Source organism: Halomonas cupida (genome assembly GCF_900142755.1).
In the GTDB taxonomy this organism is placed as follows: Bacteria; Pseudomonadota; Gammaproteobacteria; order Pseudomonadales; family Halomonadaceae; genus Halomonas; species Halomonas cupida.
Genome location: NZ_FRCA01000020.1, coordinates 1 through 56,604 on the forward strand (window position 1 = coordinate 1; position 56,604 = coordinate 56,604).

A 56,604-nucleotide genomic window follows, 5' to 3' on the forward strand; every position below is an offset into this window, starting at 1 on the left:
TCTCAAGAAACACTTTCAAATCAACCACTTCTACCACCTTTCACCGCTTGCGACGTTTGCTCGTCGCCAGCAGCGGATGCGTACTTTACGGATTTAGAAGGCACCCTGCAAGACCCTTCTGTAAAAAAGTTTGCGAAGTTTCGAGCAGCGAGTCGCGAGCACCGAGCCGTATAGTGCCAGAGGTCTACTCGTAGCTCGCGACCCACAGGGACGTGGGAAGTGCCCATGTTCGTCGGGAACCAACATGGGCCAGCTCGTAGCTCGTAGCTCAAATCGCCCACAGCGCCATGAACCGATCCACGGCAGTGGCCTCAAGCCGCTGCCGATCGCGACACAGGTTCATGATCTCCTCACAGCGCTGAGGGGGAAACCGCGTCGCCAGGTGGCGGGCAAACTTGTCGATCAACACCGGCATGCCCTCATCCCGACGACGACGGTGACCAATGGGGTACTCCACCGCCACCTTGTCGGTGGCGCTGCCATCGGTAAAGAAGACCTGTATCGCATTGGCGATGGAACGTTTGCTCGGGTCCAGGTAATCACGGCTGTATGCCGGGTCCTCCTGCACGATCATCCTGTCGCGCAACTGGTCGATGACCGGATGGTCACGATGGAAACCATCTTCATAGTGCTCGGCCTGCAATTCGCCAAAGGCCAGCGGGACTGCCGTCATGTACTGCAGGCAGTGGTCGCGATCGGCCGGGTTGGCCAGATCCCCCTGCTTGGAGATGATGCGTATCGCCGACTCATGGGTCGTCAGCTCGATACGCTCTATCTCATCCAACCGATCCTTGACCTCCGGGTACAATGTAACCGCCGCCTCACAGGCCGTCTGGGCATGGAACTCGGCAGGAAACGCCAGCTTGAACAGTACGTTCTCCATCACATAGCTGCCGAAGTCGCGCTGGAAACTCAGTCGACGCTGGGACGCTGGCTTGAGCGCCTGGTCGCTGTTGGTGTGACTGAAACAGACATCGATAAACCCCCATTGAGGTGCACTCAGTACACCGGGGATCCCCATCTCGCCGCGCATGGCAATATCGACCAACCGCACGGCGCGCGAGGTGGCATCTCCCGCCGCCCAGCTCTTGCGCGAGCCGGCATTGGGAGCATGGCGATAGGTTCGTAGGCTCTGCCCATCGACCCAGGCATGCGACAACGCTGACAACAGCTGTTCTCGATTCGCCCCCATCAGTCTGGCGATGGCCGCAGTGGATGCCACCTTCACCAGTAGAACGTGATCCAGTCCCACGCGATTGAAGGAGTTGTCCAGCGCCAGCACCCCCTGGATCTCATGGGCCCGAATCATCGCATCAAGCACATCGCGTATGGTCAGCGCAGTCTCCCCTCGCGCCACTCTCTGCTGCGAGAGATGATCCGCAACAGCGAGGATAGCGCCGAGGTTGTCCGATGGGTGGCCCCACTCGGCAGCCAGCCAGGTATCGTTATAGTCCAGCCAACGGATACAGGCGCCGATGTCCCAGGCCGCCTTGACCGGGTCCAGCCGAAAGGCAGTGCCCGGTACTCGTGCACCATGCGGTACCCATGTCCCCTCGACCAACGGCCCCAGATGCTTCAGGCATTCAGGAAAACGCAGCGCCAGCAGCCCACAGCCAAGGCTGTCCATCAAGCAATGGCGCGCCGTATCGAAGGCTTCATCACTCTCTATCTCGAACTCCAGAATGTAGTCTGCAATACGCTGGAGCTCCTGATCATAATCAGGACGGATATTGCTCTCGACGTTGCTCATGCTGACCTCCATCGGAACGAAAAACGCCACCCCGGAGGGTGGCGTCGCAGTCATCATGCAAGGACTTCGGCAGGAACCCTGACCTTTCCCTCCATCAATATCCTGGCACTTCGGCTCATGGTGGCCTCGGTCGCCACCCAGCAGCCCTCAACCTGGTCCACACCAGCACCGACACGTAGCGTTCCGGATGGGTGGCCAAATACGACGGATGTCCGCGCGTCACCACCGCCGGCGGCGAGGTTGACCAAGGTGCCGGGCACCGCCGCTGCCACACCGATCGCCACTGCCGCAGTGCCCATCATGGCGTGATGCAACTTGCCCATCGACATGGCACGTACCAGCAGGTCGACATCCTCGACAGCAATCGCCTTGCCACTGGATGCCGTATAGGCCCGAGGCGATGCCACGAACGCAACCTTGGGCGTGTGTTGGCGGGTCGCTGCCTCTTCGAGGTTGTGGATCAACCCCATACGCAAGGCACCGTGAGCACGCAGCATTTCCAGACGCACCAGAGCCTCGCCATCGGCGTTGATGTCGTCCTGCAATTCCGTGCCCCGATAGCCCAGTTCAGCAGCATCCACGAAGATGGTCGGTATCCCGGCGTTGATCAGTGTTGCACGAATACGCCCGGAAGCCGCCACCTGCTGAGGGACTTCCAACTCTTCGACCACATTGCCGGTGGGAAACATACTGCCCTCCCCCGCGGCCGGGTCCATGAAGGATAGCCCTACCTCGGCAGCCGGAAAGGTCACGCCATCAAGCTCGAAATCACCACTCTCCTGAACCTGCCCATCCACCACCGGTACACGCGCCACAATGGTCTTGCCGATATTGGCCTGCCAGATACGCACTTCGACCTCACCATTGGCCGGAATACGCTCTGCGGGGACGATGCCCATCTCGATGGCGCAAGGCCCCACGGCGGACGACAGGTTTCCGCAATTGCCGCTCCAGTCGACAAAGGCCGAATCAATGGAAACCTGGCCGAACAGATAGTCGACATCGTGCTGCGGCGACTCACTCTCGCTCAACAATACAACCTTGCTGGTGCTGGAGGTGGCCCCGCCCATGCCATCGGTCTGCTTGCCATAGGGATCCGGACTGCCGATGACGCGCATCAGCAGGGCATCGCGCTGCACACCGGGAGTACGAGCCACTTCAGGCAGATCCTCAACACGCAGGAAGACGCCCTTGCTGGTGCCGCCGCGCATGTAGATGGCGGGAATTCTCAGTTGAGGGGCAAAAGATGTATTCATCTCAGGCCACCTCCGATTCTAGGAAATCCTCGGCGAAACGCTGCAGTACCCCGCCTGCCGAATAGATGGAGACTTCCTCGAAGGTATCCAGGCGGCAGACCACCGGTACTCGATCGCTACTGCCATCGGTACGATGGATCACCAGCTCGAGCATGGCTCCCGGCGTTGGCCTGCCCTCGACGTCATACACTTCGGTGCCGTCGAGCCCCAGGCTGTGGCGGGTCGTACCTGCCTCGAACTGCAGTGGCATTACGCCCATGCCCACCAGGTTGGTACGGTGGATACGCTCGAAGCCTTCGGCCACGATGGCCTCGACCCCCGCCAACGCCACACCTTTTGCGGCCCAGTCACGGGAGGACCCCTGGCCGTAATCGGCACCGGCAATCACGATCAACGGCTGACCACGCTGCATATAGGTCTCGATAGCCTCCCACATGCGCGTCACCTTGCCCTCCGGCTCGATACGCGCCAGCGAGCCCTGCCTCACATTGCCTTGCTCGTCCCGCACCATTTCGTTGAACAGCTTGGGGTTGGCCAGGGTCGCACGCTGCGCGGTGAGATGATCACCACGGTGGGTCGCGTAGGAATTGAAGTCTTCTTCCGGCAGACCCATTCGAGCCAGGTATTCACCTGCCGCACTGTCCGCCAGAATCGCGTTGGAAGGCGACAGGTGGTCGGTGGTGATGTTGTCGGGCAGGATCGCCAGCGGACGCATTCCCTTGAGTGCACGTTCAGCCGCCATGGTGCCTTCCCAATATGGCGGGCGGCGAATATAGGTACTCGTCGGCTGCCAGTCGTAGAGCGGGCTCGGGGCCTGTTCCACGGCATCCAGGTCGAACATCGGAATATAGACCTGCTTGAACTGTTCAGGCCTGACGAACTCAGCGACGATGGCGTCGATTTCCTCGTCGGACGGCCACAGGTCCTTGAGGGTAATGGCATTGCCTGCCGCATCATGACCCAACACATCCTGCTCGATATCGAAGCGCACGGTTCCGGCAATGGCATAGGCGACCACCAGCGGTGGTGAGGCCAGAAACGCCTGTTTGGCGTAAGGATGGATACGGCCATCAAAGTTGCGATTACCGGACAGCACTGCAGTGGCATAGAGATCACGGTCGATGATCTCCTGCTGAATCGTCGGGTCCAGGGCACCGGACATGCCGTTACAGGTAGTGCAGGCATAGGCAACAATGCCGAAGCCGAGTTTCTCCAGTTCCGGCAGCAGGCCCGACTCCTCGAGATAGAGGCGCGCCACTTTTGACCCGGGCGCAAAGGACGACTTCACCCAGGGCTTGCGATCCAGTCCCAGTTGATTGGCCTTCTTCGCCAGCAGGCCAGCGGCTACTACGTTGCGCGGATTGGACGTATTGGTGCAACTGGTGATGGCGGCGATGATCACCGCCCCATCAGGCATCCTGCCTGCCTTTTCCTCTTCGCGCGCACGATCCAGGTCTACGGCGATGCCGCGCTCACCGAGCTCTGATGTCGGCAGACGACGATGAGGATTGGAAGGCCCCGCCAGGTTGCGCTCGACAGTGGACAGATCGAAGGTCAGCACCCGCTCGTACTCGGCCTGCTCCAGACTATCGGCCCACAACCCCGAGAGCCTTGCGTAGTTCTCGACCAATGCCACCTGCTCGGGCTCGCGGCCGGTCAGCTTGAGGTAATCGATGGTCTGCTCATCGATATAGAACATCGCTGCCGTGGCACCGTATTCCGGGGTCATGTTGGAGATGGTGGCTCGATCACCGATGGTCAGGCTGGAGGCCCCTTCGCCGAAGAACTCCAGCCAGGCTCCGACCACTCGCTGCTGACGCAGGAACTCGGTCAGCGCCAGCACAATATCAGTGGCGGTGATCCCCGGCTGTCGCTTGCCGGTCAACTCAACGCCAACAATGTCCGGCAGACGCATCATTGAAGCGCGACCCAGCATGACGCTTTCGGCTTCCAGTCCCCCGACACCCACGGCTATCACCCCCAGCGCATCGATATGGGGAGTATGGCTGTCGGTACCGACACAGGTATCCGGGAAGGCCACTCCATCCCGCGCCTGAACCACCGGCGACATCTTCTCCAGATTGATCTGGTGCATGATGCCGTTGCCGGCGGGAATCACATCCACGTTCTCGAAGGCGGTGCGTGTCCAGTCGATGAAGTGAAAGCGCCCTTCATTGCGGCGATCCTCGATGGCGCGGTTCTTGTCAAAAGCCTCGGGGTCGAAGCCCGCATGTTCCACCGCCAGCGAGTGGTCGACGATCAACTGGGTCGGTACCACCGGGTTGACCTTGGCCGGGTCACCACCCTTTTCGGCAATCGCATCCCGCAGGCCTGCCAGATCGACCAACGCTGTCTGGCCGAGGATGTCATGGCAGACAACGCGGGCGGGGTACCAGGGAAAATCCAGGTCACGCTTGCGCTCGATCAGTTGCCTGAGGGCATCAGTCAGCAGCTCGGGCTCACAGCGGCGCACCAACTGCTCACCCAGCACTCGCGAGACATAGGGCAGACGATCCCAGGCACCCGGCGCAATGGATTCCACCGCTTCGCGGGTATCGAAATAATCGAGCCCTGTACCGGGCAAGGGCTTGCGATAGTCAGTATTCATGTCGGCAGGTCACGGTATCAGACGCCGCGTCCCTGGGGCCGCGGCATTATGGATGGCACGTTCACGTCAGTATCTTCAGCTCGGGCACCTTCAACCCGCCACACCCTGTGCCAGGTTGAAGGTACACGACATCAGCTACGCTTCTCGATCGGCAACCACTCGCTATGCTCCGGGCCGGTGTAATCGGCGCTCGGGCGGATGATGCGATTGTTCTCACGCTGCTCGAAGACATGGGCACACCAACCGGTCACCCGTGAACAGACGAAGATCGGCGTGAACAACTTGGTCGGGATATCCATGAAGTGATAGGCGCTGGCGTGGAAGAAGTCGGCATTGCAGAACAACTTCTTCTCGCGCCACATGACTTCCTCGACACGCTCCGAGACAGCATACAGACGAGTATCACCGACATCCTCGGACAGCTTCTTCGACCATTCCTTGATGATGGCGTTACGCGGATCGGACTCGCGATAGATCGCATGGCCAAAGCCCATGATCTTTTCCTTGCGCTCCAGCATACCGAGGGTCTCACGCTCGGCCTCTTCGGCGCTCTGCCAGTCCTGGATCATCGCCATGGCGGCTTCGTTGGCGCCGCCATGCAGCGGTCCCCGCAACGAACCAATGGCCCCGGTCACGCAGGAGTGCATGTCCGACAGCGTCGAAGCGCAGACCCGAGCGGTAAAGGTAGAGGCATTGAATTCATGCTCGGCATACAGGATCAGAGAGACATTCATGACCCGCGCATGCAGCTCCGATGCTGGCTCATCGCGCAGCATATGCAGGAAGTGACCGCCGATGGACTCATCATCCGTCTCGGTATCGATGCGCACGCCATCATGACTGAAGCGGTACCAGTAACAGATGATCGACGGCAGCACCGCCAGCAGGCGGTCCGACACATCCTGCTGCTGCGAGAAGTCTTCTTCGGTCTCGAGATTGCCCAGCATCGAAGCGCCGGTACGCATCACGTCCATCGGATGTGCGTCAGCAGGGATCTGCTCAAGCACCGTGCGCAGCGCCTCAGGCAACCCTCGCAGACTCTTGAGCCTGACTATATAGGCATCCAGCTCCGCCTGGGTGGGCAACTTGCCTTTCAACAGCAGGTAGGCGACTTCTTCGAAACGGGCCCTGTCGGCCAGTTCCTTGATGTCATAACCGCGATAGGTCAGCCCCGAGCCGCTCTTGCCCACTGTGCAAAGGGCGGTGGAACCGGCACTCTGACCGCGAAGACCTGCTCCTCCAAGAGATTTATCTGCCATGGCGTGACTCCTGTCTTTATTGTGTACGTCTTATACAAACATCGTGTAGCTCGCGACCCACATGGATGTGGGAAGTGCGTGTTCGTGTCGGGAACACGAATAGCCGACCCACATGGATGTGGGAAGTGCGTGTTCGTGTCGGGAACACGAATAGCCGACCCGCATGGATGTGGGAAGTGCCCTTGTTCGTCGGGAACGGACACGGGCCAGCTCGTAGCTCAGTATTATTGATCGTTGCTTTCGGCAAACAGCGCGTCCAGCTTGCGTTCGAAATCGTGATAACCGAGCACGTCGTAGAGCTCATCTCGGGTCTGCATGATATCGACGACATCATGCTGATGACCGTTATCGTGAATGCTCTGATACACCTTGAGAGCGGCGGCGTTCATGGCACGGAATGCGGACAACGGGTAAAGCACCAGGCGGCACCCTACCTCCGCGAGTTCCTGCTGGCTGAATAGCGGGGTCGCGCCGAACTCAGTGATATTGGCAAGAATCGGAGCCTGGACTCGTTCACAGAAGGCACGGTAGTCATCAAGGGTATGCACGGCCTCGGCGAAGATGGCATCGGCGCCGGCTTCGATGCAGGCATTGGCACGCTCAATGGCCGCGTCGAGGCCTTCCTTCTGGAACGCATCGGTGCGTGCTATCAGGTAGAAATCTGGATCAATGCGCGCATCCGCGGCGGCCTTGACCCGATCGACCATCTCCTGCTGCGAGACGATGGCCTTGTTGGGTCGGTGCCCACAGCGCTTCTGTGCCACCTGGTCCTCGAGATGCACGGCGGCCACCCCGGCTCGCTGCATTTCCTTGACTGTACGCGCAATGTTGAAGGCTCCCCCCCAACCGGTATCGATATCCACCAACAGCGGCAGGTCACTGGCGCCACAGATGCGGTGAGCATCCTCGACCACATCATTCATGGTGGTCATACCCAGGTCCGGTAGACCAAAGGATGCGTTGGCGACCCCGCCACCAGACAGGTAGATGGCCTGATGACCGGCACGCTCGGCCAGCATGGCGGTATAGGCATTGATGGTGCCGACGATCGGCAAGGGGCGGTTGGCCTCAAGTGCCGCGCGGAACCGCGCGCCAGGTGTCATTGATGGCATGGGACTCTCCGGGTCATCAGATTCGTGTCAGCAACTCAATGCGTGGACGGCACCGTGGGACGGCTTACCACGCTGGGCTGGTCCTGCCCTTCCAGCGAAGCAGCGTAACGGGCCAGCACGTTTTCTCGGGAAGCCGCGACGTGGCGGCGCATCAACAGTTCGGCCAGTTCTGCATCGCCGGCCTCGATGGCATCCACGATGCGATGGTGCTCAACAAAGGCTCGCTGGGGGCGGCTACCACTGGCGCTGAACTGGGTGCGATACATCCGCACCAGGTAATAAAGGTCGTCGCAGAGCAAAGCCATCAACATGCGGTTGTGGCTGCCCTGAACAATGCGATAGTGAAAGTCCAGGTCACCCTCGCGCTGGTAATAGGCCTCGCCGCGCGCCAGGTCAGCCTGCTGTTCATGCACCGCCAGAACCTCGCGCAATCCAGTGATCTCGGCGGCGGTCATGTGCTCGGCAGCGATTCGGGCCGCCATACTTTCCAGTGCCTCGCGCACGTCGAACAGCTCCATCAGTTCCTTCATGGACAACTTGACCACCCGCGCGCCAACATGCGGCACACGTTCGATCAAGCGGTGCGCTTCCAGACGCCGCATGGCCTCACGCAATGGACCGCGTGAAATGCCGTAGGCCTTTGACAGCCCTGGCTCGGTAATCTTGCTGCCGGGAGGCAACTCACCGCGCACGATGGCATCCTGCAACTGGTGGAAAACCCGTTCGGCCAGCGTGCGGACCTCCGGGAGGGATGAGGTATCAGTATCTGGAGTATCCATGAGCTATTGTCGACAATAATGGCATGACAGAAATGTAAGGCAGCACGATACACGGGTCAATGCCCCTATGTAAGCCATGTTCTAGATCATTGGTTGTAGACAATGGCGGCTGGAAAGGTGTCACTGTCGACAATCTCTCGTCAAGCCGCTGGTGAGCGCCCTTTCACAAGCACCACATCAACACCCTACTCCAGCATGAGACCAGCAGAAGAAAGTCGCAGAGACGCAATCTACGGCGCAGACATTCTTCCGGCCTTTGCCTAGAATGATGCGCCTGAATCTGCAGAGGCCCAGCATGAACCCAGTGCTCGACATCGTTCCCGTGCCCTACCAAGGCGATCCGCTGAGCTACTTTCAGGCTCTGCGCCAACGCCCGGGTGCCGTATTGCTGGATAGTGGCCGCCCGCTGGCTCCCGGAGGACGCTTCGATATCATGGCAAGCGACCCGCTGGATAGCCTCGAAGTGGATCACGAGGGCAATTCCTTCAACTCCCGGGGACAAGCCGTCGCTGGCAACGCCTTCGCGGCTCAACAACGACTGCTGAATCGGCTGCCCGAGTGCACCATCGACAGCGAACTGCCCTTCCTTGGTGGTTTGATCGGCTACTGGAGTTATGACCTCGGTCGTCACCTCGAACCGATCGGTCAGCAGGCGCACCAGGTCGTGTCCCTGCCACTGGCTCGGGTTGGCCTCTACGACTGGGCACTGATCCAGGACCATGAACTGGAACAGAGCTGGCTGGTGGCCTCACCCGAGCGCCGCCGCCAGGTGGAGCAATGGTTGCGTACCCCAACGCAGACCGACGCCTTTCAACTGACCTCGGATTTCACCGCCAATCTGAGCGCCGAGCAGTATCAACAGCGCTTCGCTGCCGTGCAACGCTATATCAGCGCGGGAGACTGTTATCAGATCAACCTCGCCCAGCGCTTCAGTGCCGGCTACCGAGGTGACCTCTGGCAGGCATACCAGTACTTGCGTCAAGCCACACCAACGCCCTTTGCCGGCTACATGGCCTGGCAACACGGCCACAACCATCAGGCCATTCTGTCGCTGTCCCCCGAACGCTTCATCGAGTGCCGCCATTCATGCGTCGAGACCCGTCCCATCAAGGGAACTCGTCCGCGAGGCGCCACTCCACAGCAGGATGCAGCGCTGGCCCATGAACTGACCTCGAGTCTCAAGGATCGTGCCGAGAATGTGATGATCGTTGACCTGCTGCGTAACGACCTTGGCCGTGTGTGCCAGCCAGGCAGCGTTCAGGTCCCGCAGCTGTGCGGCCTGGAGAGCTACGCCAATGTGCACCACCTGGTCAGTGTCATTCGCGGCCAGTTGAGCGCGGACACTACGCCGCTGCAACTGCTCGAAGCCGCCTTCCCCGGCGGGTCGATCACCGGCGCTCCCAAGGTCCGCGCCATGCAGATCATCGATGAACTGGAGCCCGACCAGCGTAGTGCCTACTGCGGCAGTCTCGGTTACCTGGATATACGTGGCCATATGGACACCTCCATCGCTATCCGCAGTCTGGTAGCCGACGCCGGTCAGCTGCATATATGGGGGGGCGGTGGACTCGTGGCCGACTCGAACGGCGCAGAGGAATACGCTGAGACACTGGCCAAGATCGGCCACCTCATGACAGCCCTCATCACTCCGCAGTGACCAGCATAATGGCGATAAGAAGAGTGCCATTTAAAACCAACAGGAATAAATGATCCATAAATCGGTATTGGGGAAGCCCGTCACGGCTCTGGTAGGGTTACTCCATCTCGAATGCCATCATTCCGGAGCTTCCTCTATGGAACAGCAACTCGACATCATCAATCGTGATCTGGGCCAGGATCCTGAAGCCCTGATTCGCTGGTCTCTCGCCCAGGGCAACCAGCCCATCGTTACCACCAACTTCCGCCCGTTCGAGGCAGTCATTCTGCACATGGTCGCTTCCCAGCGACCGGACGTTCCTGTCGTATGGATGGACCACGGCTACAATACCGATGCGACCTATCGCTTTGCCGACGCGCTGGTGAAACGTCTCGACCTGAACCTGATCAGCTACCTGCCGAAGCGTACCCGCGCCCATCGCGAAGCCGTCGAGGGGCCTGCTCCGGGCATCGATGACCCGCGTCACGCCGCCTTCACTGAAGAGGTCAAGCTGGAGCCCTTCAACCGCGCTCTGCGTGAAATGGCCCCTGATGTCTGGTTCACGGCACTACGCGCCGAAGATACCCCGGAGCGTGCCCGCATGCTGCCGGTGTCACGCAATGCCGATGGCCTGCTGAAGATCGCCCCACTGCTTCAATGGACGGCCCGCGAACTCTATCAATATCTGCAGCGCCACGACCTGCCCAACGAATTCGACTACTTCGACCCCACCAAGGTCGAGGCGAAACGCGAGTGCGGTCTGCACCTCCAGCACTGAGCTCTGCCGTTGGCGAATGTCCCGAAGAAGAGGCCCCTCCATCAGGAGGGGCCTCTGCGTTTCTGAGTCGTGGAACACACTGGAATCAGCGTACCGGCAACTCGATGCCATCGAACAGCGAATGTTCGTGACGCGGCCCCGCCGCCAATGCCGCATCGACCAGGTCACGATCGAGATGTTCAGCGAAGCCCTGCAGAAAGTCGTACATATAGCCGCGCATGAAGGTACCACGACGAATACCGATCTTGGTGGTCGAACTCTCGAACAGATGACCAGCATCCAACGCCACCAGGTCATGGTCCAGCACCTCATCGACCGCCATGTGGGCAACGATCCCGACCCCCATGCCGAGGCGTACATAGGTCTTGATGACATCGGCATCCGCCGCTGTCAGCACCACATTGGGCGACAGCCCCTCGGTCCGGAAGGCATCGTCCAACTGCGAGCGCCCAGTGAAGCCGAAGACGTAAGTCACCAGCGGATGACGAGCCAGCTCCTCCAGCGTCAGGCTGGAGCTCTGGGCCAGAGGATGATCCCGCGGCACCAGCACACAACGATTCCAGCGGTAACACGGCAGCAGGATCAGGTCGTTGAACAGTTCAAGTGACTCAGTGGCAATAGCAAAGTCTGCCTGCCCCTCGCTGACCATCTGCGCTATCTGCCGTGGCGTGCCCTGCTGCATATGCAGAGCCACCTCGGGATAGCGCTGGGTGAAGGTGTGGATGACCGGCGGCAGACAGTAACGCGCCTGAGTATGGGTGGTGGCGATTGACAGACTGCCACGCCGCTCATCACTATGCTCCTGAGCTACATCCTTGATGTTGGCAGTCAAACGCAACACCTGGCCGGCCAGTTCGATGATCGATTCACCGGCCGGGGTAATGCGAGTCAGGTGTTTACCGCTGCGCGCGAATATCTCGACCCCCAGCTCATCCTCGAGCAGACGAATCTGCTTGGAGATCCCGGGTTGGGAGGTGAACAGGCTCTGGGCAGTGGCCGACACATTCAGGTTGTGTCGCGAAACCTCCCAGATATAGCGCAACTGCTGTAATTTCATGACCTACTCTCACTCCTCGAGCGGACGCGGCTAACCGACGCCAATGACGCCACACATCATAAAAAAGTGCCATAAAAAACTTTCCACTGATTACTTTATAGCATATAAAATAAAAATGCAGCCAGCGGCGCAACGAACAACAGAAGCTATCACGGCAATATTTGCCAGCCATCAGGTCGACGGCTAACATCGTCCGACCGGACACATCTGATCGTGTCCCCAAAACGCTCGATGAAGCGCAACGCAAACGGAGATTCACATGGCCAACAACGTCGATGTCACCAACGCCAACTTCGAGCAGGAAGTTCTCAAATCCGAGTCACCTGTGCTGCTGAAGTTCTGGGCGCCCTGGTGCGGACCGTGCAAGGTGATGGCTCCGGTGGTCGACGAGGTCGCCGGGGAACGAGAAGGATCGCTGAAGGTAGTCAGCATCAATGTTGACGATGCACCCGAGATTGCTGCCGAACAGGGTGTGCGTGGTGTGCCGACCGTAATGCTGTTCAAGTCCGGCACCAAGGTCGCATCACTGGTAGGTGCCCAATCCAAGTCTCAGCTGACTCAGTTCATCGAACAGAACGGCTGAGTCTGGCGCGCACTTTCCGCGCGGTAGAGATGAAACGACGACGCCCCGCTTGTGCGGGGCGTCGTCGTCTTCAGCATTGAGCGAAGCGTGATGTCTTGCAGGGCTATGACTTGCAGGACTATGACTTGCGGGAAACGCTGCGCCGCGCCCTCTCCCACAGCGGTCGCCTGGCATCTTCCACCGCTCCTCCGCGTGCCGGCCCCAGCAAGTGGGCGATCCAGCGTGTCTGGGGGTGGCTGTCCAGGGCTATCTTGAGCGTCATGGTCAACAGCACCGACAACAGCATACCGACCACGCCGAGGATCCAGCCCCAGACCACCAGAGAGAGGAAGGCCACGAAGGTGGAAAGCCCCAGTGCACGCCCCATGACACGCGGCTCGATCAGGTTCCCCATCACGAAGTTGATCACCAGGTAGACAAGACTCAGCAACAACGCCTGTGCCATGCCTCCATCCGGCGATACCAGCACCAGCAGTACCGGTGGTACCGCCGCAATCGCCGAGCCGATATTGGGGATATAGTTCAGCGCGAAGGCAAGCACAGCCCACAAGAGCGGAAAATCCACGCCCATCACCAGGCAGGCAATCCACACCAGTATTCCTGTCACCAGACTGATCACCGTCTTGACGGCCAGATAACGCTTCAGGGTGTGGCTGAACTCACCAAAACGCGCCAGACTGGGTGCCGGATTGGCCAACGCTCGTGACAACTTGTCACGAAAGTTGAGCGTCTCGAACATCAGGAACAGCACCATCATCCCGACCACCACACTCTGCATCATCAAGTTGCCAAGCTGTCCCAGCAGACCCGGTATCCAGCCCCCTACCTGCTCGGAATTGACCAACTCGGCCAGGCGTGTGGTATCGATGGCCAGCCCCATACTTGCCAGACTGTCCAGCATGCTCAGGTAATACTGGTAGAGCTTGTCCTCGATCCCCGGCAGGGCATCGACAAAGGTCCCGAAGCTGTTGACCAGCAGCAGTCCCAACAGACCTATCAGCCCCCCAAGCACGATCAATGTCAGCCATACCGACAGGCGGATACCCAGCCCACGTTCATGCAGCCATTGCACCGGAGCGGAGCATACTACCGCAATGAACAGCGACAGCATGATCGGTACCAACAGGCCAGCGCCCGCCCGCATCCCGGCAATGATGATCACCAACGCTGCTAGTGTCAGCGTCAGGTTGAGCGGCAACGCCTTCTCGTCGTCCAGCGCCCTTTCGTCATCCAGCGCCTTGCCATCTTCCGTCGTATTGTCGTCCATGGATCAGACCATCCTGTTTCAGGAAACGCCATCATGCCGCGACTATCGCTTCAGCACAAAGAAACGTTGTACTCCCTGGTGAGCATCACCCAACCGTCAACCATGCAAACAGTATGCATTGTCTCTCAACCCCGGAACCAAGCGGCATTCCAGGCGTCCCAGCTACAGGTCTCAGGTACTCGGGTCTCAGCTACACAGGTAGTCAGGACCTCAACCGGCAGTTGCCCAGGGTCGCCATCCGTTACCCTGTCAATCTCGCCTATAGCTGATTGCTGTTACCCTTGATGCTATCCCGTTGAACCCGGTCCCGTTATCCTCGTTCTCATCAGGCTCGCTCCCATTCTACAAGGAGGTTCTCATGCCCTATCCCCTCGTCCACTTCTCTCGCCCCTTCAGCCGTCTGGCACTGGTGACCGCTCTGGGTGCCGCCCTGTTCAGCACTCAGGCCATGGCCGAGCCAACAGAGTCCTCTCGCTTCATTGACGTCCAGGCAACAGCGGAAGTCGATGTCACCCCGGACGAAGCGGTGCTCAGCGCCCGCCTGTGGGAACTGACACCCGCCGTGCCGCAGGAGTCCGATCGTGGACACCAGGGCAATGAACTGGCCGAGGCTCGCGGGCAGCTCGAGGATCGCGCCGCCAGTCTGGTGGAGGCACTGGAGGCCGCAGGCCTGGACAGCGATGCCATCAACGCCGGCTCGCTGCATGTCCAGCAGGAAGTCCTGCACCGCCCTCAGGGTAACGACGACGCGCCGGTGCCCATGGTGCGCACCCGCCTGGAACGCCCCATCACACTATCCATTGCTGACCTGTCTTCGGTTCCGACCATCCTCGATGCATTGACCAAAGCCGGCGTAAACTCCCTCGATGGCATCACCTATGGTCTCGCCGACCAGTCAGCCGCTGATGACAAGGCACTGTCTCAGGCACTGGAGCGTGCCCGCGCCAAGGCGGAGCTGATGGCCGATAGCCTCGGCGTGGAGCTGGGCGATGTCATCAACGTCAGCGAGCTGACTACCCAGGGCTATCAGCCACGCATGATGGCGATGCGGGCCGAGGCAGCAGACAGCAGTGGCGGTGCCGAGTATCGCCCCGGCAGTATTACCATCGATGCTGGCGTCAATGTGCGCTGGGAAATCGAAGGTCAGGACGGTAACAGTAATGGCGGTGAGCAGTGATCCCTCGCTGGACACACTGACCAGGCTGCTCCACCCATGAGCCAGCCATAACGACGGAACCCCCGGCGCCATCAGCGACCGGGGGTTCTGCCTTCTGGAGCACAGCCTTGTCGACTGAACCCCGGACTATGTCAGTCCACTTGCCTGGCGGAGATCAGTTGATCCGTTCGATGCCGCCCATATAGGGCCGCAGGACCTCAGGCACCGTGATCGAACCATCCTCGTTCTGATGATTCTCCATCACTGCGATCAGACAGCGTCCCACGGCCAGTCCGGAGCCATTCAGGGTATGCAGCAACCGCGGCTTCTTCTCGCCTGCGACACGGAAGCGCGCCTGCAGGCGGCGGGCCTGGAAATCCTCACAGTTGGAAACCGAGGAAATCTCACGGTAGGTGTTCTGGCTCGGCAGCCATACCTCGAGGTCGTAGGTCTTGGCAGCCGAGAAGCCCATATCACCGGTACACAGGGTCACGACGCGATACGGCAACTCCAGCGCCTGAAGGATAGCCTCGGCATGGCCGCGCATTTCCTCCAGTGCCTCGTAGCTGCGTTCCGGCTCGACCAGTTGCACCATCTCGACCTTGTCGAACTGGTGCTGACGAATCATGCCGCGGGTGTCCCGACCATGAGAGCCTGCCTCGCTGCGGAAGCAGGGGGTATGTGCCGTCAACTTCAGCGGCAACGCCTTCGCTTCGACGATCTCGTCACGCAGCAGGTTGGTCAACGGCACTTCGGCGGTGGGGATGAGGTGGAAACCGCGCTCATCATCGAGGCGGAACAGGTCCTCGCCGAACTTGGGCAACTGTCCTGTTCCGAACAGCGACTCGCGATTGACCATGTAGGGGACGTAGCACTCCTCGTAACCGTGCTCCAGGGTCTGCTTGTCGAGCATGAACTGGGTCAGAGCACGATGGAGGCGAGCCACAGGGCCACGCATTACCGCGAACCGTGCCCCGGTCAGCTTGCTGGCCAGATCGAAGTCGAGATCACCGTTCTTGGCCCCGATGTCAACGTGGTCACGAACCTCGAAGTCAAAGGTGCGCGGCTCCCCCCAACGGCTTGCCTCGACATTGTCATCCTCGCTGGCTCCCGAAGGCACGCTCTCGTGGGGCAGGTTGGGAATACCCGCAGCAATATCGTCGCACTCGGCCTGTACCTCGTTGAGTGCCGCGGTGGCAGTGCTCAAGCGCTCGCCAAGATCGCTGACCTCATCCAGCAATGGCTGGATATCCTCGCCACTGGCCTTGGCCTTGCCGATCGCCTTCGAGCGGGTATTGCGTTCGTTCTGCAGGCGCTCCGCCTCGACCTGTAATTCACGGCGGCGGGACTCCAGAGAAGACAGTCGTTCAGTATCGAGAACGTAACCGCGGGTGGCCAATCGTTGCGCGACCGCTTCAAGGTCGCTGCGCAGCAGTTTCGGATCTAGCATGGAATCTGTGTCCGTCGCCTGTTGAGAGGGGGCTATATCGCCTTGTCTTGCCGTTGTCGCCGACTTTGACAACACCCTCTGAATCATCTTGGTGAAAAAGTCAGGGGCCTATTGTAGGCAAAAGCGCCCCGACTAGCACCTCCCCGCCTCGTATGAAGGCATGGCGCATATATGATGAAAATCGACGCCTCGCTGGATGCACGGCCCTCCGCACTCGGGTAGAGTGCCCTGACCGACATGAAAAAGTTATCGCGCTCCCTCCCCCCAGCGCCGATAACCGCTACCGACCGAGACCATGATTGCACCACTGCCCAACGCCACTGCGCCCCAGCTCGATCACCACTACATCGACTTTATCGAGGCCTTGAAGGCGGCCGGGTTCGAGGGCGAAATCGCCCCGGACTATGCCAGCCGCACCGTGCTTGCGACCGACAACTCGCTCTACCAGCGTCTGCCCCAGGCGGCGGTGTTTCCACAACATGCCGAGGATCTCGAACGAGTAGCACGGCTGGCTGGCGAACAACGCTTTCGCGCGGTTCGCCTCACGGCTCGCGGAGGAGGCACCGGTACCAACGGTCAGTCACTGACCGATGGCATCGTGGTCGACGTCTCTCGTCACATGAACCAGATCCTCGAGATCGATGTCGAGAACCGCCGAGTCCGGGTCCAGGCCGGTGTGGTCAAGGATCAGCTCAACGCTGCCCTCAAGCCCCATGGCCTGTTCTTCGCACCAGAGCTGTCGACCTCCAACCGCGCCACCCTGGGCGGCATGATCGCGACGGATGCCAGCGGCCAGGGCAGTTGTGAGTACGGCAAGACCCGCCATCACGTGCTGGAGCTCGACAGTTTCCTGATTGGTGGTGAACGCCTGACCAGTCGGGCCATCGATGACGACGAACTCGAGCACCTGTGCGCCGAGGACTCGACGACAGGACGAGTCCATCGCATGGCCCGCGAGATCATCGATACCCAGCGCCAGCTCATCGAGGATATCTTTCCGCCTCTCAACCGCTGTCTGACCGGCTACGACCTCGCCCACCTGCGCGAGGAGGATGGTCGCTTCAACCTCAACAGCGTGTTGTGTGGTGCCGAAGGCTCATTGGCCCTGACCAACGAAGCGCTGCTCAATGTGCTGCCGATCCCGAAACATTCGACCCTGGTCAATGTGCGCTACACCAGCTTCATGGATGCCCTGCGCGATGCTCAGGCGCTGATGGCGGGTGACAGCAACCCTACCTCGATCGAAACGGTCGATGATAAGGTGCTCAACCTGGCGATGGAGGATTTCGTCTGGGACAGCGTGGCCGAGTTTTTCCCGACAGGAGGGCAAGGCAGCCCAGCCATCGCCGGCATCAACCTGGTCGAGTTCAATGACGACGATCCACAGCGTCTCCGCGAGAGAGTGGCCGACTTCTGCCATCACCTGGAGCAGGATGACAGTGTCCCTCGCCTCGGCTTCACCCTCGCCGAGGGCCGCGCCGCCATCGGCCGTGTCTATGCCATGCGCAAGCGTTCGGTAGGCCTGCTGGGTAACGTCCAGGGCGAGAAACGCCCACTGCCCTTCGTCGAGGACACCGCGGTCCCCCCCGAACACCTCGCCGACTTCATCGCCGAATTCCGCGCCCTGCTCGACAGCCATCAATTGGAATACGGCATGTTCGGGCATGTCGACGCCGGGGTGCTTCACGTACGCCCGGCTCTGGACATGAAGGATCCTGCTCAACAGCAGATGATCCGTCCGATTTCCGATGGGGTGGCGGCCCTGACGCAGAAATACCATGGTCTGTTGTGGGGAGAACACGGCAAGGGGGTGCGCTCGGAATACGCGCCACGCTTCTTCGGTGAACTCTACCCCAGCCTCCAGCGGCTCAAGGGGGCCTTCGACCCCCACAACCAACTCAACCCCGGCAAGATTGCCACGCCACTGGCCGAAGACGTCGCCGGGGCAGCCATCGACCAGGATCCCGGCCTGCTGGCCATCGATGGCGTCACCATGCGTGGCGACCTCGACCGCGAGATCGATGAACGGGTGTGGCAGGCGCATGCCGACGCGGTGTACTGCAACGGCAACGGCGCCTGCTACAACTATGACCCCAACGATGCCATGTGTCCGTCCTGGAAGGCGACCCGTGACCGGGTGCATTCGCCCAAGGGCCGCGCCAGCCTGATGCGAGAGTGGCTACGCCTGCAGGGCCAGGCCGGTATCGACGTAGTCGAGGAATCTCGACGCAAGAAGGCCGAGGGCGTTGGTGGCTTCATCCGCCACCTGCCGGTACGGGCCCTCAACAGTCTACGTGGCAAGGACGATTTCTCCCACGAAGTGTACGACGCCATGGCCGGCTGTCTGGCGTGCAAGTCCTGCGCCGGCCAATGTCCGATCAAGGTCAATGTTCCGACCTTTCGCTCGCAGTTTCTCGAGGTCTATCACGGCCGCTATCTGCGTCCGCTGCGTGACTACCTGATTGGTGGACTGGAGTTCCTGCTGCCCTGGCTGGCCCCCATCGCACCGCTGTACAACGCGGCCCTCGACAACCGCCTGGTGGACCGCTTGATGGCCAATGGCCTGGGCATGGTCGATAGCCCGCGCCTGTCGCGTGCGCGGCTGAAGAAGCTGCTGAAGGCCTGGGGCGTTGCCGAGGCGACACCGGTATCACTGGGACGCCTGACCGAACGCCAGAAGGCCAACAGTGTGGTGCTGGTCCAGGACGCCTTCACCAGCCATTTCGAAGCACAGCTAGTCGCCGATGTCGTGGAGCTGCTGTCGCGACTGGATATCCGTGTCTTCGTCGCTCCCTACAAGCCCAACGGCAAGCCACTCAATGTCCAGGGCTTTCTCGGTGCCTTCGAGCGCACCGCCAGCCGCCAGGCAAGGCAGCTCAAGGCATTGGCCGACAGCGGTGTGCCACTGGTGGGCATTGACCCGGCCATGACCCTCGTCTATCGCCAGGAGTACGTCAAGGCACTGGGGGCCGACCAGGTTCCTGAAGTGTTGATGCTTCAGGAATGGCTGCTGTCGCTGGGTCCTCGCATCGTGCCCTCCGCAGTGAATATGGGTAGCGAGGAGCCATTCTCGCTGCTGAGCCACTGCACCGAGAAGACCCAGGCACCGGGCAGCCCGCGGGCCTGGCAGCAACTGTTCGAGCGCTTCGGTCTGACGCTGGCAACACTCCCCAGCGGCTGCTGCGGGATGTCCGGCACCTACGGCCATGAAGCCCGTAATCTGGCAACCTCGAAGACCATCTATGCCCAATCATGGCAGCCCGTGGTCGAAACACAGGGTAGTGGCGAACGCCTGCTGGCCACCGGCTATTCCTGCCGCAGCCAGGTCAAGCGACTCTCCGGTACCCGGCTGCCCCACCCGCTTCAGGCGCTGCTTGGTGCGTTGCGCAGGGCAAGCTGAGGTCAACGGCTGCTGACCATGTGTATGACGCCAGGGGCCACGAAAGCAAAGGGCCATGAAAACAAGGGCCCCGTCTCGAGACTATCGAGATGGGGCCCACTTGCATTGCACTTGCCAGAGACAGTGCGATTCGGCAAATCGCCGATCAATGTCGCCAGCGCAACCGTTGATCAGCACTGGCAAATGACAAGCCTCATAGCATCATGAAGGGCCTCATAGCATCATGAAGGGCCTCATAGCATCATGAAGGGCCTCATAGCGTCATGAAGGGCGTGTCCTCACCCTCACTGAACAGATAGACCTCATAGGGCTCCTGCTGCGGTCCGGGCATACCGGGAGTACCAATCGGCATCCCCGCCAGACCAATACCAGCAGCATCCGGCTGTTCCTCGAACAGCTTTTCCAGCGCCTCCAGCGGCACATGTCCCTCGATCACATAGTCGCCCATCTCGATGGTATGGCAGGCACCAAGCCCATGGGGAATACCCGCATCCTCCTTGATCTGCGCCAGCTCGGTGGTTTCGACAATCTTCACATCGGCACCGGTCTCTTCCTCGAGGAAACTTGCGTACTCGTCACAACAACCACAATTGGGGTTCTTGTAGAGGGTGGCCTGATCGGGCATTTCGGCCTGAGCGAGGGTCGAGCCCAGCATCAGGGCGCCGGACAACATCAGCGGAAAGGTATAGTGGTTCATGGGCGATCTCCCTTGATTGCGTTTCCCTTGACTGCATTTCCCTTGAAAAACATAAGCCTGGCCAGTGCGGTAGCCGCCAGGCCGATCAGCAACAGAACGGCGAGTGGCATCAACCAACCCACCCAACCCATCGAGTCCATCCAGGCAAGGCATTCGGTCAACATCATCATGGTGTGACTCCTGACAGATATTCAGCATCTACGGACGACCGGCTCGATGGCCCATCGTCTACGAGTGTGTTGAAACGTCAGGATCTGGGAGGTCGCCTGGGCGGCGCAGAAATGTATTCCACCATGGTCAGTACGGGCGCACTGGCCAGCGGCTCAGGGGAAACAGCAAGGCCTGGCGGTACAGCCGGCAAGGTCGCACAGCTGGCACACTTCGAGGCACTTTCGCCGGACATTGCACTGTCATCGCTCATCGACATCTGGGCGACGGAACAGTCGGAAACACAGGGATGCATCGCAGCATGCCCGGTCAAACTGGGCAGCGACAACAACAGGATCAACAACAGAGCCACCAGGCGGTGACTCGTCATCATTCCATACACTGTGTATTTCCAGTGGCTTCTCACGTGCGCTTACTGTCTCCCGATCAACAAACAACAGATAACAACGGCCTGTTCCTGGCATGGAGCCTTGCAGGAGCAGGCTTCCACATCAACACCATACCGGTTTCCGCTACCGCCGCAAGCCATGTGCAGCACCAGGGTTACGACATCGAGCACTGCTGGTGAATCTGGTCTTCCCCACGCCGCGGTCAACCCAACTCAAGAGCCTTGCAGGCCAATAATTCAGAAGAACAGGCTACGCAGGCCTTCGCCGGGATCATCCTGGCGCATGAAGGTCTCGCCCACCAGGAAGCCATGCACATCGTGCTCACGCATGCGCAGCACATCATCGCGGGTATGGATACCCGACTCGGTGATTACCGTGACATCGGGTGGCACCCGAGGCAGCAGTTCCAGAGTCGTCTCCAACCGCGTGTTGAAGGTGTGCAGATCACGGTTGTTGATGCCCACCAGGCTCAGGTCAAGCGCCAGGGCACGTTCCAGCTCCAGTGCATCGTGGACTTCCACCAGCACATCCATGCCAAGTTCGGTGGCCTGCTGATGCAGGTCCTTCATCTGGGCGTCCTCAAGCGCGGCGACGATCAGCAGGATGCAATCGGCGCCGATGGCACGCGCCTCACTGACCTGGTAACCATGCACAATGAAGTCCTTGCGGATCACCGGGAGCGAACAGGCGTTGCGTGCCTCGACCAGAAAATCCTCGTGTCCCTGGAAGAAGTCCGCGTCGGTCAGTACCGACAGGCAGGCAGCCCCGCCCTGCTCATACTGGGCCGCGATCTCGGCAGGGTGAAAATCCTCCCGGATCAGCCCCTTCGACGGCGATGCCTTCTTGATCTCGGCGATCACCGCCGGATCGCCCTCGCGGATACAGTTCGCAAGTGCGGACACGAACCCTCGTGGCGCGCTCTGCCCCGCGGCGCGTGCCAACAGCTGCTGCTCACTCACCTGCTGCTGGCGGCTGGCCACTTCCTCGTCCTTGCGCACGAGAATCCGGGTCAGGATGGTCGGTGTATTGGTCATGGTGATGTTCCTTGTTGTGACACGATGACTCGCTATGCGCGAAAGCCTGCTATTGCGAAAAGACCCGAGTGAAGTTCGCCAGCTCCTTCATCTTTTCCAGCGGCAACTTCGATGCCTGGGCATCCTGAGCCATCATCACCCCTTCCTTGAGGCTGACAGAGACATCCGCCGCGTACAACGCCGCTCCGGCATTCAACGACACGATGTCAGCCGCTGGTCCTTCGCCAACCAGCGCCTGCTGAACCAGACGCAGACTGTCTTCTGCCGTCTTGACCTTTAGCGACTCCAGTGACTGACGCTCTATCCCCACATCCTCCGGGGTCAGGGTATAACGGCGGATCTCGCCATCCTTGAGCTCGGCGATCTGTGTCGGTGCCGCCAGTGAAATCTCGTCGAGGCCATCCTCGGCGTGAGCCACGAGTACATGGTGGCTGCCCAACTGCTGCAGCACCTCCGCCATCAGTGGCACCAGCTCCGGAGTGTACACACCCAATAACTGATTGGGCGCACCGGCTGGGTTGGTCAAGGGGCCAAGGATGTTGAACAGGGTGCGCACGCCCATCTCGCGACGCGGGCCGATGGCATGGCGCATGGACGGATGGTGATTGGGAGCAAACATGAAGCCAACGCCGACTTCATTGATGCAGCGAGCTACCTGTTGCGCATCAAGGTTCAGGCCAATGCCGGCGACCTGGAACAGATCGGCACTGCCTGACGACGACGACACCCCGCGGTTACCGTGCTTGGCCACATGTGCCCCAGCTGCGGCTGCAACGAAGCTTGATGCCGTGGAAACATTGAACAGGTTGGCACCATCACCGCCGGTACCGACGATATCGACCACGTTCTCACAATTCAGGGTCACCGGTGTCATCAGTTCACGCATGACCCTGGCGCACCCGCCGATCTCGTCGGCGACTTCACCCTTCATCGCCATCCCCATCAGGAAGGCGGCAATCTGAGCATCGGTAGCCTCACCGGTCATGATCGTGTGCATGACGGCATGGGCCTGGTCGAGGCTGAGATTTTCCCGACGCAACACCGCGCCGATCGCTGCTGTTATCTGCATATTGTTCGCTCCTCGTCGGCGTTCGGTTCAGCGGCGTTGAATAAAGGCCGCCAGCATTTCATGTCCCTGGCGTGACAGGATGGACTCCGGATGGAACTGCACTCCTTCGATGTCCAGCTCCTTGTGGCGCATGCCCATGATCAGCCCCGGTGTCACGTCATTCTCGTCGGTCCAGGCGGTGACTTCCAGGCAGTCCGGCAGACTGTCGCGATCCACCACCAGTGAATGGTAGCGAGTCACCGCCAGGGGATCGTCGAGCCCCTTGAACACGCCCTGGTGGGAGTGGCGAATATCCGAGGTCTTGCCGTGCATGACCTGGGGAGCGCGCACCACCTTGCCGCCAAACACCTGGCCGATGGCCTGATGTCCCAGGCAAACGCCGAGCAACGGCAGCTTGCCGGCAAAATGCCGAACCACGTCCATGGCGATCCCGGCCTCGTTGGGCGTGCAGGGGCCAGGAGAAATGACGATATGGCTGGGTGCCAGTGCCTCGATTTCCTCGAGGGTGATGGCATCGTTGCGGTGAGTGACAACCTCTGCCCCGAGCTCACCGAGGTACTGGACGATGTTGTAGGTGAAGCTGTCGTAGTTATCGAGCATCAAGATCATGTTGGATATCCGCTTCCTGAAAGTTGTGGCAGTCCAGTCGGCCGGTCTGCCGTCATGCTCACCAAGCCCGAATCACCCGGCCACCAGGAGGCGACTCACACAAAAATGCCGCCTCACGGGCGGCACTGTGATTCCGTTGCGACTCACACACGAGTCCACCGCCCTTATCGAGAAGGGCGCCACCACTGCTGGCTGGACATCGTGAGAAAGTTCATGTTCATGAGCCTTATAGTCTGTATCACTCTGACGCCTGTCAAGCGCTCAATCACCGGCGTTGTCGAGTCCGCGCTCAGCCATGGCTACCGCACGAAACAGCGCACGTCCCTTGTTCAGAGTTTCCTGCCACTCCATCTCCGGGACGGAATCTGCCACCACGCCTGCGCCACACTGCACATGCAGTTGGCCGTCCTTGATGACCGCGGTACGAATAGCGATGGCGGTATCCATGTTGCCATGCCAGGAAAGATAGCCGACGGCACCAGAATAGACACCACGCTTGACCGGCTCGAGCTCATCAATGATTTCCATGGCTCGGATCTTGGGCGCGCCGGAAAGCGTGCCCGCCGGGAAGGTCGCACGCAGTACGTCCATGGCAGTGTAACCCGGCTTCAAGCGTCCAGTGACGTTGGAGACGATATGCATGACATGGGAATAGCGCTCCACTGCCATTCGATCGGTGACCTCGACACTGCCGATCTCGCTGATACGGCCAACGTCATTGCGCCCGAGGTCGATCAGCATCAGATGCTCGGCGACCTCCTTGGGATCATCGAGTAGATCCTGCTCCAGCTCTCGGTCTTCGGCCTCGGTCTTGCCACGCACTCGCGTGCCGGCAATCGGGCGCACTGTGACCATGCCCTCCTCCAGACGGGTGAGGATTTCCGGCGAGGACCCCACCACATGATGATCGTCCAGATGCAGGAAGAACATGTACGGTGACGGATTGAGACTGCGCAGCGCGCGATAGAGATCCAGCGGCTCTGCACCGAACTCGATGCTCATGCGTTGTGATGGCACACACTGCATCACATCGCCGGCCAGCACATATTCCTTGACCCGCTCCACCGCCGCCTTGAAGCCCTCCTCGGTAAAGCCCGAGTTGAAGTGGCCTTCCTCGACCGGAGGGCGCTGCGCATTGACTGGCGGGCGCGAAAGCGCCAGTGGACTACGCAGCCGTTCCTCGAGGCTACGCAGGCGCTGTTGAGCATGTTCCAGCGCGGAGTCCTCGGACGGATCCGCATGGGTCCACAGCGTCAGGCGTCCATACAGGTTATCGAAGACCACCAGCTCTTCACTGACCATCAACAGGATGTCCGGCACCCCGATGGGATCCGGCTTTTCCACCCCGGCCAGACGCGGTTCGATATAACGAATGGTGTCATAGCCGAAATAACCGACCAGGCCGCCATCGAAACGCGGCTGGTCATCGAGCTGAGGCACCTTGAAGCGGGCGTGGAAGTCTTCGATCCAGGTCAATGGATCCTCGACCTCGGTAACGCCCTGGGCGCGACCATCGATAAGATGCGTCACCGTATGTCCGCGCACCTCGATACGTTCACGACACGGCAGACCAATGATCGAATAACGCCCCCACTTCTCGCCGCCCGTGACGGACTCGAGCAGAAAGGTCCAGGGGGCATCGGCCAGCTTCAGATAGGTGGATAGCGGCGTGTCCAGATCCGCCAGCACCTCACGGGTCACGGGAATACGGTTGTAACCGGCGTCGGCCAGTTGCTTGAATCGCTCGGCAGTCATCATGCCTGGAGTCCTCGATATAACGGAAAACGATGGTGTTCTGGAGTGGCTCAGGGGATGAGCTTCACCATCGCCAGTCGCCGGCACGATCCATGCTCATGGGCGGGAGGCCGCTACGGGCCATCATCGAGGAACCTTGCTGTGGCATTGAGCTGTCCATTGCAGCGAATCCAACGTAGCTGGGAAGAGAGGCGCGCTATAGCAAAAAACAATCAATCGACAGGATGTCTATAGCGACTCCCGAAAGACACTAAACGAGTTGCGCCAGCGATTCAACCAGCAGATCGGGCTGACTGGCGGCCACCGGCTCACCGTGATTGTAGCCATAGGGCACCGCGACAGTACGGAAACCAGCCGCCCTGCCTGCGGCAATATCATGACGCGAGTCACCGATCATCACCGCTTGAGCAGGCTCCACTCCAAAGCGCTGACTGACGTGCAGCAAAGGCGCCGGATCCGGCTTGCGGCGTGTCAGGCTATCTCCCCCCAACCAACCTTCGAAATATCCATTGATGCCGAGAGTCTCGAGAATGGGGCACACAAAGGCTTCAGGCTTGTTGGTGACGATGTACTGAGGGATACCACGGGCCCAGAATCCCTTGATTGCCTCAAGGGCCCCCGGGTAAAGACGAGTGTGCTCACAGGGATGGCTGGCATACCAGCGCAGGAAATGTTCATGGGTGGCAGCCGCAAAGGCCTCGCCCGGCTCCTCGCCCAACGCATCAGCCAGGGCGCGCTCGATCAATACCCGAGAACCATTGCCGACCCAGTCGCGGACCTTGGCTTCACCTGCGACAGGCAACGCCACTTCCTGCAGGGCTGCGTCCACTGCAGCGGCAAGGTCCGGGACCGAATCCACCAGGGTTCCGTCCAGATCAAAGACCGCGAGGTGTACGCCATCAAGTAGATGATGCATTTGTGGTTTTCCCGACCGAATCTGTGCACAGGCAAGCAGGATGCCAGAAATACCACCGCGGTCAATGCCTTCGGCGTACCTCACGTCATTCCTTTGGTTGTCAGACTTCGTCCAGGCGCTTCCGGTATGGGGCAGAACAGATCCGTTTGTTCCTGCCATGGCACACCAGCCCCCGATGTGCCTATGATGGCCATTCCACAAATTCAAGGAGCTCTTCATGAGCAAACCCACCATAGTGGTTGTCGGCGGAGGAGCCGGCGGCCTCGAGCTGGTCACGCGCCTGGGCCGCAAGCTCGGTAGAAAGGACAGGGCAGATATTATTCTCGTGGACCGCAACTCCACCCATATCTGGAAGCCCCTTCTGCATGAAGTCGCCACCGGAGTCCTCGACTCGGGCCTCGACGAAATTTCCTACCAGGGCCATTCTGCCACCCACGGGTACCGCTTCCAGCGCGGCACCCTGAGCGACCTGGACCGCGATACCCAGCAGATTACCCTGGCACCGATCTCCGACGAGGACGGAAACGAGGTGTTGCCTGCACGTCAGATTCATTATGACCACCTGGTGCTGTCGGTCGGCAGTGTCAGCAATGACTTCGGCACCGAAGGCGTCAAGGAGCACTGTCACTTCCTCGACAGCCCCGCCCAGGCAGAAGGGTTCCGTAAGGCCCTGCTCAACACCTTTCTGCGCATCAGCGGCCGAGATGCCAGCGATAACCCGGTCATCACCGTGGGGATCATCGGTGCCGGTGCTACCGGTGTGGAGCTGGCTGCCGAACTGCATGATGCCTCACGCATGCTCAAGAGCTATGGCTTTACCTCGCTGGGCCGCGAGCACCTCAAGGTCCACCTGATCGAGGCCGCCCCCAAGGTGTTGCCGGTGCTACCGGATCGCATCAGCCAGGCGGTACACAGCGAACTGGAGAAGCTCGGGGTCAAGGTCCATGTGAACACCAGAGTCACCCGGGTCGACGATACCGCCATTCATACATCGGACGAGGAGCAGATCGAGATTGATCTCGGTGTCTGGGCTGCCGGCATCAAGGCTCCGGCATTCCTCGCTGAGCTGGGACTGGAAGTCGAACGCAACAACCGCATCAAGGTGGCCGCCACCATGCAGAGCCTCGATGACCCGCGTATTTTCGCCTTCGGTGACTGCGCCAGCTGTCCGCAGGAAGATGGCAGCATCGTGCCTCCACGTGCTCAGGCTGCCCATCAGCAGGCCAATGTCCTGTACCACAACCTGCTCGCCGCCATCGAAGACAAGCCGCTCAAGAACTTCAAGTTCCGCGACCACGGCTCATTGATCTCGCTGGCCCACTTCGATGCCATCGGCAGTCTGATGCGCGCAGCATCGGCCCGCAGCCTGTTCATCGAGGGCAACCTGGCCAAATTCTTCTACGCCTCGCTGTATCGCATGCACCAGCGTGCCATCCACGGCACCGTCAAAACGGCCATGATGCTGGTCGTCGACGGCCTGAATCGCTTCCTCAAGCCGCGCATGAAGCTTCACTGACAGCAATTCCCTGCCCAGAAACCAGCCAGGCTGCCGAATGGCAGCCTGGCTGGTTTGCATGGAGGGAAGCCTATAGAGAAGGCTTGTCCTGCGGTTGATCGTCATGATGGTAGACATGCACATCACGCTGCGGGAACGGAATGCTGATACCTTCCCGGTCGAAACGGCGTTTGATGTCTTCGGTCAACTCCCAGTATACATCCCAGTAATCGGCGGCCTTGACCCAGGGACGCACGATCCACACCACCGCCGAGTCGTCCATGGCGTTGATACGGATGTTGGGTGCCGGCGCATCAAGAACACGAGCGTCATCGGCCACCGCCGCTTCCAGTACTCGGCGCACAGTATCGATATCATCGTCATAACCGACACCGACAGCCAGATCGACACGGCGAGTGGCATGAGCGGAATAGTTGGTGATGGCACCGTTCATCATCTGCCCATTGGGTACGATGATCTTGCGGTTGTCCGGCGTGGTCAGTTCAGAGGTAAATATCTGCACATCCTCGACTGTACCACTGACGCCTCCCGCCTCGACATAGTCACCGATCCGGTAGGGGCGGAAGATAATGACCATCACGCCGGCAGCAAAGTTGGCCAGTGACCCCTGAAGCGCCAGGCCAATGGCCAGACCGGCGGCACCGATCACGGCAATCAACGAAGCGGTCTGGATGCCGATCTTGCTGATCGCAGCGAGGATCACGAACAGCAGCAGCAGCGTATAGATGATGTTGCCGAGGAATTTCACCAGCAAGGGTTCGAGCTTGGCCCGCTCCATGCCCTTGATGGTCATGCGATGCACTGCCTTGGCGACCCAGCGCCCGATGATGAAGATGGCCGCGGCGGCCACCAGATTGATGGCGAATTGTAGGCCGGTGGTCGAGGCGAACTCGATCAGGGCATCAACGTTCAGATTCTGCATAAACTCCATGTACTACTCCTCTTGAGGATTCCCTATGGCGGATGCTTCAGGTTCTGTCCCGGTGACGAGTCATCCGGCTGTTCTGTCGTTCCCCGAGAGAACGGCCCTGCCTCTCCTCCACCATGTGCGATCCAGCGACGCTTGTCAGCGGCCGACATACGCTTGACCCGCGCTTCCTCGCGCAATGCATCGCCATGGTCGCCAACCAACGCCTGATGAACAAGCGTCAAGGGGCCACGACCACGCAGGGCCTTGGCGCCACGTCCACGACAATGCTGCTCGAATCGACGGGCCACATCGGTGGAGATGCCGGTGTATAACGCCCCGGCCGCCGTCTCTACAACATAGATGTACCAGACCTGCACAATATAGTCGTCTTTGTCGCACATAGTCATTTGAGCACAATTACCTGGGCTACAGATCGCTACTGGAGACACAGCGCCAGGGTCTTCTGCGTATCAGGCAAGGCTGGCCAACTCGCGACGGAACTCGGCCATCACCGAATCATAGCCATTGGCATCATGCTGCTGCCGGGCCCCGAAAACCGCCGAACCGGCGACAAAGGTATCGGCACCGGCACGGGCTATCTCGGCGATGTTGTCGACCTTGACGCCTCCATCCACCTCGAGGCGAATGTCGCGGCCACTGGCCTCGATGCGCTGACGCGCCTGGCGCAGCTTGTCGAGCGTCGAGGGAATGAACGACTGACCACCAAACCCCGGGTTGACGCTCATCAGCAGGATCATGTCCACCTTGTCCATGACATAGTCCAGGTAGCTCAGCGGAGTTGCCGGATTGAACACCAGGCCAGACTTGCAGCCGCTGTCACGGACCAGTTGCAGTGAGCGGTCGATATGGTCCGATGCTTCCGGGTGGAACGTGATGTAAGTCGCTCCCGCCTCGGCGAAGTCACCGATCAGGCGATCCACTGGATTGACCATCAGATGCACATCAATGGGAGCCGTCACCCCGTGCTTGCGCAGCGCCTCGCAGACCATCGGGCCGATGGTCAGGTTGGGGACGAAATGGTTGTCCATCACATCGAAGTGAACAATGTCGGCGCCGGATGCCAATACATTGTCGACCTCTTCACCCAGACGGGCGAAGTCGGCGGAGAGAATTGAGGGGGCGATCAGAAAATCGGAGGTCGCTGTCATGATGAGATCCGCGAAGCTGGGCAGAAAAGCCGCATTCTATCAGCTTATGGCGACCCCATGTCGGGAGCAGCAGCGGTTCTGTGTACAGTTCGATATTCCATAATCATATATTCCAAAATATAATAACCAGAAGGATTGTAATTCCCATTGAACAGCCATAGCCTGCTTACAATACGCATCTCAACAGCAGCGTTCTCCCACATCAACGTTCTCTCACAGTCAACAAGGAGTCAGCACATGCCTTTGCCCCTGTTTCTGCGCCGTTCGGTACTCACACTGACACTGGCCAGCGCCATGACGGCTGGCATTGCAGCTCCGGCGATGGCAGAGGATCGCGAACTGTTGAATTCGTCCTACGATATTGCCCGTGAGTTGTTCGCCACGCTCAACCCACAGTTCCAACAGCACTGGCAGGCCGAGCACGGCGACAACCTGAGCATCCAGCAGTCCCATAGCGGCTCCTCCGCTCAGGCACGCGCCATCCTCCAGGGGCTGCGCGCCGACGTGGTGACCTACAACCAGGTCACCGATGTCCAGGTACTGGCCGATGAAGGCCTGGTCGCCGCGGACTGGCAGGACCAACTGCCCAACAATGCGTCTCCCTACTACTCCACCACGGCCTTCCTGGTACGCAAGGGCAATCCGCTCGGCATCGACAGCTGGGATGACCTCGCCGCCGAGGATGTGGAACTGGTATTCCCCAACCCCAAGACGTCGGGTAATGGCCGTTATACCTACCTCGCCGCCTGGGGTGCGGCCGAGCGCATGTTCGATGGTGATGAAGACCAGGTTCGCGAATTCATGCGCAACTTTCTCGGCAACGTGAAGGTATTCGACACTGGCGGCCGTGGCGCGACCACCAGCTTCATCGAGCGCGGTATCGGCGATGTGCTGATCAGCTTCGAATCCGAGGTCAACAACATCCGAGAGGAATACGGCAGCGACGAGTATGACGTCGTGGTACCGCCGGTCAGTATCCTCGCCGAGTTCCCGGTGGCGGTGGTCGAGGAAAATGCCGAGCGCAACGGCAATACCGGCCTGGCACAGGCGTATCTCGAGTACCTGTACAGCGAAGAGGCCCAGCGCACCCTTGCCGGCTTCAACTACCGCGTGCATGACGAGAAGGTCGTTGAGGAGTTTGCCGACCGCTTCCCGGACACCGAGCTGTTCGAGGTCCAGGAAGTCTTCGGCGGCTGGCCTGAAGCAATGGAAACCCATTTCGCCGGTGGTGGTGAACTGGACCAGCTCCAGCGCCGCTGATGGTCGATCCCGATGGCTTGCAAGACATGACTTCCGCGATATGACGATACGGCTGTGTAACCTGATATGAAGGCTCTATCACTTCCAGGGTCCCTTTCCGCCCGGCGCCGTGTGCTGCCGGGCTTTGGCCTTTCACTGGGCATCAGCCTGACGTTCGTCTCGCTGGTCCTGCTGCTGCCATTGACCGGCCTTGTCGGCCAGCTCAAGGGGCTGTCCCTGGCTGAATACTGGTACATCATCAGTGATCCTCGCGTGGTCGCCAGCTATCTGACGACCATCGGCGGGGCCGCCGTCGCCTCGCTGATCAATGCCGTCTTCGGACTGCTGCTGGCCTGGGTACTGGTGCGTTACGAATTCCCCGGCAAGCGCCTGCTGGATGCACTGATGGACCTGCCCTTCGCCCTGCCCACCGCGGTGGCCGGTATTACCCTGGCCACGCTCTACTCAAGCAACGGCTGGATGGGCAAGTTGCTGGAGCCGCTGGGCTGGCAGGTGTCCTATACTTGGCTGGGCATTGCACTGGCCATGGCGTTCACCAGCATCCCCTTCGTGGTACGTACGGTACAGCCGGTACTGGAGGACCTTCCCGGAGAGGTCGATGAAGCCGCGATGAGTCTGGGAGCACGCGATTCCGTGGCCTTTCGCCGAGTGATTCTGCCGCATCTATGGCCTGCACTGGTCACCGGGACCGGGCTGGCCTTCGTACGCTCCCTCGGTGAGTTCGGCGCAGTCATCTTCATCGCCGGCAACCAGCCCTACGAGACCGAGATCACCTCGCTGATGATCTTCGTCAAGCTGCAGGAATACGACTATGTCGGTGCCTCGGCCATTGCCTCGGTGGTGCTGGCCAGTTCACTGCTGCTACTGCTGGCCATCAACATCTGGCAGGGGCGTTTCATTCGTCGCCTGCACGGAGGACATGGCTGATGCAACGCATTGGAGACACTCGCTGGGTGCGCATCACCCTGATCACGGCGGCAGTGGGTCTGGCCAGCCTGTTCCTGTTGCTGCCGCTGTTGGCAATCTTTGCCCAGGCCTTTGCTGCAGGTATCAACACCTTCGTCAGCAACGTAACGGACCATTTCACTCTGGCGGCCATCGGCCTGACCCTGGTCATCGCCGCATTGACCATTCCCGTCAACCTGGTGTTCGGCGTCATGCTCGCGTGGCTGGTCACGCGGTTCAGCTTCCCTGGACGGCGCCTATTGCAGACACTGATCGATATTCCCTTTGCCATCTCCCCCGTGGTCGCCGGCTTGATCTATCTGCTGCTGTACGGCCGCAACGGCTGGGTCGGCGGCTGGCTGGACAGCCATGATATCCAACTGATGTTCGCCTGGCCGGGCATTCTGATGGTCACCATCTTCGTCACCTGCCCCTTTGTTGCCCGCGAGCTGATCCCACTGATGCAGGCTCAGGGCTCACGCGAAGAAGAAGCTGCCGTGACCCTGGGCGCACGAGGCTTCACGCTGTTCCGTCGTGTCACCCTGCCCAATATCCGCTGGGCGCTGCTGTATGGCGTCATTCTGACCAACGCCCGTGCTGTCGGTGAGTTCGGCGCAGTGTCCGTGGTTTCCGGCGCCATCCGTGGCGAAACCAACACTCTGCCCCTTCATGTCGAACTGCTGTATCAGGATTACAACACCGTTGGCGCCTTCGCCAGCGCCGCCCTGCTGGCCTTGATCGCACTATTCACCCTGGCCGCCAAGGCCCTGCTCGAGTGGCGCGCTGCGCCGAGGGAGGCTCACTCATGAGTATTCGTCTAGAGCACATCGAGAAGCACTTCGGTCGCTCCCAGGCCCTGTCTCCGACCGACCTGGATATCGCCAACGGCGAGCTGATCGGTCTGCTGGGGCCCTCTGGCTCCGGCAAGACCACCTTGCTGCGCATCATTGCCGGACTCGAGACACCGGATGCCAATCCACGTACACGCATTCTCTTCGGTGAGCGTGATGTTACCCGGGTACATGTGCGCGACCGTCGAATCGGCTTCGTCTTCCAGCACTACGCGCTGTTCCGACATATGAGCGTATTCGACAACGTGGCCTTCGGTCTCACTGTGCTGCCACGCCGCGAACGGCCCTCCAGTGGCGAGATTCGCACGCGGGTGCTACGTCTGCTGGAAATGGTTCAGCTCTCGCATCTCGCCAACCGTTACCCGGCCCAATTGTCCGGCGGCCAACAGCAGCGTGTATCACTGGCCCGGGCCCTGGCGCTGAAGCCGGAGGTGCTGCTGCTCGATGAGCCCTTCGGCGCTCTTGACGCCAAGGTCCGCCAGGAACTGCGTCGCTGGCTGCGCCACTTGCATGACGAGTTGGGTTTCACCAGTGTTTTCGTCACCCATGATCAGGAAGAGGCGCTGGAACTGTCAGACCGTGTGGTGGTCATGAGTAATGGGCGCATCGAGCAGATCGACACGCCCGAGGCACTCTATCGTTCCCCTGCCAACCGCTTCGTCTTCGAGTTCCTCGGCGACGTCAATCTGCTCGAGGGCGAGGTGCGTGATGGAGTACTGACCTGCGGCGATGCGCAACTCAAGGCTGATCTGCCTGAGGGTCGCCAGGAGCTGCTGCTGCGCCCCCACGAGATCGAACTGGCCACAACGCCAGATGAAAGCTCCCATCTACCGGCCACCGTAACAGCCGTGGTACCGGTGGGTGCCGAGGTACGCGTTGAGTTGTCGGCCGACTGGATGAACGAGCCCTGGCTGGCCAGTGTGCGCCATGAGCAGGCCAGCCAACTGACGTTGGCTCGTGGTTCAAGGGTCTATGCCCGAGCCCTCACCTGGCACCACTACCCGGCGCCCAGCGCCTCGGTGCAGCCGAGCCTCGCCGCCAGCTATTAACCCGGCATGCTTTCATGTTGGGTTAATGCGGCACAGGGACGTGCCGCCGTCGGCCATCAGGCCGACGCGAGACCGCGCCTCACCAGCAGATCCGCGCATCTGCGCCAGTGTGGTGCGGACGAAAATCAAATCGATCAGGATGAGCTATTTGATTGCCATGTTAATAGCCACGAATGATGCCCCGAGCCCCGGCGACAGAATGTCTGGACAGGCACTCGCTGGGATCGGATGATTCGCTGTGTCCGAAAAAAGAGACGCGGACGAGATACCTGTTTTCAGTGTCACGTTGTGCGTCCCCATAATCCTGTTTCCGAATGGAACGCACCGCTGCAGTCAACTTTCAGCAGCCGTGCAGATAAAACAAGGAGATCACTCCATGATGGGTCGTACCCGATCGGCCGGTCGCATTCTATCGATCATCGCCGGCCTGAGTGCCAGCATTCTGCTGGCAGCCTGCTCCAGCCCCCATAATCTACAGCCGATGCCCCAGCGCAGCGTTGATGTGCCAGTGGCAGGTCAGGGTCAGCAGGTCTCGGTGATCGCCGCGGATGGCCGGGAATCCGAAACCCTGGGCACTCGCACCGGCAGCGCCAGCTCCACATCGACCATCAGCGTCGCCGCGCATGAAATCGTGCCGCGCCTGCAGGCCGAAGCCGAACGCGCCGTTGCCGACATGGGTTTTACTCCCACCGCTGCGCCGGCCAATGGTGGCACATCGCTGACGCTGACGCTCAAGCGCCTCTCCTACGCCAGAGGTGAAAGCCGACCGGTAGTGGATGAGGCCCGCCTGGAAAGTGTGCTCGAAGCCGTTGCCACCAATGGCGGCGAAACCTACACCGGCACCTACACGTCCCGCCGTGTGCAGACCTATGCCGTAGCGCCGGACAAGGCAGAAAACACCCGCATGGTGCAGGACCTGCTATCGGATGGCCTCAATCGTGCCTTCGCCGACCCGGAGCTGGCTCAACTGCTGGCACGCTGAGCGTGGTTGCCCGATACAACCAGCGCTACAACAAGCGTACATAGCAGCCGTCAACACTGATGCAGAAAACCACAGAGCCCGCACATCGCGGGCTCCGTAGTATCCGAGAATGGTACCTGAGTCTGTTGTATCTGAATCTGTTGCGCCGGGAACACGACTATCAGCTATCGCCGGGACCACGCCGCTGCAGTGCCCAACAACTCTCGCGGAAACCGTCGGGCCCTCGCTCACCATCCTGAAAGTGCGCAACGGTAAAGTTCGGCGAGAACAGTCGCTGGACCTCATCAGCCTCCACATGGAATGGCGGCCCACCCTCGTCCTGGCGAGTCAGGCTGATCAGTAGCCCCTTGCCTCCCGGCGGAATCAGCTGCGCCAGGTGGAAGGCGTACCGCTGCCGTGTGGCCTCGGGTAATGCGATCAGTGCAGCGCGATCATAGAAGGCACCGATCTCGGCGGCCTGCTCGACATGGAAGTGGAAGAAATCACCACACCAGAGCTCGATACTGCCCTGTCGCAACACGCCAAAGCCGGCCTGGCGATAGCGGGCCACGTCGCCATTGCCCTCGGCGACGAACTGCTCGATCGCCTGCTCGGACATCTCGATTCCCAGCACGGGATGTTGATGCTCCTTCAACCAGCGCATATCGAGGGTCTTGCCACACAAGGGCACCAGCACCTTGGTACCCTGCGCCACCTGCAGCTCAGGCCAGTAACGCTCCAGCAGCGGATGCACTGTATCGCGATGGAAGCCGATACGACCTTCCTGCCAACGCTTCAACCAGTCTTCCTGCATACCCGTTCCCCCACGAAACCAGGCCTGTCGATCAGAACCAGCGATCGCGCTTGCGGCGCCGACGTGGAAGGTGCGGCACAATCAGACCAACGATCAGACCTGCACCGGCAACACCACCGCCATACATGAAGTAGCGCATCAGCAGGTCTTCCTTCTGGGTCTCGAGACGCGCCTCAAGCTTGCCATTGGTGTCGCTGATCGAGGCATTGGCACTCTCGAGCTCATGATTGCGAGCCTCGAGCTCGGCAATGCGCTGTTCACGTACCTTGAGCGTTTCGCTCATGGCGCTGGTGCGATCTTCCCAGGTATCGTTGATACCGCTGAGTTCGGAGGTCAGCTCCTCCACCCGTGTGCGCAGTTCGGGCAACTGATCACGGGCACTGGGAGAGTCCTGCAACTGGCTGCTGGGCACCCAGACCTCATCGCCGCTGTCACTGCGCACCCGGGAATAGTCCCCTGAGGTTTCGACCAGTGTCACCGGCTGACCGGCCGTCAGAGTACCCACGATACGATAGCCATCCGTCGGACCACTACGTACATAGGTGGTCAGTTCGTCGGTCACCCAGCGCGCCGAATCGTCCTGCTGGGCCATGGCAGGAAGCGTCAGAGTGGAGAGCGCAAGGCCCAGCGTCAAAGTCTTGAAAATATGCGTATTCATGCCGTATTCCTGGCTATTCCGGGCTCAAGGGGCGACTAACCATTGCGATTGGCAATCACGGCTCGGCATCCTGCTCGAGAACCGCGAACGATGAGACCAGCAGGGTACCGAAGTGTTCCACAGCTTCTGTGGACAACTATCGGGAAAACCGCTGGAAAGTGCCCTCAAGGTCGCGAAGCCTGTGGCACCAGCCCCGATTGGTTACCAACTGACCAATCGCGGCAACACCGTGCTTCACGTCCATCTCGCGCAAGCCTACCACAACACAACCCCAGGAGTGGCCGGTAAACTGGCTTGGCAATCTCTCTGTGCGTATAATACTGCTCCAGCAATGGGGCCACCTCCGGCCTCGCTTTCTGCACGCCATTCACCCTTCTTGAAGCAACGCACCTGTGGTGCTGCCGGGCCAGGAGCCCGACTGATTCCCATGTCGAAGAAACTCTTCATCAAGACACACGGCTGCCAGATGAACGAGTATGACTCCGCCCGCATGGCGGATCTGCTCGGCGAATCTCATCAGATGGAGCTGACCGATAACGAGCAGGAGGCCGATGTCATCCTGCTCAATACCTGTTCCATTCGTGAGAAGGCCCAGGAAAAGGTCTTTCACCAGTTGGGACGCTGGAAGAAGCTCAAGCAGGCCAACCCCGATCTGGTGATCGGCGTGGGCGGCTGCGTGGCCAGCCAGGAAGGCGAGGCCATTCGCAAGCGCGCACCTCACGTCGACATGGTGTTTGGTCCCCAGACCCTGCACCGGGTGCCGTCGATGCTGGACAGCCGCCGTGACAATCAGATCTCGGTGGTCGATGTCACCTTCCCCGAGATCGAGAAGTTCGATCACCTTCCGCGCCCGAGTTCCGAAGGTGCCACCGCCTTTGTCTCGGTGATGGAAGGCTGCTCCAAGTACTGCACCTTCTGTGTGGTGCCTTACACCCGCGGCGAGGAAGTCTCGCGTCCCTTCGAGGATGTCATGGAAGAGGTGCTCCACCTCTCCGACCAGGGTGTGCGTGAAATCAATCTGTTGGGACAGAACGTCAACGCCTATCAAGGTCTCGATGATGATGGCGACGAGATCGACCTCGCCGAACTGATTGCCTGCATCGCGGCGGTGGACGGTATCGACCGTATCCGCTTCACCACCTCTCATCCGGTGGAATTCAGCGACAGTCTGATCGAGGCCTACGGCGAGATTCCGGAACTGGTCAGCCACCTGCACCTGCCGGTGCAGGCCGGATCTGACCGCATTCTCAGCGCCATGAAGCGTGGCCACACCGTCGAGGAGTATGTCGACAAGATGGAGCGCATCCGCGCGCTGCGTCCCGACATCAGTTTCTCTTCCGATTTCATTATCGGCTTCCCCGGCGAGACGGAAGAAGACTTCGCCAATACCATGGACCTGATCCACCGTATCGGCTTCGATATGTCATTCAGTTTCGTCTATTCAGCGCGGCCCGGCACTCCGGCAGCCAGCCTGGACGACGACACTCCAGAATCGGTGAAGAAACAGCGACTGGCCATTCTTCAGGAACGCATCAACCAACAGGCGATGCAGATCAGTCGGCGCATGGTGGGCTCCACCCAGCGCATTCTGGTGACCGGCTTCTCCCCTCGTGACCCCGGTCAACTTTCCGGACGCACCGAGAACAACCGGGTCGTCAACTTCCGTGCTGCCAACCCGACCGAGCTGATCGGTTATTTCGTCGATGTCGAGATCACCGAAGCATTCCCCAACTCGCTGCGAGGCGAACTGGCCTCCGGTGAGCGTTATTGATCGACCGACCATGACACAGCTGACGCAGGATTGCCCTGGCCCACGCCGGGGCAGTAAGCTGACAGCGACCACTCATCAACTCAGGATCTCTCTGACTTGAGCCAGCCATCATCCCAGGCCAATCGCATCATCACGCTCAACCTCGAGCCCAACGAGCCTCGCCGCCTGGCCAATCTCTGCGGCCAGCGCGATGAGCATCTCAAACTGATCGAATCACGACTCGGGGTGACGTTGCGCAACCGCGGCAACATGTTCCAGCTTGCAGGCCCGGCAGCGCGCGTCAAGGTCGCCGCCAACCTGGTCGAGCACCTCTATCGCGAAGCCGATGCCGTCGAGCTGACACCGGATACCATCCACCTGCTCCTGCAGGAGAGCGATGTCGAGGCGCTGGAGGAAGACGGCGAAGACCACCAGCACGGGGAAGTCCTGATCCGCACGCCGCGTGTCGTGGTCAAGCCTCGCGGCCTCAACCAGCAAGGCTATGTCAACTGCATCCGCAATCACGATATCAACTTCGGTATCGGCCCTGCGGGTACCGGCAAGACCTACCTCGCTGTCGCTGCTGCCGTGGAAGCCCTCAACCAACAGGAAGTCCGCCGGATCCTGCTGGTTCGCCCAGCGGTCGAGGCCGGTGAGAAGCTGGGCTTCCTGCCTGGTGACCTCGCCCAGAAAATCGACCCTTATCTCCGACCACTCTACGATGCGCTCTATGAGATGATCGGCTTCGAGCAGGTCGGCAAACTGATCGAGCGCCAGATCATCGAGATCGCTCCCCTCGCCTACATGCGTGGGCGTACCTTGAACAACGCCTTCATCATTCTCGATGAAAGCCAGAACACCACCCGGGAACAGATGAAGATGTTCCTGACCCGGATCGGCTTCGGCTCGACGGCGGTGATCACCGGTGACGTGACCCAGGTCGATCTGCCCCGTGGCCAGACATCCGGTCTGATTCAGGTACTCGACGTGCTCAAGGGCACCCCCGGGATCGGCGTGACACACTTCGCGTCAAAGGATGTGGTTCGACATCCGCTGGTTCAGCGCATCATCGAAGCTTATGATCTGTTCGAGGCTCAGCAGGAAGCCGATGAGCGGGCCCGCCGCGAAGCTCGCGCCGAGGTACGCCGTCAGCAACAGGTTGTTGCGCCGCGCCCGCCCAGTGCCGAGGATGCCGACTCATGAGTATCGTGGTGGATCGCCAGGTGGCCAGCGAACTCGAGCAGGACCTCGACCAGGCCTTGCCCAGCCAGCAACGCCTGGCCGCCTGGATCGATGCTGCCCTGGCGAAGTTTCCCGCTCATGCCAATAGCGAACTGACGGTGCGCTTCGTCGACAGCGACGAAAGTCAGATGCTCAACCGTGACTATCGCGGCAAGGACTCGCCGACCAATGTGCTGTCCTTTCCGTTCGAAGTCCCCGAAGGGCTGGAGCTACCTCTGCTCGGCGACCTGGTCATCTGCCATCCGGTGGTGGTAGGCGAGGCCATTGATCAGCACAAGGCGCTGGACGACCACTACGCGCACATGGTGGTCCATGGTACCTTGCACCTGCTGGGCCTCGATCACATCGAAGACGACGAGGCCGAGCACATGGAAAGCCTCGAACGCGATATTCTGGCGAGTCTGGGCATTGCCGATCCTTATATTGCTGCCCCCTGCGCCACCCCCAAGCATGATTCCGACAGCGAGGACGAGAGAGCCGACGCATGAGCGACGACCGATCGAGTAGCCAGAGCAGCCGTTCCTGGTTCGATAAAATCTTCAGCGCCCTGTCCAGTGACAGCGATGAACCCAGCTCGCGTGAGGAATTACGAGAATTCCTGCGTCAAGCCTCCAGCCGGCTGAAGATCGAGCCGGACGCCATGACGATCATTGAAGGCGCCCTCAATATCAGTGATCAGCAGGTGCGCGAAGTGCTGATCCCCCGCTCCCAGGTCACCGCGCTGGAACTCGACCAGCCGCTGGAAGACTATCTGCCGATCATTCTCGAGACCGGACACTCACGCTACCCGGTCATCGGCGAGAACCTTGATGAGGTCAAGGGCATCCTGCTGGTCAAGGACCTGCTCCCATTGCTTCAGCACACTGACATCGAGCGCCCTTTCCAGCTCGAGGAAGTGCTGCGTCCCGCCATGTTCGTACCGGAATCCAAGCGACTCAACAGCCTGCTCAAGGAATTTCGCGATACTCACAGCCATATGGCGGTGGTGGTCGACGAGTACGGCGGCACGGCAGGCATTGTGACCATCGAGGATATCCTCGAGGAGATCGTCGGCGATATCGAGGATGAGCATGACACCGACGAGGAAGAGGACATCCGTCCACTCGGCGATAATCGTTATGCAGTGCGCGCGCTGACCCCCATCGACGACTTCAACGAGCGCTTCCATACCCAGTACTCCGATGACGAGTTCGATACCCTCGGCGGTCTGGTCATGCAGCGCTTTGGTCACCTTCCTGCACGCGGTGAAAGCGCGGTTATTGGCGAGTGGCGTTTTACCGTGCTCAATGCCGACAATCGCCGCATTCGTCTGCTCGAGGTCGAGCGGGAAGATCGCGAGGAAGAAGAGTAACGCGCTGACCATCAGGTTCAGCGACGCTTATCCTGTGAAGCACTGATCGACACCAGCAGCGACGGACCCGGCGCTGATGAGGTGGGTCGGTGCTTCTCTGATTCAAGGACCGATATCATGCTGGAAAAGATCTTCAGCGGCCGCTCTGGTTATCTCGCAGCCGTGATCGCCGGTGGCCTGACCACCCTGGCCGCGGCCCCCTTCTCCTGGTGGTGGCTGGCCCCCATCGCCGCCGCCCTGATGTATGCCGGCCTGACTCGCCAGACGGGACGTCAGGCTCTACTGCGCGGCTGGTGCTACGGCCTCGGCCTGTTCGGCACCGGCGCATCCTGGGTGTACGTATCGATCCACGACTATGGCTATACCAGCATGCCGCTGGCGATATTCCTGACGGCATTGTTCGTCGCCAGCATGGCGCTGTTCATCGCCGTGCCATTCAGCCTCTACCGCCGCTTCATCGGTGCTCGCTGGAGTGTGCTGAGTTTCACAGGTCTCTGGGTACTGATGGAATGGCTGCGCACCTGGCTGTTCACCGGTTTTCCCTGGCTACTGCTGGGCAGCACTCAGGTCGATTCTCCGCTGGCGCCCTGGGCCCCGGTCGGTGGCGTCTACCTGTTGTCATTGATTGTGGCGCTGAGCGGCGCACTGCTGGTCAAGCTGGCCGAAGGTCGCTGGCTGGTCATTCCGGTGCTGGCAGCGCTGTGGCTGGTGCCTCTGGCCCTTCCCCAGCAGTGGACATCGACCAACGGTGAGCCGCTGCAGGTCAGCCTGCTGCAGGGCAACCTGCCACAGGAGATCAAGTGGACAGCAGAGGGGCAGCGCGAAGCGGTCAACACCTATCTGACCATGACCGGAGAGGTCGGCAGTGATGAACAGCCGCCGACCACACAACCAGACCTGGTGATCTGGCCGGAAGCCGCGCTGCCGATGTTCGAGGACCAGGCCGAGCCGATTCTCGCCCGAGCCCAGGCGGCACTGTCCCCGGATACCGCGCTGCTGACCGGCATTCTCCAGCGCGACGACGATGGCCGCTTCTTCAACGCCGTGGTCGGTCTCGGCAACGCCGACGGCCACTACCGCAAGGCTCACCTGGTCCCGTTCGGTGAGTACCTGCCGCTGGAAAGCCTACTGCGTGGCGCCATTGCCTTCTTTGATCTGCCGATGCCAACCATGACGCCCGGTGACGACTGGCAGACACCGCTGACAGCTGCCGGCCACGAGATCGGCAACGCCATCTGCTACGAGATCATCTATCCCGACCTGGTGGCCAGCCGTGCCCGCCACTCGGATATTCTGCTCACGGTCTCCAACGACAGCTGGTTCGGTGACTCCATCGGTCCCCACCAGCATCTCGAGATGGCACGTCTGCGCGCACTGGAGAATGGCCGCTATGTGATTCGCGCCACCAGCAACGGCATCACCGCAATCATCGACGACCAGGGCAGGATTCTCGACCAGTTACCCCAGTTCGAGACCGCACGCCTGGACGGTGAAGTCCAGCCGATGACCGGCCTGACCCCCTACACCCGTACCGGTAGCTGGCCGATCTGGCTGCTCGCCGCGCTGATGTTGTTGCCGGGCTTCGTGCGGAGGAGGTAGAAACCCAGCTTCGAGCTTCGAGCTTCGAGCTTCGAGCTTCGAGCTTCGAGCTTCGAGCTTCGAGCTTCGAGCAGACCAGTATCGCCCATGAACCATGGGTTCGGGGTTCGGGGTTCGGGGTTCGGGGTTCGGGGTTCGGGGTTCGGGGTTCGGGGTTCGGGGTTCGGGGTTCAGCTTGAGCGTAGCGTACTCGTAGCTCGTCACTCGCGGCTGGAATCCATGCTCGAGCGCAGCGTACTCGAAGCTCGTCGCTCCTTGCCTGCCCAACGACAAGAGGCCCGAGCATGATGCTCGGGCCTCTTGTCGTTTATCGTTGGCTCAGTGTCTGGGGCTAGTGTCCCAACACATCCGGGATAGTGGTCTTGACGTAACGGCCCGGCGCCGGCTCGAGCAACGCCAGCTCACCACTGCCCGGCTCACGCGCGTCGACCATCTTTTCCTGGTCAACATAACCGCCCTTGAGCATCCACTCCTGCCAGTGGGGCCACCAGGAACCTTCATGCTCCTCAGCCGCGGCCAGCCAGTCGTCGTGGCTCTCCGGCAGTTCGTCGTTGGTCCAGTAACCGTACTTGTTCTTGTGTGGCGGATTGACGATACCGGCGATATGGCCGGACCCACCAAGAACAAAGGTCACCGGCCCCTTGGGCAGCAAGGCACCGTAGTAGCTGCTGTCCCATCGAGCGATATGATCCTCGCGAGTGGCAACAAAGTAGCTGGGCGCCGAGACCTTACGCAGATCGATCTTGACCCCATCCAGTTCGATACCATCGGGCTGCACCAGACGGTTCTCCTGGTACATGTGGCGCAGATACCAGCCGTGGGTGCCTGCCGGTAGATTGGTGCCGTCGGTATTCCAGTACAGCAGGTCAAATGCCGCCGGCTCTTCGCCCTTGAGGTAGTTGCTGATGTAGAACGACCAGAACAGATCGTTCTCGCGCAACAGATTGAACGAATAGGCCATGACCCGGCCATCCAGATAGCCATCTCGCTCGAGTTTGGCCTCGACGCCCTGCAACACCGACTCACTGAGAAAGACACCAATCTCTCCCGGTTCACGAAAGTCCTGCAGCGTTGCCATGTAGGTCACGGACTTGATCTTGCGACCACGGCGGGTGCTGGTGAGATAGGCCACCGTCGAGGCGGTCAAGGTGCCGCCGATGCAATAGGAGAGCAGGTTGACGGATTTCTCGCCAGTGGCCTGCTCGATTCCCTCGAGCGCCGCGATGGGTCCCATCTGCATATAGTCGGCCCAGGTCAGGTCTCTCTGCTCGGGACCGGGGTTGCGCCAGGAAATCAGGAATACGGTATGGCCCTGGTCGACCAACCATTTGACCAGTGAGTTTTCCGGCCGTAGATCGAGCACGTAATACTTGTTGATCCAGGGCGGGATGATCAGCAGCGGCGTCTTGAATGCCTTTTCAGTGCTCGGCGTATACTGGATCAACTGAATCAGTTCATTCTCCATGACCACCGATCCCGGCGTCACAGCAATATTGCGTCCTACCTCGAAGGCACTACGGTCGGTCATCGAGACATTCAGCCCGTCCGCCGAATTGGCCAGGTCCTGCCGTAGACGTGCCAGACCATCGACCAGGTTCTGGCCACGCGTCTCGAGGGTGCGCCGCATGACTTCCGGGTTGGTGGAAACGAAATTGGTCGGCGCCATGGCATTGACCAGTTGGCGCGCATAGAAGGTCAGATTTCGCTTACGCTCGGCCGATAGGCCATCAAGGTTGGTCACCAGTTCATCAACCGTACGCGAGAACAGCAGGTACTGCTGCATCAGCGCATTCCAGGCCGGTTCCTCGGTCCAGGCGTCGTCCTTGAAGCGGCGATCCCCACGCGCCGGCGCGATCAACGGCTCACAAGGTGTGCCATTGGCCAATTGCATGGACTGCTGCCAGAGTGCCGCCTGATCCTGCATCAGACGCATCTGAGTCTCCCACAGCAGCTGCGGATCACGCATCAGGGACTCTGCAGCGGCCTGGAAGCTGCTGCGCATATCCTCGAGCACCGAGTCCGTAGCATCACTGGGAACCATGCGTCCCAACATATCCTCCATCAGTGCCTGGTACTGGGCACCGATGGCCGACAACTGCTCGGTCCATTCCTGCTGCATTGCTTGAGCCGTATTCTGATCGCCTGCCGCCATTGGCATCTCCGTTTACCTGTACTTCCCGGAGGGCGCCTACGCGATGATCAGAGCAGCGCCCTGCCCTTTTGTTATAAAAAACCACCGTGTATGAAGAAAACCACCGCTATAAAAAAACCACCATCACCAAATGGCCACTGTCATGAACGAAGCTGTGTCATGAACGAACCTTTGCCATGAACGAATCTCGGCCACAAACAAGCCACTGTTCCGATACCGAGCGACATCCCTGTCGCAGGACGCCTCCAGCCCATGCTTGAAGGCTCAAGGACGCCGGGTCGGCATCAGGATGAGCGCTTGCGTGAGGATGTGCTGGACGCACGGGTAGTAGAGGTGCTGGCGGCCTTGGTGGCCTGCTCTGCCGTTTCGGTGGCCTGGGCACGGACCTTCTCGGCCTGTTCAGCCATCACCTTGCCGGACTCAGCGAACGTTTCCTCGAGCTGTGCCTTGAACTCCAGGCTCATTTCGCTCATGGCACGAGCATCCTCAAGCATTTGAGCAGACAGCTCGTTGAGCATCTCGGCCTGACGGGTGGTGAAGTCGCGCAGCCCTTCGGCATCCTGGATCTCCGAGGCGTCACGCATGCGCTCGGTACCCATCTGGCTGTAGCGCTTCATCGACTCCATCTGGTACTGGGACATCTTCTCCATGTTGTCCAGCATCATGGAGTTGAGCTTACGCATCGGCTCGAAGAACTGGCGAGCCTGATCACTGAAATTCTCGAAAACCTTGTCTTGCATGAGCGTTTCCTCCAGGAAGACGTAGCGAAGACATGTCCAGGCGACATGTTCGATCCAGGCTGCAACGAGTCTCTATGTCGTCACGAACGTCATGTCGTCACGAACACGACCGTGTTGCAGCGCAACAAAGATCAGTCTGGCACACACAGGATGACAACGCCATGACAGAGGTTGCAGCCTGCGCGAATCGGCAACACCTCCATGAGTGATGGGGTAACGAGACGGTGGCGCCAAACGCCACCGAAAGAATCAGGACTTGTCTTTGGTCGAGCGAGAGCGCGCAGAGGCTCTCGTGCTACTGCGGGAGGCAGAGGAGCTCTTGCTGGTGGAGGAATTTCCTGCCGAGCCTGAATTTTCGGCAGCATCGCTGCTGTCCCCGGCTTTTCGTGCCGCCTGGGTCAGCATATCGAGCATCATCTTCTGGTAATTGCCGAAACTGGCCAGCCCCTGAGACAACCCCTGCTGCAGCGCGGGCTGCTGAAGGAACGGTTGCATCAGACTCATGGGGTCATAGCCCTCGACACCGGATTCCATCTGCCCCTGAATACGCTCGAGCAGCTCCTGCTGGAACGTCTCGATATTGGGCAATCCCAGTGCCTGACGGAACTCTTCGGGGGTCAGATCGAACTCGACATTGATCTTCATGGCGGCCTCGCGTGCATTCCCCGAACGCTACCGGTGAGTTCGGGGCTATTCATGAGTGTAGCAGGCATGTCCTGTGCGCATGGTCTGCGCACAGTGATCAGCGTAACTGCGGAGTCGTCACTTCGACCCCTGCATTCTGTGCACGATGGCGCATAAAATGATCCATCAGCGTCAACGCCATCATCGCCTCCGCGATCGGTGTGGCACGAATACCCACACAGGGATCATGGCGGCCCTTGGTCACCACGTCCACCGGGTTGCCATCCACATCGATGGAGCGCCCGGGAATGGTGATGCTGGATGTCGGTTTCAGCGCCAGATGAGCGATCAACGTCTGGCCGCTGGAGATACCGCCCAGCACGCCACCGGCATGGTTGGACAGGAATCCTTCCGGAGTCATCTCGTCACGGTGCTCACTACCACGCTGGGTGACAACATCAAAGCCATCACCGATTTCCACGCCCTTGACGGCATTGATGCTCATCAGGCCATGGGCGAGCTCCGCATCGAGACGATCGAAGACCGGCTCACCCAGACCCGGCGGCAGGCCTTCGGCGACCACGGTGATCTTCGCTCCCACCGAATCCTGATCACGACGCAGTTGATCCATATAGGCCTCGAGCTCCGGCAGGCGCTCCGGGTCCGGACAGAAGAACGGATTGGTACCCACCGCATCCCAGTCACGCAGCTCGATCTCGATGGGGCCCAACTGGCTCATGTAGCCGCGCACCTGGATGCCCTGGCTGGCAAGAAACTTCCGGGCAATGGCGCCGGCCGCCACACGCATCGCCGTCTCGCGGGCACTGGAGCGCCCTCCACCGCGGTAATCACGAATGCCGTACTTGTGGTGATAGGTATAGTCGGCATGGGCCGGACGAAACTGGTCCTTGATCTTGCCGTAGTCCTTCGAGCGCTGGTCGGTGTTCTCGATCAACAGGCCAATCGGAGTACCGGTGGTGACCCCTTCGAAGACCCCGGACAGGATCCGGACCTGGTCAGGCTCGCGACGCTGGGTGGTGTGTCTCGATGACCCCGGTCGACGACGATCCAGATCACCCTGCAGATCCGCCTCGCTGAGCTCGAGTCCGGGAGGACAGCCGTCAACGATGGCGCCCAGCGCAAGACCGTGGCTTTCGCCGAAGGTCGTCACAGTGAATAACTTGCCAAAGGTATTGCCAGACATGGGCGTTCCCCAATGAATCCATGAAGGACGTGAATCAACTGAAGGACGCCGCATGGGCGTCGAGTTCCTCGGCTGTCAGGGCGAATATCCCTTGACCACCGCGCTCGAATTCGAGCCACATGAAGGGTACTTCCGGGAAGGCCGCTTCCAGATGATGGTCGGAATTGCCGACTTCCACGATCAGCACACCATGGTCGCTCAGGTGGCTACGTGCTTCGCGCAGAATACGCCGGACGATGTCCAGCCCATCCTTGCCGGCGCCCAACGCGAGTGATGGCTCATGACGGAACTCCGCCGGCATGGTGGCAAGGTCCCGAGCATCGACGTAAGGCGGATTCGACACGATTAGGTCGTAACGCTGTCCTTCAAGGCCCGAGAAGACATCGCTGGCCACCGCCCTGACCCGCCGCCCGACATCATGGCGATTGATATTGGCACGTGCCACTGCCAGCGCGTCCTCACTGATATCGCTCAGATCGACTTCGGCAGTCTGCAGGTAGTGCGCGGTGGCAATACCGATACAACCGGATCCTGTGCATAGATCGAGCACACGAGCCGGAGGCTCCTCCGGAAACCAGGCACGGAAGCCATCCTCGATCAGCTCGGCAATTGGCGAACGCGGAATCAGTACCCGCGCGTCAACATTGAACGCCAGCCCGGCGAAGAAGGCTTCACCAAGCAGGTAGGGCAATGGTTGGCGATCACTGATGCGCGCACGCACCAGCGTCACGATGCGCTGACGTTCCATGGGCAGCAGGCGAGCGTCCTGCACTCCGGGGTCGACATCCCAGGGCAGGTGCAGCGCACCCAGAACCAGAGCCACCGCCTCGTCCCAGGCCGAATCCGTGCCATGACTATAGGTCAGGCCGGCCAGATGAAATTCGCTGGTTGCCCAACGCAGGCAGTCGCGCAGGGTGATGAGGTCGTCTGCGATTACACTATCGCCAAGAACCAGGGTCGAACCTGCAGAAACGGAATCAGCCAAGGGAGCATCCTGTCAGTCGCATCAAGTTGAAGAAAGCGGCCGCCGGGGCGAGCTGCAACCCGCGATTGTATCTGCGCCAGCGGTTCACTGCCACGGCTGGCACGGTATACTGCACCGACCAGAACATTTCCCCGTATTTGCCGAGATAGGTTACCGAGTCGCTCATGAGTCACCGCCTGCCCCCGTCCGACGATGATATCAATGCCTTTCGTCAGGCCCTCAAGGAAGCTGGCGTGCGGCGGATCAAGACCAACCGCGCCGATACCGGCAGCACCGCCCGACGCAAGTCTCTCGAAGATGAAGCGGTAGCCGCTCGTCGCGCCTCGGCGGTGAGTGCCAGCGAAAGCGAGTCCACCGGCCGTACCTCGGATGGCCGCGTCGAGCCGGTGCTACCCTCAGAATACCTCGACTTCGCCCTGCCGGATCTCCCCTGGCGAACACGCAGTCAACTCAAGCGCGGTGAAATGAGCTGGGAAGCCGGGCTGGATCTCCACGGCTATCGCCTCGAAGAGGCCCGTCAGCAGCTGGAAAGTTTTCTCAATGATGCCCAGGCCAGCGGCCAGCGCTGCGTACTGGTTGTACACGGCAAGGCCTGGGGCGCCAGCGCCGACTACCCGGTGATCAAGAGCCACGTCAACGCCTGGCTACGCGAATGGCCCAGCGTGCTGGCATTCTGCTCGGCAACCGACGCCGATGGCGGCACCGGCGCCGTATATATCCTGCTGCGCAAGCGCAGCCGCATCTGACCAACAACGCGCGTAACCAGCAACTAGTTGCGAATTCGTTCCTGCTCCGTCACCACCCCACAGGTCTCCAGCCGATCGAGGGCCTGACAGGTCAGGTGCCGCCCCAGACGCACAAGCTCACGTGCCCGCTGAAACTCGAATGATCCGCACACCGACTTGGGTACCTCGATGAGGATATCCGGTGGACAGCCGGCCACCCGATAGCGCGCCAGTGCCGCCTGGGTAATATCGAAGGACGTCAGGATCATCGCCAGACGTCCCCACTCTCGCTGCCCCAGGCCGCCCGAGCCTTGTTCATCCAGATCTCGGTCCGCCTCCTTGCCGGCAGAACGCAACCAACGTCGGGTCAGCATATCGCCGACCCAGGAGAGTTCTTCCGACTCGTCTTTCCCGCGGTCCCCTTCCCCCCTACGACGTTCAGAACAGGTCGACTCGTCATCGGGCAGCAATTCCTCGAGGGTCACCAGGCTGGAACTGCTGGCGGTGACATTGACCGCCATGACCAGATCGGCATCCGCCGAGACATTGGAAATGATCGGCAAGGGATTGAGCAGGCCTCCATCCACCAGCAACCGCGGCCCATCCTCGATCGGCGTAAAGATTCCGGGAATAGCGATGGAGGCACGGATGGCCTTGAGTAACGGGCCCTTCTGAAACCAGACTTCACGCTGACGGGTCAGGTCCGTGGCAACGGCGGTGAAGGCGATCGGCAGGTCCTCGATATTGACCTCACCGATCATGGCACCAATCTTGCCCATCAGCTTGCGCCCGTGCATGGCGCCCATCGTGCCGAAGCTGAAATCCAGCAGCCGCAGAACACCGAACGACCCCAGCCCTTCGACCCACTCGCGATAGTCATCCAGCTTGCCGGCGGCGTAGATGCCGCCGATCACGGCCCCCATCGAACAGCCGGAGATTGCCGTGATCTCATAGCCTCGGGCCACCAGCTCCTCTATCACCCCGATGTGGGCATAGCCCCGTGCCCCGCCGCTTCCCAGAGTCAGGGCAATACGCTTGCCGGAAAGACCGGCCGGACAATCAGACTTCGCAGCGTTCATGGCATCCCTCCACCAGGCAGGTTCCCTTTATCAGAGACCTCTATTTCTACTCTAGCTGACCCCATGGCGAGGAGGCCTTGACGATGGTACTGGCGACGGTTTCGACACAGTCCGGTGAGACATGCAGATGATGACCGCCGTCCAGAACGTGACGCTCGAGTTGACGGACCGCAGCGCGACTGCGCCGGGCCCACTCCCGCTCACCGAGAATCCCTTCGCGGCCTTCGATCAACAGCACACGACATTCGATGGCCGCCAACATCGCCACCACCTGCTCCGGGGTCAACCTCACCGGAGAAGGTCGCTTGAGGCGCGGATCGGTGCGCAGAGCGACACTACCATCGGGTAGTTCACGCAGGTTACGTGCCACGATCTCGTTCACTTCGGCGGCCCGGACTGGCGTCGCACCTCCCGCCACTCGCGCCGCTACGGCAGCCTCGGCGTCCGCGTAACGCGGCCCGGAAGAGCGCCGCCGACGATGGGCACGCAGGGATTTCCCCAATTCACGAGGCAGCTCTTCAGCGGGTGTTGTCAGCGCGCCAAGTCCATCAATCAACACCAGCCGCTCGACACGTTCGGGTATCGCTGCCGCCAGTAGCGAAGCCACCCCCGCCCCCATGGAGTGAGCCAGCAGAGGCGCACGTTCCAGCCCCAGTTCATCCAGCGTATCGAGCACATCATGACAGTAGTCCCAGAGGGCATAGTCATGGTGCCCCGGCAGAGGTTCGGAAAGGCCATGGCCAGCGAAGTCGATGGCGACGATCTGGATATCCAGCGCCTCGGCCAGGCACGGGGCCAGACGCGTGAAACTGGCGGCATTATCCAGCCAGCCATGCAGAGCCAGCCACACTGGAGCCTGTGCTCGGCCCCAGACCAGAGCAGCCAGCCGCCCCTCGGCCAGGCGTTGCGCACGAGGCAATGAACATGCTGCCATCAATGCGCTCCCTCGGCCGCCAGCTTGCTGATCATGGCCACCAACGCCTGACGCGTGGCCTCCGGCTCCTCCATGGGGAACATGTGAGTACCGGGCACCGTGGAAAGGTGAATGCCACGGCGCTTGATCCGCCGACAACGGCTGGGGGTCAAAAGGTCCGAATCCTCACCGGCAATGACCGCCAGCGGCACACGCACCTCCCTGGGAAGACGATCGAGATGATGAGGAAGGTGCCGGAATATCTCGACCTCGATCTCCGGGTCGTAGCTGAGCACAACCTGACCATTGTCCAGCACTGTGGAACCGCCTTCGATATAGTCATCCAACGCCTCGGCGGTAAAGCGCCGGAACAGGCCCTTGCGTTGCAGTTGGGCGCGCATGGCTTCACGGCTTTCCCAACGTGTCCTGCGCCGTTTCGTCTTGCCCGCCGGGGTCACTCGATCCACCATGCCCATCAGCTTGCTCGCGCGCAGCACCAGCGCGTCCAGCCCCAGCATCAAGGGAGGGTCGAGCATGATCACTGAATGGAAGCAGTGCGGCATCTCTCGTGCCGCCATCGCCGTGAGCACTCCCCCCATGGAGTGGCCAACGCCCACCACAGGACCCGGCAAGGCCTGGATATCCTTGAGCAGCTCATCGCGCAGCGCCAACCAGTTATGACCAACCGGGAAGTCGGGATGATGGCCAAGGCGATCCACCGGCAGCACATTGAACTGGTCACCAAGCGGCTCCAGCAGGCTGCGGTAACTGCGCCCGGGAAAGCCATTGGCATGGGCAAACAACAGAGTCGGCAGAGAAGTTTTTGTCATGGGTATCAGAACCTAGTGTGGTGTTTCACATGTTCATCGTGTTTCAGAGCCATCAGGCGCCGTTGGGGCACGACGCGTACCGCAGTCCATATCGACTATATGGACCAGGGACGCAACACCGCCAGCGGCTCGGTATGGCGCGCTGAAATCATGCCAACTTGTGAGACACCACACTAGTTATCAAAACCCCGCTGATCACATATCGCCGCGGGTTATCCTTGTGCGGCCTCAGGCTCGCGATAGCAGGCTAACCGCATTAACATGTAGCGCCAAGTATTCCGGGAACCCTCCCCGGCAACTATTAACCCGGCATGCTTTCATGTTGGGTTAATGGCGGCACACGGACGTGCCGCCGTCGGCCATCAGGCCGACGCGAGACCGCACCCCACCAGCAGATCCGCGCATCTGCGCCTGTGTGGTGCGGACGACAATCAAATCGGTCAGGATGAGCTATTTGATTGCCATGTTAATAGTCATCCCATTATCCCGCTCTGGAGTCAGCCTTGAGTCACAAGCCGCCCCGCGATACCCGTCTGCGTAACCGCCTGTTCTTCGCCACTGTGGTGGCCGCTGTAGCCATCGGACTCTGGCTGGTTCGCTAGGACGAATCACCCGTAGGCTGTGCGGCGAGCACCACCGCTGACGATGGCCCGCACTGGCGATGGCCCACACTGGCCATGGCCAGCACTGAAATTGGATAGAGGATGCACTCAATAAGTCATACATAGTACTATTGTGTCATCCACAGCACGTTCTGCTGCAACCAGCGCGGCGGTATATGGGAGTTATCGGCATCGAACTCAGTATCCTTCATTCTACCCTCGAAGTGAGCCTGCCGGTGTTCGCCATGGTCTTCCTCGGCGCTCTGCTCAAACGCCTCGGCTGGATCGACCAGACCTTCGTCAACACCGCCTCGAGCCTGGTGTTCAAGGCCACCATGCCAACACTGCTGTTCCTGAGTATTCTGCAATCCGAGCCCGGCTCGGCGCTGAACCTGGGGCTGGTGCTCTGGTATCTCACCATCTCGGCGGCCCTGTTCGGCCTGATCTGGCTCTGGGCCCTGTGGCGCTGCCCTCGGCAGGAGCGCGGCGTCTATGTTCAGGGGGCCTTTCGCGGCAACTGCGGCATTGTCGGCCTGGCACTGGCAGCCAACATGTACGGCGATCTCGGACTATCGCTTGGCGGGATCATGGCGGGGGGTATCATCATCGTGAATCTGGTGCTGTCGGCCATCGTACTGTCGGTCTACAGCCCGGTGGTCAGTTCACGACCGCTGGATATCGTCCGCGATGTCGTCACCAACCCCCTGATCATCGGTATCGTCTCCGCCCTGCCGCTCGCCTGGCTCGACATCCAATTGCCTGGTTGGTTACTGACTTCCGGTAATTACTTCGCTTCGCTATCACTCCCTCTGGCCTTGATCTGCATCGGTGGCAGCCTGAATCTGACAGCGGCACGGGAAAGCAGCGCTCTGGCACTGAGCGCCAGCCTGTGGAAGGTCATCGTCATGCCGGTTACCGGTGTGGCGGCTGCCATTGCTCTAGGCTACCGCGGCGCCGAACTCGGCATTCTGATGCTGTTTCTGGCCAGCCCCACCGCTGCGGTGGCCTATGTCATGGCACGTGGTGCCGGCGGCAATGAGCGTCTCGCCGCCAGCATCATCATGCTCAGCACTCTGATCAGCCTGTTGACCATCAGCGCCGGAGTACTGGTGCTGAAGTCACTGGCCCTGATCTAGTCCAGGTCTGGCTGTCAGCGCTGCTCCAGCCCCTCCAGCAGCGCTTCATGGAACACTTCCGGCTGCTGGATATGTGGAGAATGTCCAAGCTCCGGGAATTCCACCAGGGTGGCGTCCGGGATGCGCTCGGCCGTCTGCTCACCGAGAACATCATAATGTCCCAGCGTTGCCTGGACCTCCGGTGAGGCCTGCGCCTTGCCGATGGCGGTATTGTCCTGCTCTCCAATCAGCAACAGCGTCGGAACCTGAAGCTCACCAAACTCATGCACGATGGGCTGTGTGAATACCATGTCCGAGGTCAGCGCCTGATTCCAGGCCACAATGTCACCCCCCTCTCCCGCATACATACCTGCCAGCATATCGACCCAGCGATCATATTCCGGCTGCCAATCGCCCACATAATAGGTGGACTGCTGGTAACGGCGAATGCCTTCCGCTGTCTTCTGCTGCTCGGCCGCATACGACTCATCAATGCTCTGCCAGGGAACGCCCTTCTGCTTCCAGTCCTCGAGCCCGATGGGGTTGACCAGCACCAGTTGGTCGGTCTGCTCCGGGTACATCAATGCATAGCGGCCAGCGAGCATGCCCCCCATCGAGTGCCCCATGATCGTTGCGCTGTCGATATCGAGCTGCTCCAGCAGTGCATGGGTATTGGCGGCCAGCTGGTGAAAACTGAACTGATACTGCATCGGCTTTGATGACTTGCAGAAGCCGACCTGGTCCGGAGCCACGACACGATAACCGGCTTCGGACAGTCGTGTGATGGACTCTTCCCAGGTAGCGGCACAGAAGTTCTTGCCATGCAGCAGCACAATGGTGTGCCCATTGGGTTCCTCAGGGGCCACATCCAGATAGGCCATCTGCAGATCCTGTCCCTGAGAGGTGAACGAGAAGCGCTGTACCGGCCACGGATACTCGAATCCCTCCAGCTCGGCCCCATAGGCTGGGCGGTCAGCCTCCGCGGATTCCGCCATGGCGTCGACAGTCACCAACGAGGCTCCTGCAAGCACCGCGCCAAGGGCTGAGCTCTTGACGAGACTTCGGTATGCGCTTCGAGAAGCAGACGGCAGCATGAATAGCTCCTTGTTCAGTTTTCCGTTACATGGATTGACCGTAATCAGCAGGCCTTGATGAATCCTACCCAATTAATCAGTCATTACTTATTTAACATCCTGGTTGTTGCAATCTCCATACATGAAACGTCCACCATCATGAGCGTCACACTGCGCCTCGAGTATTCACATAAAGGGCGTAGAGCGAGTGGCTGGCGGCCATATAGAGCCGGTTTCCCTGGGGGCCGCCGAACGCCAGATTGGCGCAGCGCTCAGGCAGGCGGATAAAGCCAATCGGTTTACCGTCGGGATTGAAGACCATCACCCCATCCAGATCTTCCGGCTTGCCCTTCAATGTGAAGATATTGCGGCCATCCACCTGTTCGGGTTCGTCGCGAAGTGCCCCATTGCTGCCATAGCCACACCAGAGATTGCCATCACGATCGACCTTGAAGCCGTCCAGGCCAGCAAAGTCAGCAGCATCAATCAGCTTGACCTTGTTGGACAGTGAGCCATCGGCAGCGACATCGTAGCTCCAGATACTGCGGTGGGGAGTGCCCTTCCACTCGACGACATACAGCTTGCTCTCATCCGGTGAGAAAGCCAGACCGTTGGGGTTGACGAGATCAGTGATGGCGGCAGTCAAGCTCCCATCAGGATCGATACGATACACATTGGTGGTTTCCTGCTCCGGCTCGGCCTGCTCGCCTTCATAATTTCCATTGATGCCGAACACCGGATCGGTAAACCAGACACTACCATCCGACTTGACCACTACATCGTTGGGAGCATTGAGCTTCCGGTCCTGATATTGATCGGCCAGGACGGTCTGGCTTCCGTCCTTTTCAGTACGCACCACACGTCGTGTCACTGAATGCTCGCAAGTGATCAGCCGACCTTCACTGTCGAAGACATTACCATTCGAGAAGTTGACGGATTCGCGGAAGACACTGAACGAGTCATCTGCTTCGTCATACTTCATGATGCGGTTGTTGGGAATATCAGAGAGAAGCAGCGCCCCTTCCTGTCGAGAATAGGCAGGCCCTTCTGCCCAACGCATTCCCGACCCCAACTGTTCAATTGTCGCCGAAAAGATACGGTATTCAGCAAAGTCTGGATCCAGTATCAGAACGTCAGGATCCGGATAGCGCTGATTGGGAGAGAAGGGAAATGACTGCCCGAAGGCCCTGGAAACCGCCGCCATTGTCATGCCTGCGGCGCCGTAGGACAGTACTGCTCGGCGTGTTATTTTCATTGTGACCACCTTGACCATTGCCGGGAACGAAGTAGCCCGGGAAAGAAAAAGCCCGGGAGATTCCCGGGCTGAGACTGACTCATCAAGCTTTCCGCTTGCCATCCACCAGTCGGCTGATTTCCAGAGGATTCCCGCGGTGCAGGGCCTCGGGCAGCAGCGCATCGGGCAGGTTCTGGTAGCACACCGGGCGCAGGAAGCGCTGGATGGCAGCCGTGCCCACCGAGGTGGTACGGGCATCCGAGGTCGCCGGATACGGGCCACCGTGGACCATGGCGTCGCAGACTTCCACGCCGGTGGGCCAGCCGTTGGCCATCACTCGTCCGGCACGGCGCTCGAGGATCGGCAGCAGCTCACGGGCCACCTCGATATCGTCGTCATCCATCTGCAGGGTCGCGGTCAGCTGACCTTCGAGGTGCTCAGCGACACCCTTGACCTCATCGAGGTCGGCACACTTCACCACCAGCGACGTCGAGCCGAAGACTTCGGCCTGCAGCGCCTCCTCGG

Annotated in this window: 53 protein-coding genes and 1 pseudogene; 21 read left to right on the top strand and 33 right to left on the bottom strand. The window is 60.3% G+C overall.

The window, feature by feature from the left end; all coding sequences use genetic code 11:
• Positions 1 to 268: 268 nt before the first annotated feature.
• The 6 genes from BUE38_RS21495 to BUE38_RS21520 form a co-directional block, all read right to left on the bottom strand.
• Positions 269 to 1,750, bottom strand: a complete 1,482-nt coding sequence (locus BUE38_RS21495) for a bifunctional 2-methylcitrate dehydratase/aconitate hydratase (protein WP_073437300.1) — start codon at positions 1,748 to 1,750, stop codon at positions 269 to 271.
• A 53-nt stretch (positions 1,751 to 1,803) separates the two neighbouring features.
• A complete protein-coding gene (prpF, locus tag BUE38_RS21500; protein ID WP_073437301.1) occupies positions 1,804 to 3,006 on the bottom strand; it encodes a 2-methylaconitate cis-trans isomerase PrpF in 1,203 nt (400 codons plus the stop codon).
• A gap of 1 nt (position 3,007) precedes the next feature.
• Positions 3,008 to 5,614 carry a Fe/S-dependent 2-methylisocitrate dehydratase AcnD gene (gene acnD / locus BUE38_RS21505; protein WP_073437302.1) on the bottom strand — a complete coding sequence of 869 codons (2,607 nt, stop codon included), beginning with the start codon at positions 5,612 to 5,614 and terminating at the stop codon, positions 3,008 to 3,010.
• A 131-nt stretch (positions 5,615 to 5,745) separates the two neighbouring features.
• On the bottom strand, positions 5,746 to 6,873 hold the full coding sequence (gene prpC, locus BUE38_RS21510; protein ID WP_073437303.1) for a bifunctional 2-methylcitrate synthase/citrate synthase: 1,128 nt from the start codon (positions 6,871 to 6,873) through the stop codon (positions 5,746 to 5,748).
• 224 nt (positions 6,874 to 7,097) lie between these two features.
• A complete protein-coding gene (prpB, locus tag BUE38_RS21515; protein WP_073437304.1) occupies positions 7,098 to 7,985 on the bottom strand; it encodes a methylisocitrate lyase in 888 nt (295 codons plus the stop codon).
• A gap of 35 nt (positions 7,986 to 8,020) precedes the next feature.
• On the bottom strand, positions 8,021 to 8,764 hold the full coding sequence (locus BUE38_RS21520) for a GntR family transcriptional regulator (RefSeq protein WP_073437305.1): 744 nt from the start codon (positions 8,762 to 8,764) through the stop codon (positions 8,021 to 8,023).
• 295 nt (positions 8,765 to 9,059) lie between these two features.
• Here BUE38_RS21520 and pabB point away from each other — a divergent pair, with 295 nt between their 5' ends.
• Entirely contained in the window at positions 9,060 to 10,421 is a 1,362-nt protein-coding gene (gene pabB / locus BUE38_RS21525; RefSeq protein WP_073437306.1) for an aminodeoxychorismate synthase component I, read from the top strand.
• A gap of 136 nt (positions 10,422 to 10,557) precedes the next feature.
• Positions 10,558 to 11,178, top strand: coding sequence for a phosphoadenosine phosphosulfate reductase domain-containing protein (locus tag BUE38_RS21530; protein ID WP_073437307.1), 621 nt, complete (start codon positions 10,558 to 10,560; stop codon positions 11,176 to 11,178).
• 85 nt (positions 11,179 to 11,263) lie between these two features.
• Here BUE38_RS21530 and cysB read toward each other — a convergent pair whose 3' ends face one another.
• Positions 11,264 to 12,235 carry an HTH-type transcriptional regulator CysB gene (cysB, locus tag BUE38_RS21535; RefSeq protein ID WP_073437308.1) on the bottom strand — a complete coding sequence of 324 codons (972 nt, stop codon included), beginning with the start codon at positions 12,233 to 12,235 and terminating at the stop codon, positions 11,264 to 11,266.
• Between the two features lie 259 nt (positions 12,236 to 12,494).
• Between cysB and trxA the strand changes: the two genes are divergently transcribed.
• Positions 12,495 to 12,818, top strand: a complete 324-nt coding sequence (gene trxA / locus BUE38_RS21540) for a thioredoxin (protein WP_073437309.1) — start codon at positions 12,495 to 12,497, stop codon at positions 12,816 to 12,818.
• Positions 12,819 to 12,936: 118 nt separating this feature from the next.
• Here the strand turns inward: trxA and BUE38_RS21545 are convergent, their stop codons facing one another.
• Positions 12,937 to 14,085, bottom strand: coding sequence for an AI-2E family transporter (locus BUE38_RS21545; RefSeq protein ID WP_073437310.1), 1,149 nt, complete (start codon positions 14,083 to 14,085; stop codon positions 12,937 to 12,939).
• Positions 14,086 to 14,443: 358 nt separating this feature from the next.
• Here BUE38_RS21545 and BUE38_RS21550 point away from each other — a divergent pair, with 358 nt between their 5' ends.
• The gene (locus BUE38_RS21550; protein WP_073437311.1) at positions 14,444 to 15,262 is read left to right on the top strand and encodes an SIMPL domain-containing protein; all 819 of its coding nucleotides are present in this window, start codon (positions 14,444 to 14,446) and stop codon (positions 15,260 to 15,262) included.
• Positions 15,263 to 15,416: 154 nt separating this feature from the next.
• Here BUE38_RS21550 and serS read toward each other — a convergent pair whose 3' ends face one another.
• A complete protein-coding gene (serS, locus tag BUE38_RS21555) occupies positions 15,417 to 16,691 on the bottom strand; it encodes a serine--tRNA ligase (RefSeq protein ID WP_073437312.1) in 1,275 nt (424 codons plus the stop codon).
• Positions 16,692 to 16,986: 295 nt separating this feature from the next.
• Between serS and ydiJ the strand changes: the two genes are divergently transcribed.
• The gene (gene ydiJ / locus BUE38_RS21560) at positions 16,987 to 20,091 is read left to right on the top strand and encodes a D-2-hydroxyglutarate dehydrogenase YdiJ (protein ID WP_073437313.1); all 3,105 of its coding nucleotides are present in this window, start codon (positions 16,987 to 16,989) and stop codon (positions 20,089 to 20,091) included.
• Positions 20,092 to 20,344: 253 nt separating this feature from the next.
• On the opposite strand, the gene BUE38_RS21565 is transcribed toward ydiJ, so the two are convergent.
• Entirely contained in the window at positions 20,345 to 20,788 is a 444-nt protein-coding gene (locus BUE38_RS21565; protein WP_073437314.1) for a DUF411 domain-containing protein, read from the bottom strand.
• A complete protein-coding gene (locus BUE38_RS23040) occupies positions 20,785 to 20,958 on the bottom strand; it encodes a hypothetical protein (RefSeq protein WP_159438917.1) in 174 nt (57 codons plus the stop codon). Before BUE38_RS23040 ends, BUE38_RS21565 begins: the two co-directional genes overlap by 4 nt.
• 287 nt (positions 20,959 to 21,245) lie before the next feature.
• Between BUE38_RS23040 and BUE38_RS23045 the strand changes: the two genes are divergently transcribed.
• The gene (locus BUE38_RS23045) at positions 21,246 to 21,524 is read left to right on the top strand and encodes a hypothetical protein (protein WP_159438918.1); all 279 of its coding nucleotides are present in this window, start codon (positions 21,246 to 21,248) and stop codon (positions 21,522 to 21,524) included.
• Positions 21,525 to 21,581: 57 nt separating this feature from the next.
• On the opposite strand, the gene trpC is transcribed toward BUE38_RS23045, so the two are convergent.
• The 5 genes from trpC to BUE38_RS21595 all read right to left on the bottom strand — a co-directional run bounded on the left by trpC (position 21,582) and on the right by BUE38_RS21595 (position 26,728).
• Positions 21,582 to 22,379: an indole-3-glycerol phosphate synthase TrpC gene (trpC, locus tag BUE38_RS21575; RefSeq protein WP_174788055.1), complete on the bottom strand. Its 798-nt coding sequence runs from the start codon at positions 22,377 to 22,379 to the stop codon at positions 21,582 to 21,584.
• A gap of 49 nt (positions 22,380 to 22,428) precedes the next feature.
• Positions 22,429 to 23,448, bottom strand: a complete 1,020-nt coding sequence (trpD, locus tag BUE38_RS21580; protein WP_073437317.1) for an anthranilate phosphoribosyltransferase — start codon at positions 23,446 to 23,448, stop codon at positions 22,429 to 22,431.
• A gap of 27 nt (positions 23,449 to 23,475) precedes the next feature.
• On the bottom strand, positions 23,476 to 24,057 hold the full coding sequence (locus BUE38_RS21585) for an anthranilate synthase component II (protein ID WP_073437318.1): 582 nt from the start codon (positions 24,055 to 24,057) through the stop codon (positions 23,476 to 23,478).
• 261 nt (positions 24,058 to 24,318) lie between these two features.
• A complete protein-coding gene (gene trpE, locus BUE38_RS21590) occupies positions 24,319 to 25,812 on the bottom strand; it encodes an anthranilate synthase component I (protein ID WP_073437346.1) in 1,494 nt (497 codons plus the stop codon).
• 250 nt (positions 25,813 to 26,062) lie between these two features.
• Positions 26,063 to 26,728, bottom strand: coding sequence for a phosphoglycolate phosphatase (locus BUE38_RS21595; RefSeq protein ID WP_073437319.1), 666 nt, complete (start codon positions 26,726 to 26,728; stop codon positions 26,063 to 26,065).
• Positions 26,729 to 26,945: 217 nt separating this feature from the next.
• Between BUE38_RS21595 and BUE38_RS21600 the strand changes: the two genes are divergently transcribed.
• Positions 26,946 to 28,244, top strand: coding sequence for an NAD(P)/FAD-dependent oxidoreductase (locus BUE38_RS21600; protein ID WP_073437320.1), 1,299 nt, complete (start codon positions 26,946 to 26,948; stop codon positions 28,242 to 28,244).
• A 70-nt stretch (positions 28,245 to 28,314) separates the two neighbouring features.
• On the opposite strand, the gene BUE38_RS21605 is transcribed toward BUE38_RS21600, so the two are convergent.
• The 3 genes from BUE38_RS21605 to rpe form a co-directional block, all read right to left on the bottom strand.
• Positions 28,315 to 29,175 (bottom strand): mechanosensitive ion channel family protein, encoded by an 861-nt coding sequence (locus BUE38_RS21605; protein WP_307725413.1) that lies wholly within the window; start codon positions 29,173 to 29,175, stop codon positions 28,315 to 28,317.
• Positions 29,176 to 29,198: 23 nt separating this feature from the next.
• A complete protein-coding gene (locus BUE38_RS21610; RefSeq protein ID WP_307725412.1) occupies positions 29,199 to 29,561 on the bottom strand; it encodes a GIY-YIG nuclease family protein in 363 nt (120 codons plus the stop codon).
• 63 nt (positions 29,562 to 29,624) lie between these two features.
• Entirely contained in the window at positions 29,625 to 30,323 is a 699-nt protein-coding gene (rpe, locus tag BUE38_RS21615) for a ribulose-phosphate 3-epimerase (RefSeq protein ID WP_073437322.1), read from the bottom strand.
• A gap of 237 nt (positions 30,324 to 30,560) precedes the next feature.
• Here rpe and cysP point away from each other — a divergent pair, with 237 nt between their 5' ends.
• From cysP to BUE38_RS21640, 6 genes are all read left to right on the top strand, one after another.
• Complete coding sequence (gene cysP, locus BUE38_RS21620) at positions 30,561 to 31,583, top strand: thiosulfate ABC transporter substrate-binding protein CysP (protein WP_073437323.1); 1,023 nt, start codon at positions 30,561 to 30,563, stop codon at positions 31,581 to 31,583.
• A 66-nt stretch (positions 31,584 to 31,649) separates the two neighbouring features.
• Complete coding sequence (gene cysT, locus BUE38_RS21625) at positions 31,650 to 32,510, top strand: sulfate ABC transporter permease subunit CysT (RefSeq protein WP_073437324.1); 861 nt, start codon at positions 31,650 to 31,652, stop codon at positions 32,508 to 32,510.
• Positions 32,510 to 33,337, top strand: coding sequence for a sulfate ABC transporter permease subunit CysW (gene cysW / locus BUE38_RS21630; RefSeq protein WP_073437325.1), 828 nt, complete (start codon positions 32,510 to 32,512; stop codon positions 33,335 to 33,337). The genes cysT and cysW overlap by 1 nt, the downstream gene beginning before the upstream one ends.
• Positions 33,334 to 34,428, top strand: a complete 1,095-nt coding sequence (locus BUE38_RS21635; protein WP_073437326.1) for a sulfate/molybdate ABC transporter ATP-binding protein — start codon at positions 33,334 to 33,336, stop codon at positions 34,426 to 34,428. Before cysW ends, BUE38_RS21635 begins: the two co-directional genes overlap by 4 nt.
• A 6-nt stretch (positions 34,429 to 34,434) precedes the next feature.
• Positions 34,435 to 34,605: a hypothetical protein gene (locus tag BUE38_RS23050; RefSeq protein ID WP_159438919.1), complete on the top strand. Its 171-nt coding sequence runs from the start codon at positions 34,435 to 34,437 to the stop codon at positions 34,603 to 34,605.
• 199 nt (positions 34,606 to 34,804) lie between these two features.
• Positions 34,805 to 35,410, top strand: coding sequence for a YajG family lipoprotein (locus BUE38_RS21640; RefSeq protein WP_084542092.1), 606 nt, complete (start codon positions 34,805 to 34,807; stop codon positions 35,408 to 35,410).
• 160 nt (positions 35,411 to 35,570) lie between these two features.
• Here the strand turns inward: BUE38_RS21640 and BUE38_RS21645 are convergent, their stop codons facing one another.
• A complete protein-coding gene (locus tag BUE38_RS21645) occupies positions 35,571 to 36,203 on the bottom strand; it encodes a thiopurine S-methyltransferase (protein ID WP_073437327.1) in 633 nt (210 codons plus the stop codon).
• 31 nt (positions 36,204 to 36,234) lie between these two features.
• Positions 36,235 to 36,861 carry a TIGR04211 family SH3 domain-containing protein gene (locus tag BUE38_RS21650; protein WP_073437328.1) on the bottom strand — a complete coding sequence of 209 codons (627 nt, stop codon included), beginning with the start codon at positions 36,859 to 36,861 and terminating at the stop codon, positions 36,235 to 36,237.
• 427 nt (positions 36,862 to 37,288) lie between these two features.
• Between BUE38_RS21650 and miaB the strand changes: the two genes are divergently transcribed.
• The 5 genes from miaB to lnt all read left to right on the top strand — a co-directional run bounded on the left by miaB (position 37,289) and on the right by lnt (position 42,803).
• Entirely contained in the window at positions 37,289 to 38,632 is a 1,344-nt protein-coding gene (gene miaB / locus BUE38_RS21655) for a tRNA (N6-isopentenyl adenosine(37)-C2)-methylthiotransferase MiaB (RefSeq protein ID WP_073437329.1), read from the top strand.
• Positions 38,633 to 38,728: 96 nt separating this feature from the next.
• Positions 38,729 to 39,814, top strand: a complete 1,086-nt coding sequence (locus BUE38_RS21660) for a PhoH family protein (protein ID WP_073437330.1) — start codon at positions 38,729 to 38,731, stop codon at positions 39,812 to 39,814.
• Positions 39,811 to 40,341: an rRNA maturation RNase YbeY gene (gene ybeY, locus BUE38_RS21665; protein ID WP_073437331.1), complete on the top strand. Its 531-nt coding sequence runs from the start codon at positions 39,811 to 39,813 to the stop codon at positions 40,339 to 40,341. Before BUE38_RS21660 ends, ybeY begins: the two co-directional genes overlap by 4 nt.
• Positions 40,338 to 41,204, top strand: a complete 867-nt coding sequence (locus BUE38_RS21670) for an HlyC/CorC family transporter (RefSeq protein ID WP_073437332.1) — start codon at positions 40,338 to 40,340, stop codon at positions 41,202 to 41,204. Before ybeY ends, BUE38_RS21670 begins: the two co-directional genes overlap by 4 nt.
• Positions 41,205 to 41,321: 117 nt before the next feature.
• Positions 41,322 to 42,803 carry an apolipoprotein N-acyltransferase gene (lnt, locus tag BUE38_RS21675; RefSeq protein ID WP_073437333.1) on the top strand — a complete coding sequence of 494 codons (1,482 nt, stop codon included), beginning with the start codon at positions 41,322 to 41,324 and terminating at the stop codon, positions 42,801 to 42,803.
• A 331-nt stretch (positions 42,804 to 43,134) separates the two neighbouring features.
• On the opposite strand, the gene phaC is transcribed toward lnt, so the two are convergent.
• From phaC to BUE38_RS23055, 6 genes are all read right to left on the bottom strand, one after another.
• Positions 43,135 to 44,955, bottom strand: coding sequence for a class I poly(R)-hydroxyalkanoic acid synthase (gene phaC, locus BUE38_RS21680; protein WP_073437334.1), 1,821 nt, complete (start codon positions 44,953 to 44,955; stop codon positions 43,135 to 43,137).
• Positions 44,956 to 45,239: 284 nt separating this feature from the next.
• Complete coding sequence (locus tag BUE38_RS21685; RefSeq protein WP_073437335.1) at positions 45,240 to 45,695, bottom strand: phasin family protein; 456 nt, start codon at positions 45,693 to 45,695, stop codon at positions 45,240 to 45,242.
• A 249-nt stretch (positions 45,696 to 45,944) separates the two neighbouring features.
• Positions 45,945 to 46,340 (bottom strand): hypothetical protein, encoded by a 396-nt coding sequence (locus BUE38_RS21690; RefSeq protein ID WP_073437336.1) that lies wholly within the window; start codon positions 46,338 to 46,340, stop codon positions 45,945 to 45,947.
• 97 nt (positions 46,341 to 46,437) lie between these two features.
• Positions 46,438 to 47,523, bottom strand: a complete 1,086-nt coding sequence (gene aroC, locus BUE38_RS21695) for a chorismate synthase (RefSeq protein WP_073437337.1) — start codon at positions 47,521 to 47,523, stop codon at positions 46,438 to 46,440.
• A 34-nt stretch (positions 47,524 to 47,557) separates the two neighbouring features.
• On the bottom strand, positions 47,558 to 48,508 hold the full coding sequence (gene prmB, locus BUE38_RS21700) for a 50S ribosomal protein L3 N(5)-glutamine methyltransferase (RefSeq protein ID WP_073437338.1): 951 nt from the start codon (positions 48,506 to 48,508) through the stop codon (positions 47,558 to 47,560).
• Positions 48,501 to 48,674 (bottom strand): hypothetical protein, encoded by a 174-nt coding sequence (locus BUE38_RS23055; protein WP_159438920.1) that lies wholly within the window; start codon positions 48,672 to 48,674, stop codon positions 48,501 to 48,503. Before BUE38_RS23055 ends, prmB begins: the two co-directional genes overlap by 8 nt.
• Between BUE38_RS23055 and BUE38_RS21705 the strand changes: the two genes are divergently transcribed.
• Positions 48,673 to 49,254 (top strand): Smr/MutS family protein, encoded by a 582-nt coding sequence (locus tag BUE38_RS21705; RefSeq protein WP_073437339.1) that lies wholly within the window; start codon positions 48,673 to 48,675, stop codon positions 49,252 to 49,254. The two genes, BUE38_RS23055 and BUE38_RS21705, sit on opposite strands and share 2 nt — an antisense overlap.
• A 23-nt stretch (positions 49,255 to 49,277) precedes the next feature.
• Here the strand turns inward: BUE38_RS21705 and BUE38_RS21710 are convergent, their stop codons facing one another.
• From BUE38_RS21710 to BUE38_RS21720, 3 genes are read right to left on the bottom strand one after another with little or no spacing between them, the layout of a single operon-like run.
• Positions 49,278 to 50,312, bottom strand: coding sequence for a patatin-like phospholipase family protein (locus BUE38_RS21710; RefSeq protein ID WP_073437340.1), 1,035 nt, complete (start codon positions 50,310 to 50,312; stop codon positions 49,278 to 49,280).
• 46 nt (positions 50,313 to 50,358) lie between these two features.
• Complete coding sequence (locus BUE38_RS21715; protein WP_073437341.1) at positions 50,359 to 51,246, bottom strand: alpha/beta fold hydrolase; 888 nt, start codon at positions 51,244 to 51,246, stop codon at positions 50,359 to 50,361.
• Positions 51,246 to 52,061, bottom strand: coding sequence for an alpha/beta fold hydrolase (locus tag BUE38_RS21720; protein WP_371860448.1), 816 nt, complete (start codon positions 52,059 to 52,061; stop codon positions 51,246 to 51,248). The genes BUE38_RS21715 and BUE38_RS21720 overlap by 1 nt, the downstream gene beginning before the upstream one ends.
• A 324-nt stretch (positions 52,062 to 52,385) precedes the next feature.
• Here BUE38_RS21720 and BUE38_RS23060 point away from each other — a divergent pair, with 324 nt between their 5' ends.
• Both BUE38_RS23060 and BUE38_RS21725 read left to right on the top strand, forming a co-directional pair.
• Positions 52,386 to 52,562, top strand: coding sequence for a hypothetical protein (locus tag BUE38_RS23060; protein WP_159438921.1), 177 nt, complete (start codon positions 52,386 to 52,388; stop codon positions 52,560 to 52,562).
• A 271-nt stretch (positions 52,563 to 52,833) separates the two neighbouring features.
• Positions 52,834 to 53,793, top strand: coding sequence for an AEC family transporter (locus BUE38_RS21725; RefSeq protein ID WP_073437343.1), 960 nt, complete (start codon positions 52,834 to 52,836; stop codon positions 53,791 to 53,793).
• Positions 53,794 to 53,807: 14 nt separating this feature from the next.
• On the opposite strand, the gene BUE38_RS21730 is transcribed toward BUE38_RS21725, so the two are convergent.
• The 3 genes and pseudogenes from BUE38_RS21730 to BUE38_RS21740 form a co-directional block, all read right to left on the bottom strand.
• Positions 53,808 to 54,782: an alpha/beta fold hydrolase gene (locus BUE38_RS21730; protein WP_234987139.1), complete on the bottom strand. Its 975-nt coding sequence runs from the start codon at positions 54,780 to 54,782 to the stop codon at positions 53,808 to 53,810.
• A gap of 229 nt (positions 54,783 to 55,011) precedes the next feature.
• Positions 55,012 to 56,100: an SMP-30/gluconolactonase/LRE family protein gene (locus tag BUE38_RS21735; RefSeq protein ID WP_073437345.1), complete on the bottom strand. Its 1,089-nt coding sequence runs from the start codon at positions 56,098 to 56,100 to the stop codon at positions 55,012 to 55,014.
• Between the two features lie 82 nt (positions 56,101 to 56,182).
• Positions 56,183 to 56,604, bottom strand: a pseudogene (locus tag BUE38_RS21740) (aldehyde dehydrogenase (NADP(+))); the annotation flags it as partial.

Bases quoted from the DNA above. Each gene is read 5' to 3' on its own strand.
- BUE38_RS21495 (WP_073437300.1), bottom strand. From the start codon at position 1,750: ATGAGCAACGTCGAGAGCAATATCCGTCCTGATTATGATCAGGAGCTC.
- prpF (WP_073437301.1), bottom strand. From the start codon at position 3,006: ATGAATACATCTTTTGCCCCTCAACTGAGAATTCCCGCCATCTACATG.
- acnD (WP_073437302.1), bottom strand. From the start codon at position 5,614: ATGAATACTGACTATCGCAAGCCCTTGCCCGGTACAGGGCTCGATTAT.
- prpC (WP_073437303.1), bottom strand. From the start codon at position 6,873: ATGGCAGATAAATCTCTTGGAGGAGCAGGTCTTCGCGGTCAGAGTGCC.
- prpB (WP_073437304.1), bottom strand. From the start codon at position 7,985: ATGCCATCAATGACACCTGGCGCGCGGTTCCGCGCGGCACTTGAGGCC.
- BUE38_RS21520 (WP_073437305.1), bottom strand. From the start codon at position 8,764: ATGGATACTCCAGATACTGATACCTCATCCCTCCCGGAGGTCCGCACG.
- pabB (WP_073437306.1), top strand. From the start codon at position 9,060: ATGAACCCAGTGCTCGACATCGTTCCCGTGCCCTACCAAGGCGATCCG.
- BUE38_RS21530 (WP_073437307.1), top strand. From the start codon at position 10,558: ATGGAACAGCAACTCGACATCATCAATCGTGATCTGGGCCAGGATCCT.
- cysB (WP_073437308.1), bottom strand. From the start codon at position 12,235: ATGAAATTACAGCAGTTGCGCTATATCTGGGAGGTTTCGCGACACAAC.
- trxA (WP_073437309.1), top strand. From the start codon at position 12,495: ATGGCCAACAACGTCGATGTCACCAACGCCAACTTCGAGCAGGAAGTT.
- BUE38_RS21545 (WP_073437310.1), bottom strand. From the start codon at position 14,085: ATGGACGACAATACGACGGAAGATGGCAAGGCGCTGGATGACGAAAGG.
- BUE38_RS21550 (WP_073437311.1), top strand. From the start codon at position 14,444: ATGCCCTATCCCCTCGTCCACTTCTCTCGCCCCTTCAGCCGTCTGGCA.
- serS (WP_073437312.1), bottom strand. From the start codon at position 16,691: ATGCTAGATCCGAAACTGCTGCGCAGCGACCTTGAAGCGGTCGCGCAA.
- ydiJ (WP_073437313.1), top strand. From the start codon at position 16,987: ATGATTGCACCACTGCCCAACGCCACTGCGCCCCAGCTCGATCACCAC.
- BUE38_RS21565 (WP_073437314.1), bottom strand. From the start codon at position 20,788: ATGAACCACTATACCTTTCCGCTGATGTTGTCCGGCGCCCTGATGCTG.
- BUE38_RS23040 (WP_159438917.1), bottom strand. From the start codon at position 20,958: ATGATGATGTTGACCGAATGCCTTGCCTGGATGGACTCGATGGGTTGG.
- BUE38_RS23045 (WP_159438918.1), top strand. From the start codon at position 21,246: ATGCATCGCAGCATGCCCGGTCAAACTGGGCAGCGACAACAACAGGAT.
- trpC (WP_174788055.1), bottom strand. From the start codon at position 22,379: ATGACCAATACACCGACCATCCTGACCCGGATTCTCGTGCGCAAGGAC.
- trpD (WP_073437317.1), bottom strand. From the start codon at position 23,448: ATGCAGATAACAGCAGCGATCGGCGCGGTGTTGCGTCGGGAAAATCTC.
- BUE38_RS21585 (WP_073437318.1), bottom strand. From the start codon at position 24,057: ATGATCTTGATGCTCGATAACTACGACAGCTTCACCTACAACATCGTC.
- trpE (WP_073437346.1), bottom strand. From the start codon at position 25,812: ATGACTGCCGAGCGATTCAAGCAACTGGCCGACGCCGGTTACAACCGT.
- BUE38_RS21595 (WP_073437319.1), bottom strand. From the start codon at position 26,728: ATGCATCATCTACTTGATGGCGTACACCTCGCGGTCTTTGATCTGGAC.
- BUE38_RS21600 (WP_073437320.1), top strand. From the start codon at position 26,946: ATGAGCAAACCCACCATAGTGGTTGTCGGCGGAGGAGCCGGCGGCCTC.
- BUE38_RS21605 (WP_307725413.1), bottom strand. From the start codon at position 29,175: ATGGAGTTTATGCAGAATCTGAACGTTGATGCCCTGATCGAGTTCGCC.
- BUE38_RS21610 (WP_307725412.1), bottom strand. From the start codon at position 29,561: ATGACTATGTGCGACAAAGACGACTATATTGTGCAGGTCTGGTACATC.
- rpe (WP_073437322.1), bottom strand. From the start codon at position 30,323: ATGACAGCGACCTCCGATTTTCTGATCGCCCCCTCAATTCTCTCCGCC.
- cysP (WP_073437323.1), top strand. From the start codon at position 30,561: ATGCCTTTGCCCCTGTTTCTGCGCCGTTCGGTACTCACACTGACACTG.
- cysT (WP_073437324.1), top strand. From the start codon at position 31,650: ATGAAGGCTCTATCACTTCCAGGGTCCCTTTCCGCCCGGCGCCGTGTG.
- cysW (WP_073437325.1), top strand. From the start codon at position 32,510: ATGCAACGCATTGGAGACACTCGCTGGGTGCGCATCACCCTGATCACG.
- BUE38_RS21635 (WP_073437326.1), top strand. From the start codon at position 33,334: ATGAGTATTCGTCTAGAGCACATCGAGAAGCACTTCGGTCGCTCCCAG.
- BUE38_RS23050 (WP_159438919.1), top strand. From the start codon at position 34,435: ATGCTTTCATGTTGGGTTAATGCGGCACAGGGACGTGCCGCCGTCGGC.
- BUE38_RS21640 (WP_084542092.1), top strand. From the start codon at position 34,805: ATGATGGGTCGTACCCGATCGGCCGGTCGCATTCTATCGATCATCGCC.
- BUE38_RS21645 (WP_073437327.1), bottom strand. From the start codon at position 36,203: ATGCAGGAAGACTGGTTGAAGCGTTGGCAGGAAGGTCGTATCGGCTTC.
- BUE38_RS21650 (WP_073437328.1), bottom strand. From the start codon at position 36,861: ATGAATACGCATATTTTCAAGACTTTGACGCTGGGCCTTGCGCTCTCC.
- miaB (WP_073437329.1), top strand. From the start codon at position 37,289: ATGTCGAAGAAACTCTTCATCAAGACACACGGCTGCCAGATGAACGAG.
- ybeY (WP_073437331.1), top strand. From the start codon at position 39,811: ATGAGTATCGTGGTGGATCGCCAGGTGGCCAGCGAACTCGAGCAGGAC.
- BUE38_RS21670 (WP_073437332.1), top strand. From the start codon at position 40,338: ATGAGCGACGACCGATCGAGTAGCCAGAGCAGCCGTTCCTGGTTCGAT.
- lnt (WP_073437333.1), top strand. From the start codon at position 41,322: ATGCTGGAAAAGATCTTCAGCGGCCGCTCTGGTTATCTCGCAGCCGTG.
- phaC (WP_073437334.1), bottom strand. From the start codon at position 44,955: ATGGCGGCAGGCGATCAGAATACGGCTCAAGCAATGCAGCAGGAATGG.
- BUE38_RS21685 (WP_073437335.1), bottom strand. From the start codon at position 45,695: ATGCAAGACAAGGTTTTCGAGAATTTCAGTGATCAGGCTCGCCAGTTC.
- BUE38_RS21690 (WP_073437336.1), bottom strand. From the start codon at position 46,340: ATGAAGATCAATGTCGAGTTCGATCTGACCCCCGAAGAGTTCCGTCAG.
- aroC (WP_073437337.1), bottom strand. From the start codon at position 47,523: ATGTCTGGCAATACCTTTGGCAAGTTATTCACTGTGACGACCTTCGGC.
- BUE38_RS21705 (WP_073437339.1), top strand. From the start codon at position 48,673: ATGAGTCACCGCCTGCCCCCGTCCGACGATGATATCAATGCCTTTCGT.
- BUE38_RS23055 (WP_159438920.1), bottom strand. From the start codon at position 48,674: ATGAGCGACTCGGTAACCTATCTCGGCAAATACGGGGAAATGTTCTGG.
- BUE38_RS21710 (WP_073437340.1), bottom strand. From the start codon at position 50,312: ATGAACGCTGCGAAGTCTGATTGTCCGGCCGGTCTTTCCGGCAAGCGT.
- BUE38_RS21715 (WP_073437341.1), bottom strand. From the start codon at position 51,246: ATGGCAGCATGTTCATTGCCTCGTGCGCAACGCCTGGCCGAGGGGCGG.
- BUE38_RS23060 (WP_159438921.1), top strand. From the start codon at position 52,386: ATGGCGGCACACGGACGTGCCGCCGTCGGCCATCAGGCCGACGCGAGA.
- BUE38_RS21725 (WP_073437343.1), top strand. From the start codon at position 52,834: ATGGGAGTTATCGGCATCGAACTCAGTATCCTTCATTCTACCCTCGAA.
- BUE38_RS21735 (WP_073437345.1), bottom strand. From the start codon at position 56,100: ATGAAAATAACACGCCGAGCAGTACTGTCCTACGGCGCCGCAGGCATG.